We start from the raw sequence: 57,671 nt of genomic DNA, 5'->3' as shown, positions 1-57,671 counted from the left end.
CTGTCATTTGGAGAAGTAGTGCAACCCATACGTGCTGATTTCACTTCAAGTCAGGAGCTTGAAACTGTTTCGTTTATTCTGAAAAGAAAAAATACGCTTAGTCTCAAACGTAAATATCTTAATGATCTCGTTGAGTCTTTGCAGCAAAATTTGGATAGAGCTGGAGAGATAGGAAGACTTCTGCTTAGGAAATCAGAACTTGAGCCTGAAATAAAACGAATTAGTAGAGGCGTTGAAGATAGCCAAAAGTACCAACAACTCTATCAACTACATCTGAAAAAGAATGACGATAAAGGCGTTGTTCTAGCAAGAGTTAACGAGCTTAATGAATTGAAGTCTGAACTACCACAATTTATAAAACTTCATTCATTGCTTGAACAATGTCATATAGAACAAAAAACCCTCCATAACACTAAGACTGACTTAAATTCAAAGATTGAAAAAGAAGTATTTAGTCTGAAATATATTGAGACTGATATTAGCACCCAGCAATTTAATCTACAAAACTTGAACGAGTTGCAGGTGAATGCCAGTAATATTTATATTGAGATTGCAAATACTCGTCAGCTTGTTTTGAGTTTAGAATCAGAAATTGAAGCACTAAACACCAGTAGAAATATTGATCTAGCGTCTATAGATGCGAAGCGACTTGATCTAGATCAGATTAACTCTCTTGAAGTTAGTGTTGAAAGTTTACTTTCAAATGATACCTCATTTCTATATACCGATAGTTCTATCATATTAGAGCTTTCAGAGCTACATTCTAAGTCAATCAGCTGTACAGAACATTTACACAGTTTGCTAACTGTGCAGAAAGCGCTCACCGAGCAATCAAGCACTATTGAACGTCTAGTAGGTTTGGGTCTTGAATATATCAGTCTTCATCCAACAAAAACCTGTCCACTGTGTACGCATGACTACTTGGATGAAGAAAATTTGAAGAATGCCATTATTAGCAATAGTTATGCTTCTCAAGCTCTACAAGATAATTCTAAAATGATCGAGAGTGCTTTCCTTTTAAAAGATGAGGTTAAGCAAAGAGTAAAGGAAATACTAGCTGAGGTTTCGGATAGAAAGAATCGAGTTACGGACAACATTAGATCCGCTATTCGACAACTAGATGAAAAGATTAGTAAAAACCAAGAGTCTCGCCTATATTTAAATACGAAGTTGTCAAATTCTATTGAAAAAATATCATCACGTAATGCCTTAGTACTGAATCTTGAGCCAACTGATCTCAAAATTCATTTGAATAAAGATAAGGAAGTCGCGACTGAACTGCTGTGTAAGTTAATCGAAGACAAAAATAACACTCAGGAAAAGATAGATAACCTAAGGTCAGAATTGAATGACTTGATCGTACAGATAGGTGCTTGTCAAAGCCAAGAGCTATCTATCAAACAAAACCCACTATACATTAAGTTTGATAATTTCATTCGCGCGAATGCTACGGATGTAAGTGAAGTTTCAACCGTAATAAATAATGTTCTTTCAAATAGTACAGCCACGATGGAGGCTATTAATAAGGATGTGGAAGATATTGTAGAGCGTTGTAAGTCACTAAAGGCTGAGATGGAATCTGAAGGAAATTGGCTGAATGGCGAGTTCCTAAGAGCTCGTCATTCAGCCTTATCTTTAGAAATTGCTGAGTATGATGCTCAGATAACTCCGTACCTTAGATGCTTATCCGAGCTAGTTGGTGATGTAAGATTGAAGACTGAAGCGGAATTTAAGACCGCAATCAAAAAAAAGCTTTCTATTATTCGCACCAGTCTTGAACAAGTTCATAGAATACTGACATCTTATGAATTATTGGAAGCCCAACTTAAAACATTAGTACCTTATGTTCAGAATATAACAAGAAGAGAGAAAATCACCCAGATTGAGGTAGAAATAGGTAAATATTCAAAAGTTGCATCGATTTTAGAGGAGGAGATAAGAGATGTTACGACTTGCTTGGAAGAACAGATAAAATCATATTTCTACACCGACCTAATTAATGTAATATATCAAAAAATTGATCCTCATCCTGCATTCAAAAAAGTTGAGTTTTCAGCCAAGTTTAATGTGGGTGAGCGCCCTCAACTGAATATCGTCATTTCAGATGATCAATGCAAGACAATTTCACCAACTCTCTATTTCAGCTCTGCTCAATTGAATATCTTAAGTTTGAGCGTATTTTTGGCAAAAGCAATCCATGCTAAGCATAATGGCAAGCCGCTTGACGTGATACTAATTGATGATCCAATTCACTCAATGGATTCAATCAATGTGTTGTCGATGATCGATATGCTTAGAAATATTTCTGTTCAGTTTAACAAGCAGATTATCATTTCAACTCATGATGAGGGTTTTTTTGAACTTTTACAGAAAAAAATTCCTGTAGAAGTATTTGGCTCCAAATTTATTACGTTAGAGTCGTATGGCGTTGTTGCACAAAATATAATTTAAAAAGAGCTAGTGGTTATTCTTCTTCTGGAGTGATTTCCAGCAACTGAGTCTATTAACTTTAGTTAGGTTAACTTACTGTTTAAGCAGTTAGTTGATCCATATTGCCTTGGCTTCTCTAAGTATTAAACTAAATCCAATATCAAAGATTTAACTTCCAATGATAGTCCCTCACTAACGCGTCGAAACTGTTCGATCAGTCCATAGCTTCAGCTAATTAAATGAATTTGGCTTTTTGGACGATGTTAAAAGCATCTGTTTTGGGATACATTCATAAGATAGCTTGAACCTGTAAAGCACATACTAGATCATCATCTAACAACCAAGACAGCTGATATCTTTGATCTACTTAGATAGATTTCTCTTTACAGCTTCTTACAGTAATTTCTAATCATCTTGGTCACGTATACTAACGGTAACTATCCTGAAAATAGTTGAAGTCTATATGTTTAAAAATCTAGCAGACTGAAATTACACAACATATGTTAAAGTATAAGTCATCCCTAACACTAGCTAGATAGGAAGCCTACTGCCATGGCTGGTATCAACAAATTAGAGTTATCCGAAACAGATATTATCAGCAAATTCATTCTGCCTGCCATTAAGAGTTCAGGTTGGGATGACATGACCCAAATTCGCGAGGAAGTGAAGCTTCGTGATGGTAAAGTTATCGTCCGTGGTCAAATGGCAGTGCGTAAGACGGTCAAATCTGCTGATATTGTTCTGTATCACAAGCCTAATCTGCCGCTTGCTGTTATCGAGGTCAAAGCGAACAAACACTCTATTGGTAAAGGGATGCAGCAAGCGCTTGACTATGCTGGGCTGCTCGAAGTGCCGTTCGTGTTTTCATCCAATGGTGATGGCTTTATTTTTCATGATAAAACCAGTACCACTGTACTCGAAACAGAGATTTCACTAGAGGATTTTCCAACACCAGCTGAGCTATGGGATAAATACTGTCAGTGGAAAGGCTATACGCAGGCACAGCTGCCTATCATCACTCAAGACTATCATGATGATGGCAGTGGTAAGTCGCCACGCTACTATCAGCTACAAGCCATCAATAAGACCATAGAAGCCATTTCTCGTGGACAGGATCGCATCCTGCTCGTAATGGCAACAGGGACGGGTAAAACTTACACTGCATTTCAAATCATCTGGCGTCTGTGGAAGGCTAGAGAAAAGAAACGTATCTTATTTTTAGCAGACCGCAATATTTTGGTCGATCAAACTCGGGTGAATGACTTTCAGCCTTTTGGCACTGCGATGACCAAAATAGAAGGCCGTACCGTTGATCCAGCCTTCGAGATTCATCTTGGCTTATATCAAGCGTTAACAGGTCCAGAAGAGCATCAGAAAGCCTTTAAACAGGTTGCACCAGACTTCTTTGACCTGATTGTCATTGACGAGTGCCACCGAGGTAGCGCTGCTGAAGACAGTGCTTGGCGTGAGATATTGGAGTATTTTAATAGCGCCACACAAGTAGGCTTAACAGCGACACCTAAAGAGACTGAAGAGGTATCTAACTCTTATTATTTTGGGGATCCTGTGTATACCTATACCCTAAAACAGGGTATCGAAGATGGGTTTTTAGCGCCCTACAAAGTGGTTCGAATTGATATCGATGTCGATATGCAAGGCTGGCGTCCAACCAAGGGACAGACAGATAAGCATGGTGAGTTGATTGAGGATCGTATCTATAATCAAAAAGATTTTGATCGTAGTTTGGTGATTGATGAGCGTACTGAGTTGGTGGCACATACCATAACTAGCTACCTTCAGCGCACTGACCCCATGGCTAAAACTATTGTATTCTGTAATGATATTGATCATGCGGAGCGCATGCGCCGAGCTTTAATTAACTGCAATCCTGAGCAAGTTAAAAAGAACGAAAAGTATGTCATGAAAATCACGGGTGATGATGAGCTGGGCAAAGCGCAGCTTGATAACTTCATCAATCCAAAAAAACCTTATCCAGTGATAGCGACAACATCAGAGCTGATGACAACTGGTGTCGATGCTCAAACCTGTAAGCTTATCGTGTTAGATCAAAACATCAAATCGATGACCAAGTTTAAGCAGATTATCGGCCGTGGTACTCGTATCAATGATAAATACGGTAAGCTATGGTTTACGATTCTCGACTTCAAAAAAGCGACTGAGCTATTTGCAGATGAGCGCTTTGATGGTGTTCCTGAACGTATCATGAACGTAACCCCAGCGCAGATTAATGAAGGAAGCGATGAGCTAGATGAAGTGGTGGATGGTGAGTCAGACGCAGAGTTAGATATTGTTAATGGGACTGATCTAGCCTACACAACCCAAGGTGATAAGAGCGGCTTTGATTTAGGGGCTGGTATGGGTGATGATATTGGAATGAGTGAGCGAGCTAAAAAATATCATGTGAAAGGTGTAACCGTACAAGTAATGGCACAGCGTATCCAGTATTATGATACTGATGGTAAGCTGGTCACCGAGTCCTTTCAAGACTATACTCGCAAGACTTTCAGCAAGCAGTTCGCTAGTTTGGATGAGTTTACCAAGCGTTGGAACGATACTGAGCGTAAACAAACCATCATCGATGAGCTGGCAAACGCTGGTATTATTTGGGAAGCATTGCAGGAAGAGATCGGTTCAGATATGGACCCCTTCGACCTAATTTGCCATGTGGTATATGATCAGCCACCTTTGACCCGTCGTGAACGTGCGAATGAAGTTAAAAAACGCAATTACTTTACCAAGTATTCAGACACTGCTCAAAAAGTACTGAATGCTTTGCTCGATAAATATGCTGATGCGGGCGTAGAAGAGATCGAAAGCCTAAATGTGCTTAAAGTGAAGCCGCTTGATCAGCTAGGTAGTCCTATGGAAATTGTTAAACAAGGCTTTGGTAGCAAAAAAGATTACCAGCAAGCCATTAGTGATCTTGAAAACGAAATCTATTGGGCACCGCCACCTAAACAAGCTTAAGTGATTAAAAAACTTAGCTACAATCTATATATCTAAGCCTCTTATTGAGGCTTGTTTTATTCCTATTGTTTATTAAGAAGAGAAACAACATGTCAATCAGTTCAGTTATCAAGTCTATTCAAGATATCATGCGTCAAGATGCTGGTGTCGATGGTGATGCCCAACGTTTAAGCCAATTGTCATGGTTATTGTTTCTCAAGATATTTGATGCACAAGAAGAAGCGCTTGAGTTCGAACAAGAAAACTATAAGACTCCCATCCCTGAGAAATACCTTTGGCGTAATTGGGCGGCTGATCCCGAAGGCATCACTGGTGAGGAGTTACTAGAGTTCGTAAACGATGAAATATTCGTTGAACTAAAGAACCTGACGGCACCCGTAGATACCAACCCACGTGGCTTTGTCGTGCGTCAAGGTTTGAGCGACGCCTACAACTATATGAAAAACGGCACGCTGCTACGCCAAGTAATTAACAAGCTCAACGAAGTGGACTTCAATCGTTCAGATGAGCGCCATCTGTTTGGTGATATTTATGAGCAACTGTTATGTGATTTACAGAGTGCGGGTAATGCAGGTGAATTTTATACTCCTCGTGCCGTGACGCGCTTCATCGTTGACCGTGTGGATCCAAAGCTCGGTGAGCGCGTCATGGATCCAGCTTGTGGTACAGGTGGGTTTTTGGCCTGTTCGTTTGATCATGTCAAAAACAACTATGTTGAAACTGCTGAAGATCACCAAGTACTACAGCAGCAGATTTTAGGGTTTGAAAAAAAACAACTGCCACATTTGCTCTGTACGACCAATATGATGCTGCATGGCATCGAAGTACCCGTACAGATACGTCACGATAACACCCTAAATAAGCCGCTATCGAGCTGGGACAGTGATATTGATGTCATCGTAACCAACCCACCTTTTGGTGGCACTGAAGAGCACGGTATCGAAAAGAACTTCCCTGCTGAATTCCAAACACGCGAAACGGCAGACTTGTTTTTGCAATTAATCATTGAGGTCTTGAAAGATAAAGGTCGCGCTGCCGTCGTGTTACCTGATGGAACCTTGTTTGGTGAAGGGGTAAAAACCAAGCTCAAGAAGATGCTGACAGAGGAATGTAATCTGCATACCATCGTGCGCTTGCCAAACGGTGTGTTTAACCCTTATACGGGGATCAAGACCAATATTCTCTTCTTTACCAAAGGACAGCCCACCAAAGAGATTTGGTTTTATGAGCATCCTTATCCTGAAGGCGTCAAAAACTATAGCAAAACCAAACCAATGAAGTTTGAAGAGTTTCAACCCGAGATTGACTGGTGGGGTGATGAGTCTGATGGCTTTGACAGTCGTGTTGAAAACGATCATGCTTGGAAGGTCAGTATAGAAGAGGTCATCGAGCGTAATTATAACCTCGATATCTCAAACCCTTACCAAGGAGAGGTCATTGATTATGACCCTAATAAGCTACTCGCTGAATATGCTGAACAACAACAAAGCATCGATACGTTACGCAGCCAATTAAAAGATGTACTGGGCGCTGCGCTGTCTGCTAACACGACAGAGGACAAGTAGCTATGAATGTAAAAACGAGCTTAGAGGTGGGTAAAGACGCAAACAAACCAGAGCAGTTGATCACTGGACATATCGATATCTGGACTAGCGCTATACTGGCTAAATCGACTAGTGGGCGTGGCAGTAGCAAAAAGTATGAGCTATACGGCATTAGCAAATTACGTGAGCTGATTTTGGAGTTAGCAGTACGTGGCAAGCTAGTGCCGCAGGATGCTAATGATGAGTCTGCCTCTGTTTTGTTAGAAAGAATAGCGGCTGAAAAAGCTCAGTTGATTAAAGATAAGAAGATTAAGAAGACTAAAGCAGATGGTAAAGTTAATGAAGATGAAAAACCTTTTGATCTTCCTCGTGAGTGGCAGTGGACTCGACTTAACTTTATAACAGAGATAAACCCACGTAATACGAATGTTGATGATAAAACTAAAGCATCATTTGTTCCAATGACTCTAATCACTACATCATACGATGGAGTACATGATTCTGAATCAAGGCCTTGGAGTGAAATAAAGAAAGGCTATACCCATTTTGCTAATGGCGATATTGCTATTGCGAAAATAACACCTTGTTTTGAAAATAGTAAAGCTGCTATTTTTCGTAACTTAGAAAATGGTATTGGCGCAGGGACAACAGAACTCCATGTTGCGCGTCCTTTTGGAGAGCAAGTTGAAAGAAATTTTCTTCTTTTATATTTTAAATCACCTAACTTCTTAACTATGGGTCAAAAGCTTATGACTGGCTCTGCTGGACATAAAAGAGTCCCAAGAAGTTTTTTTGAAAGCAATCCTATTCCACTTCCACCGCTTGCAGAACAAAAACGCATCGTCGCTAAAGTCGATGAACTCATGCTGTTATGTGATCAGCTAGAGCAGCAAACCGAAGCCAGTATCGAGGCTCACGCTACGCTTGTGGAAGTGTTATTAGCCACGTTGACAGATAGTGCTGGCGCTGATGAGCTGGCACAAAACTGGGCGAGAATTGCTGAGCATTTCGACAGCCTGTTCACTACTGAGCAAAGCATTGACGCTCTAAAGCAAACTGTGCTGCAATTGGCGGTAATGGGTAAGTTAGTTCCGCAAAATCTAGATGAAGAACCTGCTTCGGTGTTGTTAGAACGCATAAATGAAGTTAAGTCTAAACTAGTGAAAGAACAAGGTTTAAGAACTTCGGCATCTAAAGAGCTAAATGCCGATGATAAATACCTTACTCAGCCGCATGGTTGGGAATGGATGCGTTTAGGTAATCTTGCAAAGTTTATTGATTATCGTGGCAAGACTCCAACAAAAATAGAAAATGGAGTCAGATTAATTACTGCAAAAAATATACGTTATGGCTATGTTGATTTAAAACCAGAAGAGTTTATATCAGAAGATGAATACACCAGTTGGATGACACGAGGATTTCCAAAACAAGGAGATACTTTATTCACTCCAGAAGCTCCACTTGGAAATGCTGCCAATATAGATATAAAAGGAAAATTTGCATTGGCTCAACGAGCTATTTGTTTCCAATGGCATCTTTCTGAAATTAGTGATTTTTTGCTATTACAAATATTGGCTCAACCTTTTCAACTACAGTTAATAGATAACGCAACAGGTATGACTGCTACAGGTATAAAAGCTTCAAAGCTCAAGGAAATACCTATGATAATCCCCCCTTTAGCTGAACAACAGCGTATAGTTGCTAAAGTTGATGAGCTAATGGCTATTTGCGATCAGCTAAAAGAGAAGCTAAAGCAATCTCAAGAGACGCAAGTTCAGCTTACTGATGCGTTGGTTGATCGGGCTTTAGGATGAGTTTTAGTGTTGAGCTAAGTGTTTTATATGTCTTGATAAGATATAATATCTCTTATCAAGACATTCTACTCGGTAAATCAAATAGTGTTGGTATTGCTACTAAGGACAACTGACCGTTTACACATTCCGTATTGTGCAGAATTAAAAATGCACAGTCAGAATATAACGCTCTACATTAGAAAATAAAACGACTTGTGCATAAATTAGGGGTTGTAAATGTTAAAGGAACTGGTCGCAATTTGCGTACTGATCCTATCGGACAACCCGTTTATATCAGTATGCCATCAGCAGATAAAATCAAAGTCAGTAACATCAAGTTCCGTGATACTCAGCGTAATACTGATGTACCGATTCAGTTGATTGATTTTGACAATGATCCGTACAGCAATACTAACTACGAGCTACCAAAGAACGAAGCTTTTATCTTACCGTTGACCGATGCACTCAAAAGCTGTGAAGTCAAACGTCGTGCGGACCAGAGTCAACAATGTGGTCTTTATGGTAATACAAAGTATCAAGTGAGCTTTGATATCTTGGTTGACAACCAAGCTTCAGAAACGCAGTCATTTACGTTTACGACAGGTCAAGTAAATTATTAGTAGGTAAACTAAAACACCAGTTCGGCTATTGAGACGATAGGGTAAGAATAAGGGCTGAAACAGATAACTGGTTCAGCCCTTATTTTGTAAAACACCTTTGACTATCCTTGAGCGTGTTATACAACTAATCATTAGCATTTTTGACTTTAGAACGATGAGTCTGGCTGTTGCAAAAAGGCTTTTTCATCATTGGTTGAGTCGCGTCCTAACGCCTCGTTGCGATGCGGATAGCGCCCAAATTGATCAATAATTTCTTTGTGGCGATATTCAAAGTCCAATGTGGTGGGATCATTCAACTGCTGGAATAGCGGCAGATAACGGTCATGAATCAGTGCTGACTCAGAATGCATAAATGGAATAATGATGAACCTGCGCCACTGCATCGGCAGCGTATCAAAGTAGGGCTGCTGAACCGCTTCTTGTGCCAGTACGATTGCCATACCGTCTTGAGCAAAAGCGTTAGCTTGACCGCGGTATAGGTTGCGTGAAAACTGATCCAACACGATAATCTCTGCTAATCGTCCTGCCAGCGCCGTAACCGAGCTATTACCGTCCAGTGAAGACTCCGCGATACGCCAAGTGACGCATTCACCTTGCACGGCTGTCTGCCAAGTACTACTGAATTTATCCGCTATCTGTTTATCAAAATGATCGTTTTGTTCAAACCAACACGCTTCATTGTCTTCATTAAACCAAAAATCCAACACTGCACGTGCCTCAGGATCGAGATGAGTCAAATCTATGTCTTTTGGGTCTAGTTGAGAAGAATGAGATCGGCTGGCAGAGGTGGAATAATCGGTTGAGAGTGCCATAAGATATTCTAATTATGATGAATTTAGTCTACTATAGCGCAAATATTTATATCTGTCTGTCAAGATACCAACAGCAGAGTGTCTATTAGGTAATCTATTATGAATGCAAAAAATCTAGAAAATTCTACCAACACAACACTACCACCAACCCCATATTATGTGCTCGATGAAGCGGCCATCGTCGCCAATATGAAAATCATCGCGCGTCTGTGTGAGTTGTCTGGAGCCAAGGCATTACTAGCGTTGAAATGTTTTGCTACATGGGGCGTGTTCGATGTGATGCAGCCTTATCTGCATGGTACGACCTCATCGTCGCTCAATGAAGTCAGATTGGGATATGAAACCTTTGGTAATAATACCGAGGCGGGTAGCCAAGATAAAAAAGAAACACATGCCTATAGCGTTGCCTATAGTGCAGATGAACTGCCAGAAGTATTGAGATACGCTGACAAGATTATCTTTAACTCAATCTCTCAGCTCAATGCTTTTAAAGACCAAGCAGCGGCGCAAAGTATTCCAGTCGGTTTACGACTAAATCCTAAGACCAGCAACTCATCGTTTTTGATTGCTGACCCTGCGCGTCCATTTAGCCGCCTTGGTGAGCATGACAAAGACAAAATTGCAGCAGTGCTCGGTGATATCACTGGTGTTATGATTCATAACAATTGCGAAAACGACAGCTTTGACGCTTTTAGTGAGAGTTTGGCTGATATTGAAAACAGATTCGGTGATGTATTAGCACAGCTTGAGTGGGTGAGCTTGGGCGGTGGTATTCACTTTATCGCACCTGGTTATCCACTAGAAAAGCTCGCTGACAGATTAAAAGCATTTAGCGAAACTTATGGTGTGCAAGTCTATCTTGAGCCGGGTGAAGCGAGTATCCATGGTGCGGGTACGTTGGTCACTACTGTCCTAGATACGATGCATAATCAGAAAAACTTAGCCGTCGTTGATGCTTCTATCGAAGCACATATGCTTGATTTACTGATTTACCGTGAGTCAGCACCGATTGCTGCGATCAATAATGCTACTGCTGACATCGCACCTATTGGTAATCCAGCGGAAGCTGCACCGTCTGAAGCTAATGCTGAGTCAGCAGAACATACTATTATCTATGGTCGTTCTTGCTTGGCAGGTGACATCTTTGGTGAGTATGCATTACCAAGTAACTTACAGATAGGGGATGAGATTGCCCTTGGCAATGCCGCAGGCTATACGATGGTGAAGAAAAACTGGTTCAATGGGGTCAACATGCCTGCAATTGTGATTCGTCGTTTGGACGGTCGTATCGATATCCAGCGTGAGTTTGATTACCAAGACTACAAAGCCAGCCTGTCTTAGGAGTTAGTTTTTTAAACAATGCTATTGTCGGTTTGTGATATTTTTAAGTATTAAAAAACAAAGACTTAGTTTGCATTAGTGAGTATTTTAGTATCTCTGCTTTTTATGCATATTTTTTACCGATAAGGGAATAAAAATTGTTATAATCGCCTCGGGCAAATACTGGAGTGGTATTTGCCCGACGGGTGCGTGGGTTTTCCTCGGTCTTCCTTTTTAATTCACGCATATCATTCACTCGTTTCTGTTTTGCATAGCCGCGATCAACGGTATCGACAGGGACACAAAGGAGGATTGTTCATTGAACACAAACCAACAAGCCACATCTAACAAAAAAGACGTACTCATCATCGGAGCAGGCGGTGTCGCTCAAGTGGTCGCGCATAAATGTGCGATGCACAATGATGTACTCGGCGAGATCCATATCGCCTCACGTACCAAAGACAAATGCGATGCCATCGCGCAGAGCGTAAAAGAAAAAGACAGCTTTAAACAAGCTGCAGTCTTGCATACGCATCAGGTCGATGCGATGGACAGCCAAGCAATTGTGCAGCTGATACAAGACACAAAAATACAAATACTCATCAATGTTGGCTCGGCATTTATCAATATGACCGTTCTAGAAGCTTGTATCGAAACAGGCACGGCATATATAGATACGGCGATTCATGAAGATCCACGTAAGATTTGTGAGACACCGCCGTGGTACAATAACTACGAGTGGCAACGCAAACAGCGCTGTGCAGACAACAATATCACTGCTATTTTAGGTGCAGGGTTTGATCCTGGTATGGTCAACGCTTATGCGCGTCTTGGCTACGACATGATGGATGCAGGTTCAGTGACTGATATTGATATCATCGATATCAATGCGGGCAGTCATGGCAAATACTTTGCGACTAACTTTGATCCAGAGATCAACTTCCGTGAGTTCACAGGTACCGTTTACTCTTGGCAAGACAGCAAATGGCAGTCTAACAAGATGTTTGAAGTTAAACGTACGGATGATTTGCCAGTTGTAGGCGTGCAGAACAGTTATCTGAGTGGTCATGATGAAGTGCATTCATTGTCAGCTAATTTAGATGTACCAAACATCCGTTTCTGGATGGGTTTTGGTGAGCACTATATCAACGTATTCACCGTGCTACAGAGCCTAGGACTACTGTCTGAGCAGCCAGTAATGACGGCTGAAGGTCAAGAAGTAGTACCGTTAAAAGTTGTAAAAGCCGTACTACCAGATCCAAGCTCGCTGGCGCCAAACTATACAGGTAACACTTGTATTGGTGACAAGGTTAAAGGCAAAATCAATGGCGTTGAGACTGAAGTGTTCATTTATAACGTCTCAGATCATAAAGATGCTTACAACGAAGTGGGTAGCCAAGGTATCTCATATACCGCAGGCGTACCCCCTGTTGCGGCAGCCATGCTAGTTGCAACTGGCGAATGGGATGCAGGCAAGATGGTCAACGTCGAAGAGCTAGATGCCAAGCCATTTATCAATTTACTGAATAAGATTGGTCTGCCAACGCGTATCAAAGATAGCGAAGGTGATAGAGCACTTGAGTTTGATATTTAGTTATCAGACTTTATTAATCAAAAAGCCTATCTGTTATAGATAGGCTTTTTTTATGTCTAGGTTTTTACTGTAATTTTACGAGGAAGTAATGGAGCAAATCCTGCTATCTGCAATTTCTGCTATGGCATCGGCTATTGGCGGAACAGGTTGCTGCTACAGTCACGGCTAGCGATGCCATTGCGTTCTTGCTACTATCTATCGTGGTTTGGACAAGTTTTATTGGTGCGCTGGGCGCACCCTACAACTGTCAAAAAATAGGTTGAATATTATGACTGAAAAAACAAGAGAAGAACGTTTTGATTTATTCCAATATTGGCTTATGGATTTATCAGATGCTTTAAATAGATTTATAGATTCAAAACCATTGTGTATAAGAGATAAACTTGATTACTCAATTGAGTCTTTAGATATTATAGAAAACTATTTATTAAGTCAGTATTCACATAACAATGAAATTATACAGGAGCCAGCTGACATACTTAACGGTTATAGTATCTATGTTGGCGAAACATTTAGGAAAGTACTAAGAGATAAGACCGATAGAGATCCAAATACTTGGAAAATTGAATTAGATGACGTGGATTATGTATTTTATAATTTACCTATTATAAAGGTAGGAGCATATACTGGTTGCCCTAGAGCGCTGGTGACTGCTTGTTTAGATAGAAGGAAAGGAAATTATTTTTCAAAAATTTTGATGAATCAAATCAAGTAGGATAATTAATTATTGATTTTATTAACTTAAAAGCCATCATTCGTCATGATGGCTTTTTTCATGCAATTTTACAGTCCAGTAGGGTGCGCCCAGCGCACCACATAACTAAAACACAATCAACCGATTAAACTTCACTAGGATTGTATTCTCGCAACGCCGCAATACGCTCATCTAGCGTTGGATGTGAGCGAAACAGGTTGGCAATACTAAAGCCTTGAGATTGTCCAGACGAGATTGCAAACGCTTTCATGCTCTCAGGCATTTGATCTGGTCGCTGTGCAGAAGAACGCAGTGCATCAAGCGCACTAATCATTTTTTCGCGGCTAGCAAGCTTTGCACCCATTTGATCCGCACGGAATTCACGTAAGCGTGAGAACCACATCACGATGGCAGACGCCAAAAATCCAAGCAAAATATCCATCACAATACTGGTGATAAAGTAACCGATACCGGGGCGATCACTAGTGTTTTTAAACACTGTCCGATCCACGAAGCTACCGACAATGCGCGCAAAGAACATCACAAACGCATTGACCACGCCTTGAATGAGCGCAAGGGTTACCATATCGCCGTTAGCCACATGACCAATCTCATGCGCCAATACGGCCTCGACTTCATCTTGATTCATGTTTTGTAGTAGACCAGACGACACTGCTACTAGTGCTTTATTCTTATTCCAGCCAGTTGCAAACGCGTTTGGCTGCGAATTATTAAAAATACCAACCTCAGGCATACCGATATTTACGGCTTGCGCTTGTTTTGCTACTGTATCGACCAGCCACTGTTCAGTAGCGGTGCGTGGCGATTCTATGACTACTGTACCTGTGGATTTTTTAGCCATCCACTTTGATATAAAGAGTGACACCATCGAGCCAACCATACCGTAGATACTGCACATAACTGCAAGACTGACATAGTTTAGCCCACCTGCCGTGTATACACCGCCAATCCCAAAAAATCTGGACAGTATCCCAAACACAATGCTAAAAACTACGATCACGGCCAAGTTGGTTAACAAGAACAATCCAATGCGCATCATGAGGCTGATTTCCTATGTGTAGTATCTGTATGACCTCGGTAGATAGTTATCTAAAAGGTTTGTTTGCTACGATAGATTTTACTGTGGTTTTCTCTGTCATACTATTTTAATATTGTCAAAGTGCTAAAACAATTATGTTGTCCCAACTATAGCGAGGTTTTTCGAGACAATTAGCGAGCTAGGTATATTAGCTCGTTACCAATACTGGTTAGCTACAGTACAACGTTACCGAAAGTATTGCCTATCGATCTAAGTATTAAGTTTTGGTCAACCATTTCTTATTTTGATTTATCCGAAGATAATGATGACCAAGATTAATCTCTAAAAAATTATAAAAATGAGAACATCCTATGCAACTAGAAATAAATATTATTGACGCCTTTACTAATACTTTGTTCAAAGGTAATTCCGCTGCGGTTATTGTGATAGATAAATGGTTAGATGATACTTTGATGCAGTCTATTGCGTCCGAAAATAATTTGTCTGAGACCGCTTTTATCGTTACTGATGATAACGATGTCTATCATATTCGTTGGTTTTCACCACTGACTGAAATTGACTTCTGTGGTCATGCGACCTTAGCTTCTGCTTACGTGCTGTTTAAGAAAAATCCGAACGTAAAGGTTATTCAATTTTCAGCCAAAGCAGTTGGTATACTTACCATTGTCCAAACAGAATCAGGAAAGATACAAATGGATTTTCCTAGTAGAATGCCTGAAAAAATTGATGAGATTCCTGATAGCTTATTGGCAGGGCTTTCTATTATGCCTGCTGAAGTCTATCGCAATACTCAAGCGTATTTTGTTATCTATGACTCTGAATCCGACGTATTGAATGTTGTGCGTGATAATGACAAATTGAAGCAGCTAGCACCTTATGATGTGGTGGTAACTTGTGAGGCAACCTCAGAAAAGTATCAGGATTATGATTTTGTCTCTAGATACTTTTGGCCAGCAAATGGCGGTGACGAAGACCCAGTGACTGGTTCGGCTCATACTGGGCTTGCACCTTTGTGGGCAGAGCGTTTGGGCAAAAGCGAATTGATTGCCTATCAAGCATCTAGCCGAGGCGGCGCGCTTGACTGTACTGTGGTAGGGGATAGAGTACTCATTTCTGGCAATGCCGTACCTTATCTTACTGGATTTATCACCGTTGAGGAGTAGATAGGTTTGACAGAATTAAAAACCGTTGGGTTGTTTGCGCTGACCGCATTGGCTGAGATTGCAGGGTGTTATCTGCCTTATCTGTGGCTGCGAGAAGGCAAGTCAATCTGGCTACTAATACCTGGCGCGCTGAGTTTAGTCGCGTTTGTTTGGCTGCTGTCATTACATCCGACCGCTGCAGGTAGGGTTTATGCAGCCTATGGCGGTGTATATATTTTTATGGCAATACTATGGTTATGGGCTGTCGATGGTATTCGTCCGACTTCATGGGACATAATAGGTGCTGTGGTCGCGCTACTTGGCATGGCGATCATTATGTTTGCGCCGCGTAGTGCCTAGGGCATGTCTTCAATTCAATCGATGGTAATCTAAATTGACTAAAAATGACTAAATTTTGCCAAACCGCGTCAAATAGCTGGATATTATCGAGACTATTTTCCTTGTTTGACGGCAATTTATCTCATTTCTATGACCATTTTTAAAATGAAGACACACCCTAGTTAGTAAATAGCCGCTAATAAAAAACGGTTCGCCAAATGATCGCATTTGATGAACCGTTCTATATGATTAGTATCTATATATAAAATTAGTGCTTGTCTCGGATACTGCCATTATTGCCGTCTTTCTTAGCTTGTTTGGCGGCTTTTTTCTCTTTAGCTGTTAAAAGCGGCTTCTTTTTGATGTTCTTCTTGCTGTCTTGACCCTTACTCATGGTAACTCCTTTGTAGATAACGCATACAACCCGTTAAGCCAATTGAGCTGACTTAAAGTAAGTATGGTGACAATTAACATAGTCGCTTACTGAATCGAGTATAGGCTTAAGCGTTAGTAATAGATAGCACTCGCACAATTCGCCTACGATTTATTTCTTCTACTTTCTTTAGCAAAATCATTGTGTTAGCCAAATCACATTACAGCTAATTTGTTCAATCAATCATGGTATTTATAAGTGCTTACTTACGGATACATAGCGATTTGCTATAATGGCTAAAAGCCGATGAATAAACGCGGCAAACTTTTATTTATTAACATTTAGCACCATCGTGCTCACTGTTTTGGTCACCCTATTATGCGTATACGTAAACTGTTTAAATTCGAAAATGCTCACATTGTTCGCAACTGTAGCTCTGAGCGTTGCAAGCACTCAATTCATGGTCACAGCTATCAGATTGAGCTTATTTTAGAGGCTAATCGTTTAGATCATGGGCAAATGGTTTATGATTTTGGGCTGCTAAAATCTTCGATCAAAGACATTATCGACAGCTTTGACCATGCGATTTGTTTTTGGAACAAAGACGATCCTGAGTATGTTGCAGCGTGTAAAAAATTCAGCGCGCGCTGGATAAGTCTGCCAGTATCTCCATCGGCAGAACAGTTCTCACGTGTGATATTTTTCTGGGCGCAAGAAATACTGCGCCAGACGCAGATGCAAAATGGCGAAGCAGATGTTAGTGTTTATTCAGTGATTGCTCATGAGACGACGACAGGCTACGCGCAGTGTTTCGCTGACGATGTGACAAACGAGCAAATGGGTAAGCTGGTCTTAGAGGACTTTGAATTTAGTGAGCAAGTTCGTACTGAATGGACTGACTCTGATCTGTATGCCAAGCTGATTCGCGGTGAAAGCTTTACTAATCCAACGGTGACGATGCAAGTACAGGCAGGTTCAGACTAATGCATAACGACCAATCAATCAAAAATAATTGCACTGTGCAAACGCTGATACTGAACTCTGAGCAAGATACCCAGTCATTGGCTAAGCAATTAGCAGCATTGCCACTAGCGGGTGGTGTATGGCTGGCAGGGGACTTGGGCGCTGGCAAAACCACCTTAACTCGCTATTGGTTACAGGCGCTTGGTCATACCGGTGCCGTAAAAAGTCCCACCTACACGTTGGTTGAGCCTTATAGTGTTGAGCAAAATAACGGTACAACCAAGCCTGTGTATCATGCAGACCTATATCGTCTTCAAGATCCAGAAGAGCTTTCTTTTATTGGGTTTGATGAATATCTAGATGAGCCTGAAGCGCTCGTTATTATCGAATGGGCAAGCCGTGCTGATGGCTATCTACCATTGCCAGCTTTATATATCGATATGACTCAAGACGAAAGCGATGATACCGATAATGATGCCCGCCAAGTGATACTGCAATTATCGAACACAGGACAAGCACAAGGTATAGACTTAACAAACTTGAAAATCTAAACAATGCTTACCAATGCGCTTTAAACCCTCCAAAAACATGACAGTCAATAATGCCAGATAGCCATTTCTATACCCGTATCAAAAAACTATCACCGCTGCTCATTAACCAACTAGCAGCAGGTGAGGTCGTGACGCGTCCAGCCGCAGTAGTCAAAGAGCTGCTTGAAAACGCCATTGATGCAGGTGCGACCAATATTGACGTGAGTATCACCCAAGGTGGTATGGGTACGATAGAAGTGGTAGATAATGGCACAGGTATACATCCTGACGATATGGTCATGGCTATCACGCGTCATGCTACTAGCAAAGTCGCTGATGTTGCCAACTTGCACGGTATCACGACGCTGGGTTTCCGCGGCGAAGCGTTAGCGGCGATGGCTGCTGTCTCTCGTTTAAGTTTGACGAGCAGCCATGATGATAGTGGCATTGGTCGCCAATTACAGGTCGCTGGTGTGCTGGATGATACGCCAAAACTGACGCCAGTCGTGCATAATCGTGGTACAACCATTGTAGTAAAAGATCTATACTTTAATGTGCCTGCACGCCGTGGTAACCTGAAATCTATTGCGACTGAGTTTGGTCATATCGAGACGATTGTTCGCGAAGTTGCACTAGCACGAGCTGATGTTGCCTTAACACTATGTCATGATAATAAAAAACGGCTATCGCTCTCTGCAAGCACCCACAGTAGTAGTGACAATAAACGTTTGCCACTATCGCGTCTAGAGCAAGCCACTGGTATGGCGCTGACGGATGATGCACTCAACATATCGATAGATTTATCGAGCCTTATACAACAGCCCATAGCGTACGATAATATGGTGACAAGCCAAGCCTCGATTAGCGGTTGGCTGTGGCCGATGCATCATGAGCAAACGGCCTTACCGAAGCTGATCTATGTGAATGGGAGATTGGTAAAAGAGGCCTTGATTAGTAACCAGATGCGTCAACTGGCTCAGAGTGCCCAGCTGGCAGGTGTGGGTTACGCGCTTTATTTTGAATTACCAACCCAGTGGTTAAATATCAATGTTCATCCATCGAAACAGCGTATCAAAATAAGCCCACTTAACAACATCATGGCGCATTTGAGCCATACGATCCGCACTCAGTTGAAAACGATTGAGACGGTCAAGACCACATCTACGCCGATGGTTGATACTGCTGAAGAGGTTTGCTCAGAGCTACCAGATGGTAATGCTTTGATGGGTGGCTCACTTACAGGTCGCTCGTCTGAAATGTTCACATCGAGTACGCAGCCTACAGATACTCACAGACGTCGCCCGCAAGTACAGTCTGTTAGGCAGTCCTATCAGTCAGATCCAACAAGATCAAACCCAATAGAAACATCCTCTCAAAAATCAACACATTCTCACATTAGTGATTCAACAGATCAAAATAATAGTGACGCTCCACATTATTCTGCTGAAATGAAACTGCGCGCATTTTCATTACCAGTTTGCTTAGATATCGTGACTGGTTTGGGTAACGTGGTAACCGCTACGTCTATTAACTCGAACATAGATGACAGTACATTGCCTTGGTTGCTATTCTACAACCAAGGTCAATGTCTATTAGTAAGTGTCAAAGACTGGCAGTCCAAGGTGAATCAATTATTTGAATCGCAATTATTCGATAGCAAAGCATTTAATCAAAATCAAATGCCAAACAGTGCTAGCGATATCAATCAACAACTCAATGAGCTCAACTCTCAAATGTCTGCACAGGACTCTATAATGTTTGAGACCGATCTCACTGAGATACTAAAAAATAGTTCGCTCAAAGTCATAGACAGCAGCCGTCTAGTAGCGTTGATGCTATCTTCAAAATCATAGCTGTTAAACTGAGCTTCACTTTTGCCACCCTCACTTGACTAAAGGCAACGCCATGCATTCCTCGTCTGATAACGTATCTCAAAACTTGCCGGATAACAGTGTAGTGTGTCTAATGGCACCAACCGCTAGCGGCAAAACAGCATTGGCATATGAGCTATACGATACGGGGCGTTATGAGCTGATTTCGGTAGACTCAGCACTCATATATCGTGACATGAACATTGGTACGGCCAAGCCAACAGCGGCTGAGCTGGCACGCTATCCTCATCATTTAGTTGACATCATTGACCCTACACAAAGCTATAGCGTTGCTGAATTTGTCACTGATGTGGCACGCCTTATTGATGAGTGTCATGAGCGCAAAAAGATACCGCTGTTGGTAGGTGGTACAATGATGTATTACATGGCATTACTCGATGGGTTATCTCCAGTGCCTGATAGTGATGATAGTGTACGTGCGCGCGTCGAACAATGGCGCCAGCAAGAGGGGATTTCGGCACTGTATGACTATCTGGGTAACATCGACCCGATAAGTTATGAGCGTTTGAACGCTACTGATACCCAGCGTATTACCCGCGCGATTGAAGTCTATTTGCAGACAAATAAGCCGATAAGTGAGTGGCAGCGTCAACCAAAACAAGCGCTGGCACATAATCCAGCTCAGCAGTGGTATGCGTTATCGGTTATGCCTGACCGTCCATGGCTGCACGCACGTATTGAACAACGTCTAGATATTATGTGGAATGATGGGCTAGTAACTGAGGTTATTGGCTTACTTGAGAAATATTCGTTGACACCTAACATGCCCTCGATGCGCTGCGTCGGCTATCGACAAGTATTAGAGTATTTGGTTCATATTGATCATGAGATATTTGATAAACCGCACTTAGATAAAGCTCAGTTTTATGACGCTTTTGAAGAGAATGATAGTCTAACCAGAGAAAACAAATCGCAATATAGCATGATGCAATCAACTGCTCAGTCAATGCCAACAACTCACGAGGCTGAGGCACTTGCTTGTCAGGAAATGCAAAATAAGGCATTATATGCTACGAGACAGCTGGCCAAGCGTCAGTACACATGGTTACGAAAAGTTATGCAGTTGCCTAATACTTCGTTAGATAACGCAGTAGGTTGTGACCCCACTACCGAACTTGTTGATAGTAATATAGTGTTGCAAACATTTGCTACAATGGCGCAAGCAAGAGATTACTTATACAAATAGATATATAAATATAATTTTTGACTGTTAATTTATTGTGCGCATATCATATGTACGATTGACTACTATAACGAATACCACGTATGTATAAGAAAGTAATCACCATTAGTTTCAAAAACTAGCATAGATAGCTGTTATACCTTGAATTGGCTGAAAATGGAGCAAGGCACAATGCTTCTTGCCAAGTTTCTACGCCACAAACCAGTAATAATTGACTTTTGTAGATAAAAATAATTAATGAAACAAGTAGTTACTTACTTATTTACAATAACAATGTATTCGCGATAAAGTGGAATCACTTAAGAGCAACCAATATTGATTTAGATACGTTTTACAAAGAAAAAATACCATTGTATCTACCTTTTAGCCATTATAATTAAATTGACACTTAGAATAATTGGCATCCAAAACATAACTATATAATATTTAGGAGAGATTTCATGTCAAAAGGACAAACTTTACAAGATCCATTCTTGAACTCACTGCGCAAAGATCGCATTCCTGTCTCTATTTTTTTGGTCAATGGCATTAAGTTGCAAGGTCAAATTGAATCATTCGATCAGTATGTTGTACTTCTAAAAAACACTGTCAGCCAAATGGTATATAAACACGCAATCTCAACAGTTGTACCTGCACGCAATCCACGTAGCAGTACAACGACAGGCTCTACTACACAACCTCAAAGTGCGGCACCAGCTGGCTATCAAGGCGGTGGGTTTGAACGTGGTAGCAATTCTGCTGGTGGGTTTGACGAACGCGGTTTTGCTTCTAACCGCAGTGGGTTCAACCGCGGTGGTTTTAGCCAAGGTCAAGAACGTGGGTTTGAACGTGGTAGCTTTGGTCAAGGTCAGGAACGCGGTTTTGAGCGCGGCGGCTTTGGTCAGGATCGTGGCTTTGATGCATCAACAGACAATACAGGCTTTGAAAACAAGCCAGATGATGGATCAAATGACAGCAACAGCTAAATAGCTATATGATCTTAGTGTGCTGCATAAAATACACTATCAAGCTATGATGTATCCATTGAAGACCTGCTACGATAGTGGGTTTTTTTTATATCAACAGGTTCATGGCTGTTAGGAAAGCTATTAGACTGTGACAGTATTATAAATCTTGTAGACCATTATTAATATGAAGCAGAGTATAGTAAAATACTATACTGATTCACCATAAAAATAGAGCAGATTCATGAGTGATACTAAAAATAATTTGACCCATGAGCAATTCATTACTACTGCTATCGAAGCGATCAATACCGAGATATCCGCATTGGCGTTACTGATAGAGCAGATCGATGATCGGTTTGCACAAGCATGCGATATTATTTTGGCTTGCCAGGGTCGCGTTGTAGTCACTGGCATGGGTAAGTCAGGATTGATTGGACGCAAAATAGCAGCGACTTTTGCATCGACGGGTACGCCTTCTTTTTTCATGCATCCTGGTGAAGCGGGGCATGGCGATTTGGGTATGCTCGTAAAAGGTGATGTGCTGCTTGCTATTTCAAACTCTGGTGAGTCTGATGAGATCAAAATGCTTTTGCCAGTGGTCAAGCACCTTGACATACCTCTAATCAGTATCAGTCGTGATAAACGCGGTATGTTACCACGAGCCGCTGATATTGTGTTGACGCTTGGTCAATCACAGGAAGCTTGTCCGCTTAACCTTGCACCTACGTCGAGTACGACCGCTACCTTAGCACTTGGCGATGCTCTAGCGGTCGCTTTGGTACATGCGCGAAATTTCACTTCTGAGGACTTTGCACTGTCGCATCCAGCTGGTGCCCTAGGTCGTCAGCTATTGACGCGCGTCGAAGACTTGATGCACACCAAATCAGAAGACCTACCGCTGATCGATCAGCAAGCACCATTACAGCAAGCGCTATTTACGATGTCTGCTGGACGATTAGGTATGACAGTAGTGACTGATGACAGTGATAAAGTTGTTGGCGTATTCACTGATGGTGATTTACGCCGCGGGTTAGAAAAAGGCATTGATCTACAAACACCTATGCATGAAGTGATGGTCAGCAACCCACGCCGTGCTAACAAAAGCATGCGTGCATCGGATGCTTTGAGCGTCATGAATGAAAACGGTATCAGTCAATTACTGATTATCGATGATGAAGACCATCTAGAAGCAATTATTACCGTACATGATTTATTACAAGCTGGTGTTAAATAATACTATCGATCGTCGATAATGTGACAAGATAAAATACTCAGTAACACAGCCGTCAGGATGAGAAAAATAATGCAAGACTTAATAAAAAAAGCTGGACAAGTAAAGCTATTGGTTATGGATGTCGATGGGATTTTATCCAACGGTCAAATCATCTATGATGCTAATGGTATCGAGACCAAAGCATTTTCGGTGCATGATGGCGTAGGTGTTAAGTCTCTCGCGCGTTATGGTATTTTGACCGCTATTATTACTGGTCGTAGTAGTGCGATGGTAAATAAACGAGCTGCAGAGATGGGTGTTAACCATGTGGTACAAGGACGTGATGACAAGCTCATTGCATTAAACGAGCTGTTATCGTCTCTAGATCCTGAACTTAACATTACTGCTGACGACTGTGCTTATATGGGTGATGATTTACCAGATATCAAAGCGATGCAGACAGTGGGATTTGCTGCGACAGTGCCAAACGCGCATGCAGAGGTCATTAAGCGTAGCGATATGGTGACCACTAGAGCGGGTGGTACTGGCGCAGTACGTGAGATATGTGACCTCATCTTAAAAGGACATGGACATTATCAAGACTTTATCGCGAGCTATACGCTTGATGAAGCTCAAACTCAGGATAAACAGTCGTGAATACACGTGTTTTAATTGTACTAGCATTAATCATTGCAGGCATTGCTGGTTGGTTTTTTCAGCAGCAGGGCGACGTAACGCCGCCAGTCAATATTGAAACGACAGATGTCGATTATGAAGCCACTGACATCAAAGCAGTCCAAACGAATGATGAAGGCGAAACTGAGTATGAGCTTACTGCTGAGTCTTTAACTCATAATCCTGAAACCGATCAAGATGAGATGTCAGGTATCACGATGAATTGGGAGCCATCAACAGAACAGCGCTATCGTATTCAAGCGGGCACTGCCGCTATCAGTCAACAGACAGGGGAGTTAAGCCTGTCAGGTGGTTTTACATTGGTGAGCGAAGGGAATAAAGACGCATCCGATATCGAGCCGATAAAAGTGACGGGGACTACGCTAAAAGGCAATACAAAGTCAGGTCAAGTCTACAGTGAAGAACCCGTCCAAATCGAACAAGGCATGAACCGCTTTGAAGCGTCTAGTATGACAGCCAATCTTGAAACAGGTGAGTATGAATTTGGTCAAGTCGCGGTCGCTTTTATGCCAGCTGATCGTCAAGATAAAGCATTGTTTTAACCCATAACCTTTTTATCCATTGTGTGAAAATAGCAGCTAGCATGACGTTTGCAATTTCTATCACGAATTATGAAATGAGCCATTATATGAAATCTAAATTTTTGCCTGCTTTACGTGCATCATCACGCTGCTTACACAACTTACGTACCGTGCCAGTAGTTATGCTATTAGCGCTACCGTTATATAGTCATGCATTGCCATCAGATGCCAATCAACAAATAAAATTGCTAGCGGATAAGGCTACTTATAGCGAGCGTACTGGTGTCACCAGTTATTCAGGTAATGTCATCATTACTCAGGGTACATTTAAGATGACTGCTGATAACATCACTGTCAATCTCTCTCAGCAACGTAGTATCAACTCAGCGGTAGCAACAGGTCGTCCAGCCACTATGCAGCAAGTGGTCACGCAAGAAAAAGGACTGGCCAAAGGTCAAGCCAATAAGATTGATTACAATGCAGTATCCGGCATCATCACGCTAACGGGAAATGCTAAGCTGGTACAGAATGGGGCAAGTTTTGCTGGTAATGTGATTCGTTATAGCCTAAAAGCTGGCGATGTCGAAGCAACTGCTGGTGGTAATCAACGAGTAGAGCTCGTGTTTCCGCCTAACAACAATACTAGCCAAAGCGGTGTACGCTAGTCTATGCCAGTATGGTCGTAAGATTAAAATATGAGCAGCTAAACAAGGCTTTGGCAGTGCTTGAATTTTGTGAAAGTAAGAGTGAGCTATGAGCGATAATAAAAATACAAACCCTTCAGCATTGAATACCAATACGGCACCTGTCGCTCGATTGACGATGCAAAACTTAGGCAAACGTTATGGTAAACGCTGGGTCGTCAAAGACGTCTCGTTTTCTGTTGAGCAGGGCCAAGTTGTCGGGCTATTAGGTCCCAATGGGGCAGGTAAAACCACCAGTTTTTATATGGTAGTCGGATTGGTCAATATGGATAAGGGCCGCGTCACTCTAGGGAAAATGGACTTATCCAAATATGCTATGCATGAGCGTGCTCGTGCTGGCATTGGATATTTGCCTCAAGAAGCATCGATATTTCGCAAGCTCTCTATCGAAGACAACATATTAGCCATCCTGCAAACTCGTACAGCGTTAAGTAAAGCTGAGCAGCAGCAGGAGCTTGAAAAACTGATTGGTGAGTTCCATTTAGAACATGTACGTACATCGCTGGGGATGAGCGTATCAGGCGGTGAGCGTCGCCGCTGTGAGATTGCTCGTGCACTGGCAGCTGATCCTAAGTTTATCTTATTGGATGAGCCGTTTGCAGGTGTAGATCCTATTTCTGTCGGTGACATCAAAGACGTTATCTTAACACTGAAAAACCGTGGTATCGGTGTTTTGATCACTGACCATAATGTTCGTGATACATTGGCCATCTGTGAAAAAGCTTATATTGTTTCAGAGGGTGCAATCATCGCCGAAGGAACATCATCTGAAGTATTGGATAATGATTTGGTAAAATCTGTCTACTTAGGTAAAGACTTCCAAGTATAGTCTAAAAACCTAATATTTTTTCTCATACTTATATCTCTACAGACTGCTGGCTCTAGTATTGTGGACTGACTCACAAAGCCAGTAGTAAGCACATTTCCTATAGCTATAATAGCAACCATAATACTTATACGTTGAATATCAACCCATCTGTAACACACAGCCGATAACGTCAATGGCTGCATACTCTATCTCTCTAACGCTTATCGAAACATATCGATACTTCATTGATTATTCTCGACTAACCACCTGAATAAGGCTCATTATTTATGGCAAAAAATAAAAGCAGTTATGTCTGTCAGGAGTGCGGTGCGCATTTTGGTAAATGGGCAGGGCAGTGTACAGATTGCGGCGAATGGAATAGTTTGGTTGAAGCCCCAAATGTCAGCATGCCGCATCATAATAAGAGTAGTGCTAAGTCTACGCCGAGTCGAGCCACACCTCGTAATACGGGTGCAGCAGCTGGTAACTACTCAGGTACTCATAGCGCAGTAATGCCGCTTAATGCAGTAAGCGTCACGTTAGACACGCGCTTGCCAACAGGCATCAGTGAGTTTGATCGAGTGCTTGGCGGTGGGTTGGTAGCTGGTTCTGTTGTGCTGATCGGTGGTGATCCCGGTATTGGTAAATCAACTATATTGTTGCAAACAGCAACCAATATGGCGCGTGCTGAATCACTAGCAGGGAGTGCACTATACGTCACAGGTGAGGAGTCACTTGCGCAGGTGGCTATGCGCGCTAAGCGCCTAGACCTACCTGCTGATAGGCTTCGCGTATTGGCAGAGACCAACGTGGAAACCATTTGTGCCGCTTTGACTCAAGAGCAGCCAGCCATCGCTATCATTGACTCTATTCAGACTATCTATACTGATGCCATCAACTCAGCACCAGGCGGTGTTAGCCAGATTAGAGAGTCTGCTGCTATCTTGACACGCTACGCAAAACAAACAGGTACTGCGCTATTTTTAGTCGGTCACGTGACCAAAGAAGGCACACTAGCAGGTCCACGTGTGCTTGAGCATATGGTTGATACGGTACTGTACTTTGAAGGTCAGTCTGACTCACGCTTTCGAATGATTCGTGCGGTCAAAAACCGCTTTGGCGCTGTAAATGAGCTAGGGATTTTTGGTATGACTGATATGGGGTTAAAAGAAGTTGCCAATCCGTCAGCTATATTTTTGAGTCGTTATGATAAGCCTGTTGCCGGATCTGTGGTCATGGTTAGCCGTGAAGGTACAAGGCCTTTGCTAGTAGAAGTACAGGCATTGGTTGATGACTCTCAAGGCTCACCCAGACGGATGGCATTAGGATTAGACTTTCAACGTTTGTCGATGCTACTAGCGGTTATGCATCGTCATGGCGGGATTCATACCAGTGGACAAGATGTCTATGTCAATGTGGTGGGCGGTGTCAAAGTTATAGAGACAGGGTCTGACTTAGCGGTGCTACTGGCATGCGCTTCAAGTATTAAAGAAAAACCGTTACCTTCGTCATTAGCGGTGTTTGGTGAAGTGGGTCTCTCTGGTGAAATTCGCCCAGTACCTAATGGTCAGGAACGTTTGAAAGAAGCGATGAAACATGGATTTAAGCATGCGATTATTCCAAAAGCCAATGCGCCTGCTAAAGGTGCGCCGCAGTTCAAAGGAATCAATGTGATTGCGGTTGAGCGTCTTGACGATGCTATCGAAAGCGCGTTTGAATTATAGCCAATGTTAAGAAGAACGATTGGCTTTATACACGATGATATCCCACCACAAAAAAGCGCCTAGCTTATGATGAACTAGGCGCTTTTATCTGTCTGATTTGTATAGAGCTGATTCAGCTAAGTAGCTAGATCATTGGCTCGAAACTAAGGTCCTGAAACGCGCTCAATCGCGACATTACCCACACCTTTACTCGTAATACCAAGTTTTTTGGCAGCACCGTAAGATAAGTCTAATACACGGTTGCCATGGAATGGACCACGATCATTAACTTTTACGACAACGCTTTTGCCATTGGTTTTGTTAGTAACCTTGACATAACAGTTCAATGGCAGTGAGCGATGCGCTGCTGTTAGCGCATTCATATCGAAGGTTTCACCACTGGCTGTTTTGCGACCATGAAACTTACGACCATACCAAGAAGCTAGGCCTGTTTGCTTGAACTTGCTCACTGAATTAGAAGCGACTGCTGTCAGACGTTCTAATACGTCTTCGTCATTGGTGACTTGGGTCGTATCGCTAGCCAATAAAGAGCTGCTAAGCGCTAGTGAGGTAGGCTGACGTGCTGATTTGACCAGACTTGATGCACCATCATGTTGACGGCTAAGCTCACCAAGTACACGATCGATATGGGAGGCGTTATCTTGCGTAATCATTGCAAGGGAGGTTTTAGCTTCTACAGCATTTACATTTGTAGCAACTGCAGATCCAGCGAATAACACTGCTGACATAGTAAGTAAACCAGATAAACGCTTATTCATAAATACCTCTATAGCTTATACATTAAAACCTAGCTCTAAATTTTTTAGATCGAAAATGATGATGTCAAATCATGCTAACCGTAACTCATTTTCTGAAGTCTTCGTATTAATGTGTCAGCTTACTGACGATTAATGATAAGACCTTTATAGGTTTTTATGTATGGTAATTTTCATTTTATGATCATAAGTAACGGTAAAAATTATCGATGTTACCTAGGTCATGCTCAAATGATAGTTAGTGATATTTATTAAATACTTATGTCTAAATTTAAAAGTAAATATCACTATACGTCGTATCTACAAAATGTCTGATATACCAACTTTCTAAAAGCGCTAAATTAATGAAGGGTTTAAATATGATTACGTGATGCTTTGTTGTTAAACCGTTAATTAAGTAGTGTATTTGAAAGCCTCAAATCGACAAGATGACAACTATACGGCCGGGCTACAACTAAAATATAATTAAATGCAAAGTTTGTTAGTAGCTATGTACTGGTTATGTATCGAAGTACAGTAAATGAGGTTAACGCAATTTTTTATAAAAAACAAGGAATAAAATATTTTAGCCTTAGTTTATAATCAAATAATGTTGGAAAAATATCTGCTTGCTAACCTATCTTATAAGTAATTAAATAACAACAGCTTATATAGCATGCGGAGTCGAATATAGAATATTCTGAGCACAAATTATGTCCTATTTGTTAAAAGTAACAAAATATTAATGACCGTGAAGCTATCAATATACTAGGGCTTTTTGTAGTAGAACACAAAGATGGAATGTACAGAATATAAAAGATTATATGGTATGCCTGTATGGATATTTCAAGAATTGAATGCTGGTTTATACCATATAAGCTATTGATTTATAGGATATTAAATTGATAACTACGACTGGTTAACCAGACTTGTGCGTATGAATGGACATAAGTAAACCAAATCCTGCCATCAAAGTCACAATAGCAGTACCACCATAACTAATAAAAGGTAGAGGGACACCAACGACAGGCAAAATACCGCCAACCATACCGACATTAACGAATATGTATACGAAAAAAGACATGGCGATAGCACCTGCCAATAGCCTGCTGTAGACATCAGGGTGAGTGAGCGCAATATAAAGGGCGCGTGTTAGTAGGCAAGAGTAAATAAACATGAGTAGCATGACGCCCATCAGACCGAACTCTTCAGAGAAGGCAGCGATAATAAAGTCAGTATGTCCCTCTGGTAAAAAATGCAAATGCGACTGTGTGCCTTCCAAGTAGCCTTTTCCCGTAAGACCACCTGAACCAATAGCGGTCTTTGACTGAATGATATTCCATCCGGCACCTTGTACGTCAGCCTCAGGATTGAGTAGGGTCAATACTCGCGTACGCTGATAATCATGCAATAAAAAATTCCATGCAAACGCAATAAAGGGTATCGCCAAAACAATAGCGGCAGAGATAAGGCGCCAAGAGAGCCCTGCTAAGAACAGCACAAAGATACCGCTGGCTGCTACCAATAATGATGTTCCAAGGTCCGGTTCTTTTGCAATCAATAGTACAGGAACGATAATAAGCGCCAAGGTAATGGCAATACTGGATGCTGAGGGTGGTAGATCACGTTTTGATAAAAACCAAGCACACATCATAGGCATACCAAGTTTCATGAATTCTGAGGGTTGCACACTGCCAAATCCAGGTATTCTGATCCATCGCTGGGCACCCATACGCACCTCACCGATGACATCTACTAGCACCAATAGTATAAGTCCTAGTACATAAAATACAGGCGTGAAGGTGCGATAGAGACTGGGCGGTATCTGAGCCATAATAAACATGATTATGAAAGCCACACCGTAACTCACCATCTGGCGTATGACCATACCCACATCCTGACTGGCCGCGCTATACAAAATCGTCAAGCCAATACAACAAACCGTTAGCAATAACAAGGTCAGCCACGGATCGATATGAATACGCTGCCACAGCGTCGGTGCATGACCCTGACCTAGGTGATGGCTTTGACGTGAAAAACGGTATTGAGGATTAGAAGACATAGGCAGAGTTTGACTAGTAATTAGGTAAGAGGGAGACGTCGTCTAAAATGTCTGATAAGACTGTGGTTTATCTATTTTAGTAGAAACTATAGAAAAAACAGTGAGTCGATTTTTAACATCTAGGCAATAAAGTCACGTAATTATAAAGATTATGAGGATAAGTGTTAATTACGAATAGCATGCCTCAGATTAGAGGCGATAGTTTAGCCTGCTTGCTGAAAATTTGATAGTATCGATAAAACGTTTTTAGCGGTAGATTCCTGCAATGATAAAATCAAACAACCATAACCGTAGGCAGTTTAGCCAGTCTATTATGGCACTAATTGTCTTTGCAAGCAGTGTCAGTGTACATGCCGCTATTATAAGTGATAATAGTGAGCGCCGTATCGTAGTGCGTCAGAGTAATAGTGACAGTAGTAATGCCTATATCACGCCCTCTAATAATGTTGCCAAACAGCGTCCCGGCGTGACTATGTTGAATGGGACTAAGTCGAATGGGGGAAACTCATCAGGTGGCGATAGTATGCAAAGCTTGATTGCACAAAAGCAGCGTGATTTCAATATTGATGCCAGCATATCTATCGAAGAAAGCAAACGCGTCAGTATCAACCGCCGCCAGCCCATCTACAATACAACCTACAGTAATAATAGCTACAGCACAGCAAGCAATACTTATAATAGCGCTTATAACGACTTTACCAGCATGGATTTCAATGCATGGCTCAATAGTAACAGTTACCGTGCTAGGCAGGTGGCAGAGTACCAAAGCTATCTGAGCTCGCGCGTAGGGGCGCGAAATGTACCGCCATTGTCTCAGTTACTGACCACAGCGCGTAGCTGGCAGAAATGCGGTTATGAGCCCTATCAATTGCCACCGCAAGAGCTGTGGTCGAATATCGTACCGACACTACATCTATATAGCGAATTAAAAAACCAAGGGATATTGCCACCGAGCACTGAGATACGTTCGGTATACCGCAGTCCTGGTCTCAATGACTGTGCAGGCGGTGCAGATGGTAGTAAACATATGAATGCTAGTGCGATAGATGTTTGGGTGCCAGAGTATGAAGATAATCTATGGCGTCTTAGTACTATGCAAGATGGATTATGTCAATTTTGGCAATATCAAGGTCAAGCCTATAACTTCGGTCTAGGGTTGTATTCTACAGGTGCCATCCATCTCGACACAGATGGTTATCGTAAATGGGGCTTCGACCATGCAAGTAGCAGCTCTTCTTGCCGTTACTAGCAAATAATTAGCAGATAAAAACCTAGATTTACATGGTAAAAGTAGATAGGGACGTTATAATATAGCGCTGATAAGTTCTAGGATAAAAGTAAATATAGAACGATAAGCTAGACGCATAAGTTCACTGAAAATTTGTTTGGTATTTATGGTTTATGCTTTAATGATAGTACTTTTCTTACCTATCTTTGTATCCTTGTCGCTCTTCAAGGAAGAAGATTACGTTATCACAAGCAGGGTTTATGACAAAGCAGCGCGCGACACTTAAACAGTACAGTCAGTCAAATAATAAGAACCAAGGCTTTTTTCGTTCAAGATATATGTATGGCGCGTTAGTAGGTACGGCATTTTTATCCGCATTACTTGTTAGTGCCTGCAGCCCACAAACGCATTCTGACAGCCGCTCATCGGTCACAGATAAGAATACAATCAGCCGTAATAATATTGAAAAAAACTCTAAAAATATTGAAGACGGTATTAAAAACTCTTATGCACGTTTGGCATCAAAACGCTCTGATGTCTGTCCGAAGCTAATAGAAGAAGGGCATGGCAGTCAGGTCATTGAGCGCCTTGCAGAAGTCATGGTAAACGACTATTGCGACTATTTTCTATACCCGCGAGATGGTCAAAGTATTTCAGTAGCAACTAACAGTCGTCAAATCGAGGCATTACTGATAGTTCCATCGCTGCATAACTTTGCTAATGGAGATTACCAGGTAACGTCTTATGACAAGCATATCATTCGATTGAGCTATAACGGAGCAACCCATAAGCCCAAAGACCTCAGTTATGATGTTGCAATGACCATTTCTGATAACGCGTATTTATAGTAGCGTCTATCATGAGATTTGTATCGCAGTGTTTTGAGTCTTGAAACGTCAGCTATGAGGGATGTGTTTCCTGTCCTTCATAGCTGATGTGGTTGATTTGTATATGTTCCTAAATAATCTATTTGTTCACTGGTTTATCTTTCCAAGGGTCATCTTGTCCCACAGTTACAATCAAAAAATCATCAGGCTTTAGCGTATCACGCATGGTTTGATTGACTTCTACAAGCGTGACCTGATCAATACGATTGGTATAATCAGCCAAGTAATTGTTCGGCAATTGATAAAAATTCATCATTCCTAACAAGCCGTTAATACCTGCGTTGCTTGCAAAGCCCATTGGAAAACTATTTTTTAAGTTGTCTGTTGTCAAGCGCATCTCATCCTGAGTGACACCTTTTTCTAGTGTCTTATTAATAACTCCTAAGCTTGCATCGATCGCTGCGCGCGCCTTATCGTTGCGCGTCGAAAACCCAATCTGATAAGGGCCTCGTGCTAGCATCGGACTCATTGAACCTGAAATACCATAGGTATAACCCAAGTTTTGTCTAACCTCAGTCATTAATCGCGCATTAAAATCACTACCTGCCATGATCTCATTACCAACTGCAAAATTGGTTTGTTGCTGCTGCGCCACAGCATCGATTGCACGTTTACTACCCAGTTGACCCATTAGGACAGTGGTTTGGGTACTTGGGAATGGGATGTGTATATGCTGCGCCGTAGTAAGGGGTGTGGGTTCAGGTAATTCTGCTGCGGCCTGTCCTGTAGGTAGCTTGGTGGTGATCTCTTCAGCCAGACGTTTCGCTTGGACTAATGTCAAATTGCCCGTCATAGCGATAGAAGCATTTGCTGCTACTAAATACCGATGTTTGAAGTCTAATAACTGCTGCTTTTGGATGGTAGGCACGCTTTCGAGTGTGCCTACCGAGGGGTGCGCATAAGGATGGTTGCCATACAATGCATTATTAAAAGCAATGCTTGCAAGGCTATTAGGGTCTTGTTTTTGCTGCTGTAAACCAACCAGTAGTCGTGCCTTGTTGCGTACTAGCACATCATCATTAAACGTAGGTTCACTCACCATCTGCGTCATCAAGTCAACAGCAGGTAGCAGATGCTCGTCATCAGATAAGCTGCGTAGTGAAACAATAAACATGTCTTTGTACGCGCTACTGCTCAAATTGATGCCTAAAGTTTCAACGGCTCGCGTGAATGCGTTTTCATCTAAACTCGTGGTACCTTGCCCAAGCATTGTCGCTGTCATGTTGGCGATGCCAAAACCATCTTTGTTGATGCTACCGTCACGCGCACTACCAGCGTTAAAGCGCAGGTCTATGTCGACGATTGGCAAGGCGGTGGTTTTTACGAATTTTACAGGGACGCCAGCCTTAGTTTTAAATTGTTGGATTGTTGGCACGGTGACTTTTAGAGGTTCGGCGTTATCAATACTAGTCAGCTTAGACAGTGCCGCAATAGGCGCACTGGCATCGACGACAGCAGGTGCGCGGTAATCTTCAGCACCTGTTGTCTCAGCTTGAGCGGTAGTAGTCAATATACCCAAAGCAAGTACGAGGCTGCTGCTAAGATATGACCATTTTTTCAATGAGCTAGCACTTGATATTTTCTGTCTTACTTGAGAGTCATACTTATTCTGAATCATGATGTTCTTCTTATTAAAAATACGTTTTTATCGTCATTTTTATTAGGCGCTTGATGATAGGCAGCCGTTACTTTGCTTGGTTTTGCTTTTCTTCGGGTGGCACGATATGCATCACCGTAAGGTTGTTCTTAACCAAGTATTTTTTACTGGCAGCCTGAATGTCATCTACACTGATACTATCGAGTTTGGTTGGCAGCTTGGCAAGCAATCTATCATCTAAACCAATAGACTGTAGCGAGCCTATCATACGTGCCTGTCCCTCCATACTATCTTGCGCATAAACCAAGCCTGTGACCGTATTGGTCTTAGCACGGCTGATTTCGTCGGCAGCAATGGGATCTGTTTTGAGCTTTTCTATTTCTGACGTTATGGCTTGCTGCGCTTGCTCTAAGTTGACACCTTCACGCGGTGTTGCCTGAATTAAGAATAGTCCATCGCCGCGATCGAGCAAGTCATAAGAAGTACCAACGGTAGTTAGCAGACCTTGCTCACGTATCAGTCGACTCTCTAAGCGTGCAGATAGACCACCGTCGAGTACGTCTTGAGCAAGGGAGAGGGCATAGGCCTGTTTTTCGTCATTTGCGCCTGCCGTCACCAAACTAGGCACGTTGTAACCCATTAAGAGAACAGGCACTTGGACGGCCTGCTCAGACTCTACTTTTTGATACCCTCGAAAGCCCTTTTGCGTGACAGCATTGCGTTTAGGTACGTCGCTTGGTGCAAGCGTGCCAAAATAGCGTTTGACTTGCGCGAGCACATCTTGTGGTTGTACGTCACCAACGATGACCAAAGTGGCATTGTTGGGTGCATACCATGTCTTGTACCAGTCTGTTAAATCAGAGAGTTTGATTGACTCAAGCTCACTCATCGGTCCAATGACAGACTCACCCTTCGGACTGTCAGGTAGTGCTAGCAGGCGAAATGACTCGTAAGCTTTGGCAAGTGGATTGTCATCAGTACGTTGACGGCGCTCCTCCATAACGACTTGATGCTCTTTGGCAAACTCTTTATCATCGAAAGTCAGATTTTTCATGCGATCTGCTTCAAGCTCTAAAGCCAAAGGCATGCGGTTAGCAGGAAACAGCTCGTAGTACCCCGTATAGTCATAGCTGGTAAAGGCATTGTTGACACCGCCAAATTTGGCAATCAACCGTTCATAATCGTCACTTGATACATCAGTGGTTCCTTTGAACATCATATGCTCAAGCACGTGTGAGATACCTCCCTTATCAGTTGGCTCATCTGCCGAGCCTACTCGATACCAGATTTGTGTCATGGCGACTGGGGCACGGTGGTCCTCTTTTATAACTACTTTTAGACCGTTTTCTAACTGATACTCATGTCGACCTGACATGTCCATTGCCAGTGCGGATGGCTGTGATTCTTGACTTGTGTCTGAACTAGGCTGCCCCGTACCATTTGCCGCGACTGAATTGGTAGCACTAGCTATAGGGTTAGTAGGCATCGTACTGGTCTGACAGGCGGTCAGTGACGCTGCTATCGCCAAGGCACAAGCAATACGTAATGGGTTGATCGGTAGTGGTAAATGCAATGGCATGGTATGGTCTACTTATATAAAATGATGACTAAAGAGAATGACGACAGTTATAGTAATAATGAATCGTAGTGCTAAGGAGTCATAGTAATAATGAACCTCATAAAGAGGTTTGAGTGCCTACCATGACACTAGCTGTGGGTCTGAACTCTTGCGTGGTGCTGCAGCCTGCCACAGACAATACTGTTGTCGTTAACAAAATAGCCGCACTGATATTGGTGATGCTTTTGTAGTGCTTAGATAGTAGAGACATGAGCATTTCCTAATAAAGAGTCGTTGATAGTCTTGGTAGAGTAGGCGAAGTCTAGCCAGTTACAAGTCAGAATTTTGTGTCCAAACCTTAAGCAAAACTTTCTAAAATTTTTGAGTGACTTTTAGAGCCGATATATTTTAATGATAGTCTATTATGGTAAGGGCTGAGCACGACTTTAATTATGCTAAAATAGGCTGAAATTCATTGTCACGTCGCTCATAAGCGTATAAAGACATAAAAATTTATCTACAATGAACAAATAATTGATAATGATAACTTTTAGGGCAAAATTATGAATAACCCAAACAATAACAACCGCGTAGTCATTAACTTAGATGATGGTCTTGATGACTTAGATGACGATGATATTACCTTACCCAGTCTACCGGTACAATCGGTGCCCATCGTTGATGATTCTGAGCGCGCAGCTGTACTCGAGGACAGTACGACAATCCAAGACATCTCAAATAACGATGCAGAAGAAAATATTGCTTTGGCCACGCCAATCATTATGACTGAAGAGCATAACGTACCTAAAGGAGATTCTGAAAGCTTCTCGAGTGTCACAGAGACAGATGTTGCAAACAACTCTGATACCGTGTCAACCGTACCCACCATGCCATTGCAAGAACAGTTGGGAGACACGCCAAGCGTGAGTCCAACTAACAGCAGCAGTATACAAACTGATAGTCCAAAAGAGCCAGTAGAAGAACCAGTAGAGCCGCAAGAGAATAAGAAAAAAGGCAGCTGGTTTAACCGTATGAAAACGGGACTCAGTAAGTCACGTAAAAACTTGGCCGAAGGCATGGTCAGTATTCTTATCGGTGGTAAAGAGATCGATGATGAGCTGTTAGAAGAGGTCGAAGATCAGTTATTGGTTGCTGATATTGGGGTCAACGCGACCAACCGTATCATTAAGAGCCTCACCGAGCAGACTGCTCGTGGTGATCTGATCTATGCACACTCTTTATATAAAGCCTTACAAAGTGAGCTGGTTGATATTTTGACGCCTAAAGTTGAGCCATTGTTCATTGATACCAGCAAGAAACCATTTGTTATTTTAGTGGTTGGCGTTAATGGTGTGGGCAAGACGACAACCATTGGTAAACTTGCCAAGCGCTTACAAGGTGAAGGTAAATCAGTCATGCTAGCAGCAGGTGATACGTTCCGTGCAGCAGCCACCGAGCAGCTGCAAATTTGGGGTGAGCGTAATGATATCCCAGTCGTTGCGCAAGGGCATGGCTCTGATAGTGCTTCTGTCATCTTTGATGCCATGCAATCTGCCAAAGCCAAAAATATCGATGTCCTTATAGCCGATACAGCTGGTCGTCTACAGAATAAGACACATTTGATGGCAGAATTAGAGAAGGTCGTACGCGTGATGCGTAAGGCTGATCCAAGCGCACCGCATGAAGGTATGATCGTACTCGATGCTGGTACGGGTCAGAACGCCATCAATCAAGTTGAGTTATTCAACAAGGTTGTACCTCTGACGGGTATTACTATTACCAAACTGGACGGCACTGCTAAAGGGGGCGTAGTATTCAATATCGCTGAGACGACAGATGTGCCTATCCGCTACATTGGTGTAGGTGAGTCTATTGATGATTTGCGCGCCTTTAGTCCAAAACAATTTGTCGCCGCTTTGTTTGAGACCGACGATAAAGAATAAGAGAGCCAGTTTAATTGGTAAATTATTTTTAAAAGAATAGGGAAGTAGACGCCATGATAGTTACCATAGCAGCTGTTGGGTCATATCAATTTACTTTGATCGCACATGTCAATGAGCATAACAGCGAGCCCAGCCGTCCCATGCTTGTTGAAGCCAACTGGCTGCTGGTAGGTAACTCATGGCATAGCTCAAAATCTGTCCCTAAAATCAAAAAGTATTACGATATGTCAGATGAAGATTTTACCTTTATAGATAGTAATAGCCTAAGCATGAGTGACCCTGCTCAAGCGTTATTAATAGAAACGATTTTCCAACTCAAAGATTACGCTGCTGGTAAGCGTAAGACACTGGATTTACCTTTGGATTTTTCTATGGGTACTGAGTTTCAGCAAAGAGTATGGCAGGCACTGCAGGGTATTGAGTATGGCGAAACCATTAGCTATGCCACACTCGCCCAGCGTGTCAACAGTCCAAAGGGATTCCGTGCGGTCGCGCAGGCTAACGGTAAGAATCCTTTTAGTATCATCGTTCCTTGTCATCGTGTCATTGCGAGCGATGGCAAGCTTGGTGGCTATACAGGCGGGCTGGATAAAAAAGAATATTTGCTAGCGCTTGAAAATGCATGGTATAAAAAGTAGTTTTATTTATTTTTTCCATAGAAAAAAGGGCCAAACACATCAGTATTTGGCCCTTTTTTTGAACTGCTGATAAGATTATGCTTCAAGCTGCGCCATGACATCAGCAGAGAAATTCACATTAGTATAAACTTCTTGCACATCATCCGCATCTTCTAACATATCAATCATTTTTATGATCTTTTCAGCATCGTCGACATTATCGATTTCAGCCGTGGTAGATGGCGACATAGTCACCTCAGCATTATCAGAAACAAGACCAGCCGCATTTAGAGCATCTTGGACTTTACCGAAACTTTCCCATTCAGTAATGACAAGCAAACTCTCACCATCGTTTTCGATATCAACGGCACCAGCATCTAGTGCTACTAGCATCACCTCGTCCTCTAAGCTCACATCATTGAAAGTGATCTCACCGCGTTTGGTAAACAGGTAAGCCACTGAACCTGATGTACCAAGGTTGCCATCACATTTGGTAAAAGCGTGACGGACTTCACTTACCGTACGATTGAGGTTGTCAGTCATGGTTTCGACAAGTACCGCCACACCGCCAACACCGTAGCCTTCGTAGCTGACTTCTTCCATATTTTCGTTATCGCCGCCGCCTGTACCACGGTCGACAGCACGGTTGATCGTGTCACGAGTCATGTTGACCGATAGGGCTTTTTCGATAGCGGCACGCAAGCGTGGGTTTTTATCAGGATCAGGATCACCTTGTTTGGCTGCTGAGACGATTTCACGGATAACTTTGGTAAATATCTTGCCTCTTACTGCATCCTGACGGGCTTTGCGGTGTTTAATATTTGCCCATTTTGAATGGCCTGCCATATAACATCCTTAGATTCTACGTATTATTTTTTGTGGGTAAAAAGAATTATAGTTGCACTCTTTAGTATGTGATTGTCTGATTCCATACTATCATTACTTTGTCTACTTGAGGTAGTAGCGCTACTGGCACGTTAACGATTTGTATGTTGTTAAAGGTGCTTTTTTGCTACACTGTGGCAACTTATAGATTGTACTCACTATGATAAGTGAGCGATATTATAAACCAGTTTTAGCCGTCTTGACCAACTTGCCCTTATCCATCACATTTTAAATCATTGAGTGCTATCAAGCCATTGATTTTATAAAGTACTGATTCTATGAAGCAACCCACTGCCGAAGCTCTGACACACTTGCGTAACCGCATACACATCATCATCGAAGGGACAGATACCCGCTCGGGTAAGCTTTTTGATATTGTTTTGCTGATTGCGATTTTGGCCAGTGTTGCTGTTGTCATGCTTGATAGTGTGCTGTATATGCGCTTGCAATATGGCACCTTGTTTTTTTATGCAGAGTGGTTTTTTACTATTCTGTTTACCATTGAGTATGTGCTAAGACTGTTCTCAGCACCCAACCGCTTACGTTATGCTTTTAGCTTCTTTGGTATAGTGGATTTACTGTCTGTACTGCCGAGTTATTTGAGTTTGATGTTTGTGGGCGTGCAGTATCTACTGGTGATACGAGTATTGCGTATTTTACGTATATTCCGTGTACTCAAGCTCAAAGCCTACATGCAACAGGCTGGTTTTTTGGCCTCTGCACTAAGGACCAGTCAACAGAAAATTACGGTATTTTTCTTATCACTTGTACTGCTTGTGACTATCTTTGGTTCCATTATTTACGTGGTAGAAGGGCCTGAGAATGGGTTCACCAGTATCCCACTGTCTATCTACTGGGCGGTCGTCACGATGACGACAGTTGGGTATGGTGATATGTCGCCCAAGACACCGCTAGGGCAGGCAATCGCAACCATGGTCATGATCACAGGTTATTCGATTATTGCGGTACCGACAGGTATCTTTACCTCTGAGCTTGCTCGTAATATGCGTCCACAGCTCAATCCAGTGACTTGCCCCAACTGCGGTAAATTTGGACATGCCGTAGGCGCAGACTTTTGCGATCGCTGTGGTCATGCGTTACATATTTAGTGAGCCATTTTTTAGCCAGTAACCAGTTGTGTAGCAACCGTTAGACGATTCATTAGGCTTCAATGTATTCGTCAACGAGTGGTGATAGGTCGATTTCGACATCTAGATTGACCAAGTTCCAATACTGTCCTGATATGGTACGATCCAACATCATCGTTGTGGCGGAAGGCTGAAACTGTCCAAAGTATTTCAATGACGTGCGCATTTGGGCAATAGCATCATGATGTATCTGACTGCTGCCAAAATCAAAGGCACCTTCTTGATAAGGGCTAATAGATAAAGGTTTTAGGCCAATCGATAGCCATTTTTCATAGAACTCACCGGGGATGTTTTTGTCATCTTCACGGCGAATATCTAGAGCGACAAGGTCTTGCTCGAGTGCGGTCACATCGCCTTTAATAGCATGTCTTGCGAAACGACGGAACAGTTGGACTTCGCTATCGCTATAGCTACGAATACCGCCAAAATCATAGGCAACTACGCTACCGTCATGACGAAAGGCGAAGTTACCTGGATGTGGGTCACAATGCATGCGGTACAAGCCAAATAGCTGTCCTGCGGTAAAGTGAAACAAACGCTCGGCTATTTTTTGTTTTATATCATTGTCCCACGTTGCGGCAACCGTCAGTGTTTCTCCCATCTCTTCTGTCAAAGTCAAAATCCGTCTGGAAGAATGGCTACTGATAACCTTAGGAATGATAAGTCCTTCATCGTCTGCATGAAAAGCACCAAACACACGTAAGTTATGTGCTTCTTTAATGTAGTCAAGCTCATCGTGTAGGCTTTGGCGAATCTCATTAAAAAGCTGCTCTTGTAATTGCTTGCTCATATTGAGTACGCCGGCAATTTTTAGCGCCATGCGAACTTGTTTGAGATCACTATCACAGTTTTCATCAACATCAGGATATTGGACTTTGACCACCACTCTTTGACCAGAGCTCAAAACGGCCTTATGTACTTGTCCGATAGATGCTGCGGCAAATGGCGTCTCGTCAAACTCACTGAATAACTCTGGCATAGGCGCGTTGAGTTCACGCTCGACTTGCGCACGTATCTGCGCATAGGGCATTGGCGGGGCATCTTTTTGGAGCTTTTCTAGAGCAGTGGCAACCTCAGGTGGAAACACATCTTTGTATTGTGAGGCAATCTGTCCTACTTTCATCACCGCACCTTTCATCTCACCCAAAGTTTCGGCAATCTGAACACCCACATCTTGCATCAAGTCTGAACGAGCTTGCAGTCGCTTTTCTTCATCGCTTGAGAGGTGCTTAAATGAGTTTTTAGCGGCTTTACCGGCGATGCTTGCTGTCATACCAGCGAGTTTCATAAAGCGCTTTCCGGACGTTTTTGCCATTCATATCACCATATAGTGGGTTGTGTGCTCAGCTGTAATTCTATTATTTTCATCAGACAATTACTGTTTGACTACTGTGTGAAAGATAAGAAGAGATTGACAGTATACATAAAGAGGTCGATAAACAACGAGCAGCACATTAAGTGTTTATCTGATCTGCATAAATAGTGCGTAGCCAATAGTCGAGTGCCATCTCATAGCCCATATGACCCAAACCACAAATCACACCCACAGCAACATCACTCAAATAAGAATGATGCCTAAAAGGCTCACGCGCATGCACGTTTGACAAATGCACTTCTATAAATGGTTTTTGTGTGGCCAATAGCGCATCACGTATGGCTACAGAAGTGTGGGTAAATGCAGCAGGATTGATAATCACTGCATCGACTTGGTCAGTTTTGTCTGTGAGTAAGCCATGATGTTGGATCTGATCCACCAGATCGCCTTCATGATTTGACTGTATGCACACCAGCGTAACACCATATTTGGCTGCCCGCTCAACCAGGCGTTGCTCGATATCTGCTAATGTCATATAACCATAAATCTCAGGTTCACGCTTGCCCAGTAAGTTTAAATTGACACCATTAACCAATAGCAGTCTACGGGTAAGTGTCCGGTTAGTATCTTGGTGAGCCGTTTTTTGAGATTTAAGGGATGAAGAGGAGGACGTCATAATACTCTCTGTCGCTATCGAAAAATGCGAATGATCTATTGTAATGGGAAAGTTTCTACGTAATAAGCTTGTATAAGCTGATTGACGCTATCCATTTATCATAACAGCTTGCTGAACGGGTTATAAAAAAATTATATAAAAAATTAAATTAGGTATTAAAAAGCGTGTTAAAAGTCTTTATGTTGCTAAAAACCCGTGCTATGATATTTTTTATGCAATAAACATTGCAAGTTTGTTACAGTCATGAGTACAAAGGATAGGTTGTTCAAAAAAACTGTTTTTTGTACAAGCAATACAAAGATGACTGTAGTGAGAGCAGTACTCTTAAGTTTTTGATTTCATAATCTTAGACCCCGTTTATATGCAATGTTGCAAAGGAATTTGGGGCTAAGCGGACTTTTTTAGGAAGTAATATTATGTCAGCTCGTGAGCAAGGTATCGTTAAGTGGTTTAATGACTCAAAAGGCTTTGGTTTCATTCAACGTGACAGCGGAGAAGATATTTTTGTCCATTTCCGCGCGATTCAGGGTGATGGTTATCGTTCTTTGAAGGATGGCGAAAAAGTTGAGTTCAGTGTGGTAGAAGGTGATAAAGGCCTTCAAGCTGAAGAAGTCAGAAAGTTAGAAGAGTAATCTATTCAGACATTTAAACGGTTTAGTTATAAGGTCTGTACGAACTACTGATATACTACTGAGTCAAGCCCATCTTGTCTTACCATGTTGAGTTAACGGCAGCATATTTGGTAGGTCAGGTGTCGGGCTTGGCTTTTTTTGTGCCTATATGTCTGACAGTTATTTATAGAGACAACGTGGCTATCATTACTGGTCACGCTTGTAGCAGCATAGAGATTTATCGTGAGCTGACTTGTGATTGGTGAGATACAATCAATAAATTTAAAAGGATATTTTTTTGAGTAATTTTACAACGTTCACTGATTTGCCACTTTCAACCGCGACTTTGCGTGCAGTAAGTGATTTGGGTTTTACGGAACTAACCCCTATCCAAGCAAAAATCCTACCGCATACACTAGCAAATCAAGACGCTATCGGACAGGCACAGACGGGTACAGGTAAGACAGCAACATTTCTGCTGACCATTATGGAGGCGTTACTCAAGCGTCCCTTTACTACCGATGAAGAGCGCTATTTGGGTGAGCCACGTGCAGTGGTTATGGCGCCGACACGTGAGCTTGCTCAGCAAATATTTGATGACTGTATAGCATTGACCAAGTACACGTCACTGCATAGTGTTTGTATTATGGGCGGTACGAACTACGAAACTCAGCAGCATGAGCTTGAGCGTCAATACGTTGATATTTTGGTAGCAACGCCAGGTCGTCTGATTGATCTTGCCAATAAAGGCATGGTCTATCTTGACCGAGTAGAGGTGTTGGTACTAGATGAAGCAGACCGTATGCTAGATATGGGTTTTATTCCTGATATCAAACGCCTAGTAGGCCGTATGCCGGCTAATACTGATCGTCAAAGCTTACTGTTTTCTGCCACTTTTAACCAAGATGTCATGAACTTAGCCTATCGCTGGTTACATGAGCCACAGTTCGTTGAAATCGAACCAGAGCACAAGACCAGCGAGTTGGTTGATCAGCATTTTTACTTATTGACAGAAGATCAGAAGTTAGAAGCCCTAAAGCGTATTATCAGCGATAAAACTGTTGAAAAAGTCATTGTGTTTGCCAATCGTAAAGACCAAGTTAAGCGTCTTTATCACAAACTGCGTCAAGACCATAAGATTGTTATGTTGTCAGGTGATGTGATTCAGCAAAAACGTGAGAAATATTTGCAGCGTTTTAAGGATGGTCATGCTTCCATTCTAGTAGCAACGGATGTTGCAGGGCGCGGTATACATGTTGATGATGTCAGTCACGTGGTCAACTATACCTTACCTGATCAGCCAGATGATTACGTGCATCGTATTGGTCGTACTGGCCGTGCTGGACAAACCGGTATTAGTATCAGCTTTGTTAGCGAAGATGATGCGTTTAACATACCAGCACTAGAGAAGCATTTAGAGACTAAATTTTCGCTTGAACAGTGGCAAGAATAGTTGCTATGAGTTGAAAACTACTTAGATCATTATCATCAAAAATAAGTAACGTTAGAAATCAACCTAATGAAAAATAAGCCTCATGCAAAATAAAAAGCCCTCGATATCACGCAGATATCGAGGGCTTTTTATGCGATTGCTTTTACATAACGACTAATAGCTATTTATGCAAATAATGCAATCAAATATCATTCTGATACAGATGTAAAATCAATGGGCATGATGCATAGACGCAGTGTCATCATCCGTATTATGCCCCATGTCTGGATCGTGGTCCATATCCATATCATGCATACTATGATCCATATTGGACATGTCGTGATCCATTTGACTCATGTCATGGATGTCTGTCTCAGACATCATAGTAGAGTGGCTACCATGATCCATTTGTGCATGACCACCTCCGTGTCCGCCATGCATACTTGTCATAGCGATAGGGACGACGGCCACCGCCAACCCTGAGAGCACCATGATAGCGCCGTTTAGCTGTCTTAGACGAAAGCGCCCAATCTTGTCACGTAACCAGCCGACGGTCTCATGCGTTGCCACCAGCATCGGTATAGTCCCTAAGCCGAACACGAACATTAATGCCGCACCGCTTAGCGGATTGTGAGCGACCACGGCAATCAGTAGGGCACCATACACTAAGCCACAAGGCAAAAATCCCCATAGCAGACCAGCAGTGAGTGCTCGCGGAAATGTATTGAGTGGAAATACCTTTTGACGAAGCGGGCTTAAGTACTGCCAAAAACGCATACCAAAACGTTCAAGCTTGGTCAAAAAGGGTGCACCTAGCATGGTCGCACCGACAAAAACGAGTATCATGCCCAACAAGATACGCGGCATGCTATTGCCTTTCATTAGCGGCTCTAATAAGGTAATACCAATAAAGCCTGCGACCAAACCCAGCAAAGCGTAACTACTCAGACGCCCCAGATGATAGGTAGCAACCAAAGCGCGGCGTTTGGTGGGGCTAACGTCTTTCATAGACAGACCGAATGCTGTCACAAGGCCGCCACACATACCCAAACAATGCGGCGAGCCAAAAAACCCCATCAGCAACGCTGCAATAAGTAAAGCTATAGTCATGGATACCTCTCCTAAAAGTTATACATGCTGTGTCTACAGGCACGGTTATGGTCTAACGAAAGATCATCATAATGTATGAATGAAGTTTAGTTTTTTGGGCTTGTATCTCTATTAGAATGAACCCCGTCTGTGTCAACATTGTCATCTAACGCTATTGGCTCCTCAGATGTCTGAGGCTGCGTTGAGTGATCATGAGCATGCATGGTTTGCCTGCGCTCTTGACGGTCATCTAATATTATACGCTGTGATGCATTGTCCAAATCTTCAAATTGATTTGATTTTACCGCATAACGCACTGCCCAAATAGCAACCACAAACAGCATAAGACTTAGCGGAATTAACAAAAATATACTGAGCATGGCGAATCTCTTAAATAGCAGTGTCTTTTATTATTATACACCCATCTCAGAGGTATGGGATGATCCGTAGTGATTGGTGCAAGCTCTTAGACAGTAGCAAGCCAGCAATATGACCGTGTAGAGGCTTATTCATCAGGCTTCATTTCATCAGACTCTTTTGTCGGACGACCTCTTGGCGTCATCAACTGCTGCGAGGTCACATCATCGGCGAGGCGACAGTCCATCTGTGGCCGTATCACATCACGCAGGTAGGCGGCGACTTCATAGACTGCGCGCCGTGAGTGAGTAAGGTTTTGTGCAGGTTTCATCCAGTCGCGCTTAACTGGCAATGGCGCGCTTAGCGGTGTGCTGTTGATGCCATTCAAAGCGAATTGCCTGCGGGCACGTGCCATATGATAGCTATCGGTAATAAGATAAACGTGATGTAGCGGAATCCGTTTGGCCGTAAAGCGTGCATTTTCACAAGTATTCATACTGGCGTTTTCACTTATTAGCCCATCGATACCATGCTCAATCAGCCACTGTCCGAGCCAAGGTGCTTCAGCACCACTGAGTACTATAGGTAAAGGAAGATCGTGATAAGCGCCTGCAGCAGTGCGTGCACGATTCAGGCTATAGCGATTGAGAATGATTTGATTGTTATTGTCATTGGTTAGGCCACCACCTAGCACCACGTAAGCAGTAGGCGGGGAGCTTGTAGCGATAGGCGGTATCTTGGGTAGGGGTAGTAATGTAAAGACATAAACAACCGCTTGCGAAAATAGGGGGGTGAACAAACTAATCAATACTAAAATAATAGACGTCGAGCCTAGTATAAAAGTAATATTAATGATGCGAAACAGCTTGAGCATTCGTTCAGCTGAACGTAAATAGTTTCGCCACAAGCGTTTAGACCATGATTGTTTAGACCACATGCTCATCGTGTCCAATCGAGCCATCAGCATTTACCCAAACTGGCTCACGTGATAGCTGAATAGCAAACTTTTCATATACAAGCTCGGCAATATAGTGCTGGGCGGCTGCTACATCTGCTTGCGTTGCCTGGTAAGGGGCGTGATTGGTAAGTACAAGTGCTTGCTGCTTATGCGTAAAAATAGGCGTGATACCACCACCTTTTAGACCTGCTTGCTCGATGAGCCAACCTGCAGCAACTTTGACCATAGCATCGGGCATCGGATAACCAACGATGGTAGGATAGATTGCTTGCAGTGCTATAAATTGAGATTGATCAATGATAGGATTTTGAAAAAAACTACCACAATTTGGCAGCTGTTTGGGGTCTGGCAGTTTCTGCTGACGAATCTCTATAATCGCTTGCATCACATCAATAGGAGTAGGATGCTTGCGATCTTGCTGCTCAGCATAGCGCTGCGCCACGGTTTGGACATCGCCATAGCTGGCTAGAATATTGGTTGGGTCGGTATGTAGTCTAAACCCCACACGGCTAATTAGCCACGTATTTGGCGCACGCTTAAAAATACTGTCACGGTAGCCAAAATCGCAGTCGGTAGTCGATAGATTGTGCCACGTTTTGCTGGGTAAATGATACGCACGTACATACTGTAAGCGGTCCTCTAGCTGCACCCCATAAGCACCGATATTCTGTACTGGTGCTGCACCAGTCAGACCTGGTATCAGTGCAAGGTTTTCTAGCCCATACCAGCCTTGATTGACTGTATATACAACTAGATCATGCCAGTTTTCACCAGCCATTACCTCAATATCTACATAATGCTCGGTTTGAGCAGTCACATGAATACCGCGCATATTTGGCTGCAAGACCACCGCATTTAACGATGCTGGTAATAAGACATTACTACCGCCAGACAACACAAATAGTGAAAGATCATCTGCCGTAGCCTCGGTACCAGATGCCATAAAGTCATCAAGCTGCGCCTCATCTGTCAACGTCACTGCAAAATCAGCCGCGCATGCCAGTGCCATTGTATTGCTATGGGACAAATCAACTGAACGATTGGACAGTACGCTCACTGCGCAATCAGTTGTGGTCGTGGTTTGAGCGTCGAGATCAAGGCGTAGAGCTTGGGTCATAACATAGCCTATATGGCAAATAAATAACAAATGACAAACTGTTCATTATAAAGGATAGCGCATGCAAAAGTCGTAGAAATACAGACTTTATGACTAGCAGGCTTTCCAACTCTCGATCCAAGCTTGTGCGCTTGATTCGATGCGCTCGATTACTTCTTCGAAGTCATCACTTTCCCCTTTATAAGGATCTGGCACATCGCTGCCACAATAGGTAGGATCTTCTTCGCTGAATAGTGCTAATTTGGCCAAGTCGTCCGTTGTCTCTGTGATACCGTCTTTAATAGCTTGCAAGTCAGCCAAATTCTGTGAGTCCATTGCCAAAATTAACTCAAAATCTCGAAAGTCAGTGGCACTAACTTGGCGTGCCACTAATTTATTGATTTTATAGCCATGAGATTTGGCATGGCGCTGTGAACGTGCATCGGGCGTATCACCGACATGTGAGTCACTGGTGCCTGCTGAGTCTATTTTTATCGATAACCCAGCAATGGCCGCTTGCTGACGAAAAACTTCCTCAGCGGTGGGTGAACGACAAATATTTCCCAAACAAACCAGTAGTATGGAAGAGGGAGTACAGGCTTTCATCAGCATAATATGACCTTCTATAACAAAAAAACATGCTATAAGAGTCTAGCATTATTAATGCGACTTTTATTAGCATGTCATTGATTAAATCAGCTACTAGCGTAACGCTTAATACCTTGAATGGCAAGGGTAGAGACTAGACAATAGCGTCATTAAAGAATGGCTGTATGTCTATGTTTATGGGAGCAGCTAATATGGGTGTGACCGTATATCAATCCTGATTATTTTTAAAGCGTTGTAAATCACGGCGTTCTTTTTTATTGGGTTTGTTATCAGGGCGAGCGAGGTTGGCAAGTTTACGCTGCTCAGCATAATAGGCGCGCCGCGTCTCGCTCTCCTTGGTCTCCGAATAGAGTACCTCAGCTGCGCTAGCGTTACCGCGCTGTGCAGATAGCGCCTCGACGACGACTGTCTTTTCGGTCATAGCGGTCGCTGAACCTTGGCGAATGGTTAGCTCATCGCCCACCGAAATCTCTTTGCTGGTTTTTACGCGACTACCACCGTAGTGAACACGTCCGCTCTCAATAGCTTGCTTGGCAAGCGTGCGGGTACGATAAAACCTTGCTGCCCACAGCCATTTGTCCAGACGAATTTTGACCAGTGCTTGACTGTTAGTATCGGGATTTTTCTTCATAATCATCCTTTTGCATTCGTTTTTATATCGATTTATGTCTTTATACAAATAATATTAGGGCAACTTTGATATTTGCAAATGGGCATTTATGACTTTGGTTTTTATAAAGCTGATTTTTATGGTTATGGTTATAACTATGATTACGATACTCAGGATTAAATATCACAATGGAAAAAGCGACCAATCATATGAAAGGTCGCTTTTTGTAAATCATTTGAGGAAAGTAATCTTAGAGGGTCACTTCATGAACGCATTATCTCAAGAATAGTTGATAGCCAATGTTGTCATTGACCGTCGTACAGTCGTAACCAATATCCAAGAGAGCATCTTGTAGCTGGCGTGAGTTACCCTCGGATGCTTGCAGTCCGACCAATACACGACCTTCAGCAGCACCATGATTGCGATAATGGAAAAGCGTGATATTGAAGTCATCACCCAGCTTTTCTAAGAAAGTAAGCAGTGCACCCGGTCGTTCTGGAAATATTACTTGTAGTAACTGCTCGTTTTCGACCTTGGCATGACCACCAATCAAGTGACGAATATGCGACTTGGCGATATCATCATCGGTCAGATCATGAGCGATATAACCATCGTCTGCCAGCTGACCACTGATGGTTTGACGCTCTTTTTCGCCCTCTTTTAGCGCAATACCAACAAATATAGAGGCAGGTTCCATAGAGTCTGGTGATTTTTTGCTGTCAGCACGGTAGTTAAACTCAGTGATATTGCGACCATGTAGGCTGCGACAGAAGTTCAAGAAAGCACCCGTTGTTTCAGGAATAGTAACCCCAAAGATGGCTTCCTTTTTCTCACCGATTTCTGTACGTTCAGCGATATAACGTAGACGGTCAAAATTCATATTGGCACCGCACACGATACCCACGCAGTTCTTACCTTGTAGGTTGTTGGCATTAATGTATTTTTTCATACCTGCCACTGACAATGCGCCAGCAGGCTCAACGATACTGCGATTTTCTTCAAAGATGTCTTTGACAGCGGCGCAGACTTCATCATTGGTACAAGTGATGACTTCAGGTTCAACGATGGGACCTGAGTTATCGCTCTTTTGCGTACGCACAACGTTAAAAGGCAACTCACCAATCTGTGCGACTGCCACACCATCAACGAATAATCCGACTTGCTCAAGTTTGACGCGCTCACCTGTTTCCAGTGCTGCTTTTAGGCAGGCTGACTGTTCGGCCTCTACTGCGATGACTTTGACGTGCGGCGCCACTTCTCCCAAAAATGCGGCAACACCTGAGATCAGACCGCCGCCACCGACGGCAACAAATACATAATCCATATTGCGCCACTGCTGGGTCAGCTCAAGACCGATGGTGCCTTGTCCTGCGATTACCAACTCATCATCATACGGCGGTATAAAGGTGAGTCCTTCACGCTCAGCACGGTCAATCGCATAACGGTTTGCCTGATCGAAGCTATCACCATGCAGGTCCACATTGCCGCCCAGTGCTCTGACGGCATCTACTTTGATATCAGGGGTAGTGGTTGGCATAACAATGATATTGTTTAGCGACAGTTTACGTGCAGAGTAAGCCACGCCTTGCGCATGATTACCTGCTGAAGCACAGATGACGCCGCGCGCTTTTTGCTCGTCGCTCAACTGACTAATACGGTTGTAGGCACCGCGCAATTTGAATGATTTAACGGGCTGCAAATCTTCACGTTTGAAACGAATGTCGTTGGTAAAACGTTGGGTCAGCTTGGGTGCCGTTTCAAGTGGTGTTTGAATAGCAACGTCATAGACGGTGGCTTGTAGTATGGCTCGTACCCAGTGTGACAGCATAGTAATCCCTAAACAGAATGAATATAAAAATGAAATAGATTAGCCTATGCTGATTTTGAGTATCTTGCAAGACTCAATTGCAGTTTTCTTAGGGTTTCATGCCTGAATAGGTATGACGTAGAGCTGTGTGATCAACATCTGTAAGCTACGATCAAACCACATGACTAAAATGCACGACAATACATTAGAATTAGGATTGCGCTAACATCCGTTAATAGCATCGGTTATAATAGCCGCGCATTTTACTTCTTTTAAGACCATACGTTTATTTTCCAAGGATTTATGATGAGTGATCAGCAAGCACAAAAGCAAGCCGCGGCCCGCGCTGCCCTAAGCTATATCGAAGACGATATGATACTTGGGGTAGGGACAGGGAGTACGGTCAACTGTTTGATTGAGTTATTGCCGCAACTAAAGCTTGCTGGCGCGGTTGCCAGCTCACAGGTAACAGAAGATAAGCTGCGTGCGCTTGGTATCGACATCGTCGATTTAAATTTTGCTGGTACGTTAGACATTTATATCGATGGCGCTGATGAGGTCAATGAGCATTTGCAACTTATCAAAGGCGGCGGCGGTGCGCTGACTCGCGAAAAAATCGTCGCAGCAGCTTCTAACAAGTTTGTGTGTATGGTCGATGATAGTAAAAGCGTTGATATACTAGGTCGCGCGTTTCCAGTACCGATTGAAGTACTGCCACAAGCTCGCTCTTATGTCGCACGTCAATTAGCCAAATTGGGCGGTGAGCCTGTATACCGTGAAGACTTTGTCACCGATTATGGTAACGTTATCTTAGACACGTATGACTTGGATGTCAGTAATCCAATCGCGCTAGAAAAAGAGCTGAATAATATCGTAGGTGTGGTCTGTAATGGTATCTTTGCGGCCAATCAAGCGGATGTGCTATTAAAAGCTGGGGCAAATGGCGTGACGACACTTACACGCTAATACAGTCTTAAGAATATAATCTCAAGCTTTTATTCAAATAGAAAAGCCGTCCAAATCTGGACGGCTTTTTTGTTTCTGAACGTATTAATAACTTATCTTATCATTTACCTTACTAGCTTTTTACAGGCTGGTTTAAGCTAGGCAGGTAGTTTGATTTTGTCTTTTAGTAAAAACTCCATCAATGCTTTTTGCGCATGTAGACGGTTTTCGGCCTCATCCCAGACGACAGAGCGCGGATCGTTTAGCATGTCATGTGAAATCTCTTCGCCGCGATGGGCGGGCAAGCAATGCATAAACACCACTTCAGGGTCGGCTTTGTCCAATAGAGACGGCGTCACTTGATAAGGGGCAAAACGACGTGCACGGGTGTTTTGTTCTGACTCTTGTCCCATACTTGCCCATACATCGGTGACAATGAGGTTGGAGTCTTTTGCCGCATCTTGGACGTTTTCTACCAAGCTCACACAGTGTGAGAAACGCTCCATAAGCTTTGGATCAGGCTCAAATCCATAAGGCGCTGCCACGCGCAGCTCAAAACCAAACTGGTTAGCCGCTTGCATGAATGATGAGCACATGTTGTTGCCATCACCCACCCACGTGACGATTTTGTTTTCGATACTGCCGCGATGTTCATAATACGTCTGCATATCAGCGAGCAATTGACAAGGATGGTAGTCATCGGTCAATGCATTGATAATAGGTACGCTTGAATATTCAGCAAAGGTTTCTACTTTTTCGTGACCAAAGGTACGAATCATAATGATATCAACCATGCTAGAAATCACGCGAGCGGAGTCTTCTAGTGGCTCGCCGCGACCGAGCTGAGTATCATTGGGTGACAAAAATATAGCGTTACCGCCAAATTGCCCCATACCCGTTTCAAAAGAAATACGGGTGCGGGTAGAAGATTTTTCAAAGATCATACCAAGCGTACGACCAACAAAAGGCTGATATATCTCGCCTGCATGTTGCATCTTACGCAATTCGCTTGCACGTTTGATCAGGTTTTCTAGTTCTTGTTTGGTTAAATCAGATAAAGTTAAAAAATGGCGCAAACTCATAGTAATCCTAGCAGTCGATCGCAGTCAGTGAAACGTCATCAGGGTTCAATAGTATCGCGTCAGGGCGTATACTGGGTTGACAACAAACTTTTAGTATAGCGTATTTACTTTCAATGTAAACGTGCAATTTTACCAAGATTAAATAGCCTGCAAGCTAGACTAAAAATGATTCGGTAAGCCAAAAAATTATCAAACTCAAGCATGTTCTGATCATTATGCCTGTATACGATTCGGGCGTATGCTTAGGCGGCATAGCAGCTCATAGCTAATCGTACCAGCATGTCCCGCAACCTCATCGACACGTGGCGTATCGCCCCAGAGGGTAACGGTACTGTCCAAAGCCAGACTTTCTGGTGCTTTGCTGACGTCTATGACAATCATATCCATCGCTACACGCCCAACTACAGGACAGCGGTAGCTCTGATTGCTATTGGCATCGATGACTGTGACATAAGCGTCGTCATTAACCACACGTGGATAGCCGTCCCCGTAACCGACACTAACGAGTGCCGTTCGGGTGTCTTGCTGCGCTTGCCAGCGGCTGCCATAGCCGATAGCATCATTGGCACAGACCGTCTGTAGTGCCATGATTTGCGCACTGAAATCCATTGCTGGCTGTAAATCTAAAGTCTGCGCACTCTTATCTGTCACAGGCGAGCTACCATATAGGATAATACCGGGACGGACCCAGTCATAGTGGTGCTCTGAAAAGTTAACAATGCCAGCAGAATTGCACAATGAGCCTTTGATATCTGGGCTAATGGTGTCTTTTAGAGTCGCTAGCACGCTTGAGAAACGCTCAATTTGCATGGCATTTAATGGATGGTCATGATCATCAGCGTTGGCAAAATGCGTGGCTAGGATCAATTGATAGCCAGCGTCATGCAGGCACTTGGCTGCTGATAAAACACCCTCAGCATTGAAACCTAAACGGTTCATACCCGTATTGTATTTGAGCCAAACCACGCTGGTTGCACTATTGGCTGGCGGGACATTTTGTAGTGCCCATTCCAACTGTGGTTCATGATGAATCACGCAGCTAATATCATGCTCAATCGCTTGCTGCCATTCATCAGCGCTAAAGGCGCCTTCTACGAGACCGATTGTTTTGTTCCAGCCTAGCTGTCTGACTTCTAGCGCTTCAGTCAAAGTTGCGACCCCAACGCCATCCGCTTGCTGTAGTGCTGGTAAGACCGCCGCCACACCATGACCATACGCGTTAGATTTGACCATGGCTAATACTTTGGACTGCGGTGCTCGCTTTTTTACTTCGTTAAGGTTATGAGTGATGGCTTTTGGTTTTATAGTGATGGTGCGCATAATCGCCTTCTTTGTAAGTAGAATTATGAAGTGATAAAGCCAGTGCGGCATCAATTGGGCTGATGCGGCACTGGCCATGTTATTAAACACTAAACATTAAAAACTATTTGTTAAGCTGCAACTGAGCCTTAATCTTCACAAGGCTTAGTATTATCAATCCGATATTTATAAGACTGGTTACTCGTCATTCTCAAAGCTAACGCCTTGATAGTACTCTGGCGTTAGATTGATAAAGCGCGTGAATTGCCCTTCAAAGCCCAAGCGAATAGTACCAATAGGGCCGTTACGCTGTTTACCAATGATGATTTCAGCCACACCTTTGTGGTCTGAGTTTTCATTATAAACCTCATCACGGTAGATGAACATAATCAAATCGGCATCCTGCTCAATCGCTCCAGATTCACGTAGATCCGACATGATAGGTCGCTTGTTCGGACGATTCTCTAGACTGCGGTTAAGCTGCGATAGTGCAATCACTGGGCACTCAAGCTCACGTGCGAGTGCCTTTAGACTACGAGAAATCTCAGAAATCTCGCCCACACGGTTACCATCTAGACTAGGCACTTTCATGAGCTGCAGGTAATCGACCACGATCGCACCCAAACGACCGTCATGGTTTTTGGCGATACGTCGGCAGCGAGAGCGCATCTCAGACGGTGGCAGGGCAGTACTGTCATCAATGTATAAGTGCTTTGATTGCAAATGCTGAATGGCATTCATCATCTTTGCCCATTCATCTTCATTCATTTGCCCAGAGCGCAAGTGCGTCTGGTTAATCGCGCCCCACGAGGACAGCAAACGCATCACGATAGATTCGGCAGGCATCTCCATCGAAAACACCACAACGGGCAAATCTTCATTAAACAAAATCCCTTCTGCCAAGTTCATCGCAAAAGTGGTTTTACCCATAGACGGACGCGCCGCGACAATAATTAGATCGCCCGCTTGCAAACCTTGTGTTTTGTTATTCAGCTCAGCAAATGGTGTCTGCAACCCAATCATGCCGTCAGGGTTAGATTTTAGCTCTTGAATCTTATCAATGACATTAGTAAGTACAGAGGTAATGCCAACAGGGCCACGTTGTTCAGCGCGCTTATTATGCTGCTCATTAATACTAAATATCTTGCCCTCGACATTGTCCAAGATATCACTGACGCTTTGGTCTTTTGGATTATAGGCCAGGGTCAGCATGTCATTACCCGTAGTAATCAGCTGACGCAGGGTCGATAGCTCACGCACACGCTGAGCGTAAGCGGTCAAGTTGAACAACGTCGCCGGACTTTGGCTCAAAATATCGGCCAAGTAGCTATCACCACCTGCGCCTTTGAGTAGCTTTTGCGCCTCTAACCAGTCGTGTACCATAACGGTATCGTAAGGCTCATTCACGGCTGCCAGATGGGCAACGGCATCAAAGATATATTGATGTCGCCCCGCATAAAAGTCATCTTTGGTGACGATATCGGCAATCTTGTCATACGCCTCTTCGATACTCATCAAAGACGCGAGCAATGCCTTTTCAATATCGATATTGTGCGGCGGTGTCTGATTCAGTAAGTCGTCGGTTTTATCGTTTTCTGCCATGAGTGCCTAATGAGTCAAAATGGGTATAAGAAAAGTGTCGGTGATAGTGCAAAACAGATATGGCACACCTCTACGATAGACGTACCAAAACATGGTTTGAGATTTGCCTGCAAATGCTACAATCAGAAGCGAAAGTTTAACACATAATGTGATTTTTTAGGCTGGGTAAGCAACTAAATCTACAGCAGTTGTTATGCGTAAAGTAAGAAGTGATACACAGTACCTAGACGTAAAAACTGAAAGTATTCACGGTAAATATAATAAAATCAAAAATTTATGGAAAATAAAGCTATGACTATGACAGCAGAAAAACGTCCATTATTAATCACGACTGGTGAGCCTGCAGGTATTGGCATGGATGTCGTATTGAGTTTGGCGGCAGAGGGCAAGCTACAAGATTTTGATCGCCCTATGTGGGTGATCGCCGATGCAAGCGCGATGCAAGTACGAGCAGATGAGCTTATTGCTGCTGGCGTACTGATAAAAGCACCTACTTGGCAAACCATTGATGTCAATGCAAATGATGTTGATATGAATACGGTCAAGCAAATACCACAGCAGGATATAGATGCTGATAGTGCTTTTATCATTCTTAACATTCCTTGTGCAGTATCAGTTGTGGGCGGACAAATCAATATTGCCAATTCAGCAATGGTGGCTAGGCAGTTAGATATTGCTCATCAGCTAGCAGTAAATGAAACAGTCGCCGCTATCATCACAGGTCCCTTGCAAAAATCGGCGCTCATAGATGCTGGTATTAAATTATTGGATGGCACTATGTTTAGCGGTCATACCGAGTTTTTTATGCAGCAAAGTGGCTGTGATAAAGTTGTGATGATGCTTGCCAACCAAGCGATGAAAGTGGCGCTGGTCACTACGCATCTGGCGCTAAAAGATGTACCTGCTGCCATCACTGCAGACAATGTGCGCCAAACGGTACAAATCGTCATCGATGATATGAGAGAGAAATTCGGTCTTGCACAGCCTCGTATCTTGGTATGCGGTCTTAACCCACATGCAGGCGAGGGTGGACATTTGGGAAGTGAAGAGATTGATATTATCAATCCAGTCTTGCAAGAATTTATCGATGCAGGTGTCAATATATCAGAGGCGATGCCCGCAGATACGCTATTCACGTCTAGGCATCTCGCCAATTGCGATGCGGTCATTGCTATGTATCATGACCAAGGACTACCTGTACTCAAATCGCACGGTTTTGGCGATACGGTTAATCTAACCTTGGGCTTGCCTTATATCCGCACCTCTGTCGATCATGGTACGGCGCTAGATTTGGCAGGACGGGGCGGGGCGAGTGCGACGAGTTTATACCAAGCATTGAATATGGCTAATGAGATGGCGGATAAGTCGCTTACTAGCTGATACCTTCTTTATGATGCATTGCCTTATAGGTATTGTTCACGTCGTACTTGATGATTCTGGTGCGAACAATGCCTATTTATGAATAATCAAATACGACCTAATATAAGTGGTTTCATTATATCGGTCTGTTTTGAGTAGTCTGTTAATGGGTTTGAGAGGTGAAATAGCTGGTTTCCTTGGGGTATAGCTTTTGAAACCATTTTTCTTTATATTGTCACTTAGACAGGCTGGGCATTTGATGTATAGTGTCATTT

The 57,671-nt window shown here is 42.9% G+C and carries 51 protein-coding genes (1 of these 51 running past the window's edge); 30 read left to right on the top strand and 21 right to left on the bottom strand.

All coding sequences use genetic code 11. The features are described 5' to 3' along the window. The 5 genes from ACTXGL_RS13130 to ACTXGL_RS13110 form a co-directional block, all read left to right on the top strand. Window positions 1–2,451, top strand: partial view of a sbcc family protein gene (locus ACTXGL_RS13130; protein ID WP_443527179.1) — the 3' portion only. 672 nt of this gene lie to the left of the window's left edge; the window shows 2,451 of its 3,123 coding nt (coding positions 673–3,123); its start codon lies beyond the left edge, outside the window; the stop codon is at window positions 2,449–2,451. A 540-nt stretch (window positions 2,452–2,991) separates the two neighbouring features. Continuing rightward, on the top strand, window positions 2,992–5,418 hold the full coding sequence (gene hsdR, locus ACTXGL_RS13125; RefSeq protein ID WP_443527189.1) for an EcoAI/FtnUII family type I restriction enzme subunit R: 2,427 nt from the start codon (window positions 2,992–2,994) through the stop codon (window positions 5,416–5,418). Between the two features lie 89 nt (window positions 5,419–5,507). Further along, the gene (locus tag ACTXGL_RS13120) at window positions 5,508–6,983 is read left to right on the top strand and encodes an N-6 DNA methylase (protein ID WP_443527178.1); all 1,476 of its coding nucleotides are present in this window, start codon (window positions 5,508–5,510) and stop codon (window positions 6,981–6,983) included. A 2-nt stretch (window positions 6,984–6,985) separates the two neighbouring features. Beyond that, complete coding sequence (locus tag ACTXGL_RS13115) at window positions 6,986–8,776, top strand: restriction endonuclease subunit S (RefSeq protein ID WP_424510360.1); 1,791 nt, start codon at window positions 6,986–6,988, stop codon at window positions 8,774–8,776. Window positions 8,777–9,015: 239 nt separating this feature from the next. Continuing rightward, window positions 9,016–9,375, top strand: a complete 360-nt coding sequence (locus ACTXGL_RS13110) for a hypothetical protein (protein ID WP_443527177.1) — start codon at window positions 9,016–9,018, stop codon at window positions 9,373–9,375. A 146-nt stretch (window positions 9,376–9,521) separates the two neighbouring features. Here the strand turns inward: ACTXGL_RS13110 and ACTXGL_RS13105 are convergent, their stop codons facing one another. After that, a complete protein-coding gene (locus tag ACTXGL_RS13105) occupies window positions 9,522–10,187 on the bottom strand; it encodes a DUF924 family protein (protein ID WP_443527176.1) in 666 nt (221 codons plus the stop codon). A gap of 99 nt (window positions 10,188–10,286) precedes the next feature. On the opposite strand from ACTXGL_RS13105, the gene ACTXGL_RS13100 reads away from it, so the two are divergent. The 3 genes from ACTXGL_RS13100 (at window position 10,287) to ACTXGL_RS13090 (ending at window position 13,816) form a co-directional block, all read left to right on the top strand. Then, window positions 10,287–11,528: a carboxynorspermidine decarboxylase gene (locus ACTXGL_RS13100; RefSeq protein WP_443527175.1), complete on the top strand. Its 1,242-nt coding sequence runs from the start codon at window positions 10,287–10,289 to the stop codon at window positions 11,526–11,528. A 298-nt stretch (window positions 11,529–11,826) separates the two neighbouring features. Next, entirely contained in the window at window positions 11,827–13,101 is a 1,275-nt protein-coding gene (locus ACTXGL_RS13095) for a saccharopine dehydrogenase family protein (protein WP_443527174.1), read from the top strand. A 268-nt stretch (window positions 13,102–13,369) separates the two neighbouring features. Beyond that, window positions 13,370–13,816 carry a hypothetical protein gene (locus tag ACTXGL_RS13090; protein WP_443527173.1) on the top strand — a complete coding sequence of 149 codons (447 nt, stop codon included), beginning with the start codon at window positions 13,370–13,372 and terminating at the stop codon, window positions 13,814–13,816. Between the two features lie 124 nt (window positions 13,817–13,940). Here ACTXGL_RS13090 and htpX read toward each other — a convergent pair whose 3' ends face one another. After that, on the bottom strand, window positions 13,941–14,855 hold the full coding sequence (gene htpX, locus ACTXGL_RS13085) for a protease HtpX (RefSeq protein ID WP_443527172.1): 915 nt from the start codon (window positions 14,853–14,855) through the stop codon (window positions 13,941–13,943). A gap of 350 nt (window positions 14,856–15,205) precedes the next feature. Here htpX and ACTXGL_RS13080 point away from each other — a divergent pair, with 350 nt between their 5' ends. After that, window positions 15,206–16,018, top strand: coding sequence for a PhzF family phenazine biosynthesis protein (locus tag ACTXGL_RS13080; RefSeq protein ID WP_443527171.1), 813 nt, complete (start codon window positions 15,206–15,208; stop codon window positions 16,016–16,018). Window positions 16,019–16,024: 6 nt separating this feature from the next. Further along, window positions 16,025–16,357, top strand: a complete 333-nt coding sequence (locus ACTXGL_RS13075) for a YnfA family protein (protein WP_443527170.1) — start codon at window positions 16,025–16,027, stop codon at window positions 16,355–16,357. A gap of 247 nt (window positions 16,358–16,604) precedes the next feature. On the opposite strand, the gene ACTXGL_RS13070 is transcribed toward ACTXGL_RS13075, so the two are convergent. Continuing rightward, window positions 16,605–16,730 (bottom strand): hypothetical protein, encoded by a 126-nt coding sequence (locus ACTXGL_RS13070; protein ID WP_443527169.1) that lies wholly within the window; start codon window positions 16,728–16,730, stop codon window positions 16,605–16,607. A 357-nt stretch (window positions 16,731–17,087) separates the two neighbouring features. On the opposite strand from ACTXGL_RS13070, the gene ACTXGL_RS13065 reads away from it, so the two are divergent. The 11 genes from ACTXGL_RS13065 (at window position 17,088) to radA (ending at window position 27,890) form a co-directional block, all read left to right on the top strand. Continuing rightward, the gene (locus tag ACTXGL_RS13065; RefSeq protein ID WP_443527168.1) at window positions 17,088–17,693 is read left to right on the top strand and encodes a 6-pyruvoyl trahydropterin synthase family protein; all 606 of its coding nucleotides are present in this window, start codon (window positions 17,088–17,090) and stop codon (window positions 17,691–17,693) included. Beyond that, window positions 17,693–18,223, top strand: a complete 531-nt coding sequence (gene tsaE, locus ACTXGL_RS13060; protein WP_443527167.1) for a tRNA (adenosine(37)-N6)-threonylcarbamoyltransferase complex ATPase subunit type 1 TsaE — start codon at window positions 17,693–17,695, stop codon at window positions 18,221–18,223. The genes ACTXGL_RS13065 and tsaE overlap by 1 nt, the downstream gene beginning before the upstream one ends. A gap of 50 nt (window positions 18,224–18,273) precedes the next feature. Further along, window positions 18,274–20,055, top strand: a complete 1,782-nt coding sequence (mutL, locus tag ACTXGL_RS13055) for a DNA mismatch repair endonuclease MutL (RefSeq protein ID WP_443527166.1) — start codon at window positions 18,274–18,276, stop codon at window positions 20,053–20,055. A 52-nt stretch (window positions 20,056–20,107) separates the two neighbouring features. Beyond that, window positions 20,108–21,280 (top strand): tRNA (adenosine(37)-N6)-dimethylallyltransferase MiaA, encoded by a 1,173-nt coding sequence (gene miaA / locus ACTXGL_RS13050; RefSeq protein WP_319051557.1) that lies wholly within the window; start codon window positions 20,108–20,110, stop codon window positions 21,278–21,280. Between the two features lie 437 nt (window positions 21,281–21,717). Continuing rightward, window positions 21,718–22,242 (top strand): RNA chaperone Hfq, encoded by a 525-nt coding sequence (hfq, locus tag ACTXGL_RS13045; RefSeq protein ID WP_443527165.1) that lies wholly within the window; start codon window positions 21,718–21,720, stop codon window positions 22,240–22,242. Window positions 22,243–22,465: 223 nt separating this feature from the next. Further along, window positions 22,466–23,458 (top strand): KpsF/GutQ family sugar-phosphate isomerase, encoded by a 993-nt coding sequence (locus tag ACTXGL_RS13040; protein ID WP_443527164.1) that lies wholly within the window; start codon window positions 22,466–22,468, stop codon window positions 23,456–23,458. A 69-nt stretch (window positions 23,459–23,527) separates the two neighbouring features. After that, window positions 23,528–24,094, top strand: coding sequence for a KdsC family phosphatase (locus ACTXGL_RS13035; protein ID WP_319051560.1), 567 nt, complete (start codon window positions 23,528–23,530; stop codon window positions 24,092–24,094). Continuing rightward, the gene (gene lptC, locus ACTXGL_RS13030; RefSeq protein WP_443527163.1) at window positions 24,091–24,675 is read left to right on the top strand and encodes an LPS export ABC transporter periplasmic protein LptC; all 585 of its coding nucleotides are present in this window, start codon (window positions 24,091–24,093) and stop codon (window positions 24,673–24,675) included. Before ACTXGL_RS13035 ends, lptC begins: the two co-directional genes overlap by 4 nt. A 161-nt stretch (window positions 24,676–24,836) precedes the next feature. After that, window positions 24,837–25,319, top strand: a complete 483-nt coding sequence (gene lptA, locus ACTXGL_RS13025) for a lipopolysaccharide transport periplasmic protein LptA (RefSeq protein WP_319051574.1) — start codon at window positions 24,837–24,839, stop codon at window positions 25,317–25,319. An 88-nt stretch (window positions 25,320–25,407) separates the two neighbouring features. Beyond that, window positions 25,408–26,187: an LPS export ABC transporter ATP-binding protein gene (lptB, locus tag ACTXGL_RS13020; protein ID WP_443527162.1), complete on the top strand. Its 780-nt coding sequence runs from the start codon at window positions 25,408–25,410 to the stop codon at window positions 26,185–26,187. A gap of 266 nt (window positions 26,188–26,453) precedes the next feature. After that, window positions 26,454–27,890 carry a DNA repair protein RadA gene (radA, locus tag ACTXGL_RS13015; protein WP_443527161.1) on the top strand — a complete coding sequence of 479 codons (1,437 nt, stop codon included), beginning with the start codon at window positions 26,454–26,456 and terminating at the stop codon, window positions 27,888–27,890. A 143-nt stretch (window positions 27,891–28,033) separates the two neighbouring features. Here the strand turns inward: radA and ACTXGL_RS13010 are convergent, their stop codons facing one another. Further along, window positions 28,034–28,648 (bottom strand): septal ring lytic transglycosylase RlpA family protein, encoded by a 615-nt coding sequence (locus ACTXGL_RS13010; protein WP_319051564.1) that lies wholly within the window; start codon window positions 28,646–28,648, stop codon window positions 28,034–28,036. An 895-nt stretch (window positions 28,649–29,543) separates the two neighbouring features. Further along, window positions 29,544–30,686, bottom strand: coding sequence for a rod shape-determining protein RodA (rodA, locus tag ACTXGL_RS13005; protein ID WP_443527160.1), 1,143 nt, complete (start codon window positions 30,684–30,686; stop codon window positions 29,544–29,546). A gap of 265 nt (window positions 30,687–30,951) precedes the next feature. On the opposite strand from rodA, the gene ACTXGL_RS13000 reads away from it, so the two are divergent. Both ACTXGL_RS13000 and ACTXGL_RS12995 read left to right on the top strand, forming a co-directional pair. Further along, on the top strand, window positions 30,952–31,935 hold the full coding sequence (locus ACTXGL_RS13000) for a D-Ala-D-Ala carboxypeptidase family metallohydrolase (protein WP_443527159.1): 984 nt from the start codon (window positions 30,952–30,954) through the stop codon (window positions 31,933–31,935). Between the two features lie 239 nt (window positions 31,936–32,174). Beyond that, a complete protein-coding gene (locus ACTXGL_RS12995; RefSeq protein ID WP_443527158.1) occupies window positions 32,175–32,762 on the top strand; it encodes a hypothetical protein in 588 nt (195 codons plus the stop codon). A gap of 118 nt (window positions 32,763–32,880) precedes the next feature. Here ACTXGL_RS12995 and ACTXGL_RS12990 read toward each other — a convergent pair whose 3' ends face one another. The 3 genes from ACTXGL_RS12990 to ACTXGL_RS12980 all read right to left on the bottom strand — a co-directional run bounded on the left by ACTXGL_RS12990 (window position 32,881) and on the right by ACTXGL_RS12980 (window position 36,227). Continuing rightward, window positions 32,881–34,419 (bottom strand): M16 family metallopeptidase, encoded by a 1,539-nt coding sequence (locus ACTXGL_RS12990; protein ID WP_443527157.1) that lies wholly within the window; start codon window positions 34,417–34,419, stop codon window positions 32,881–32,883. A gap of 67 nt (window positions 34,420–34,486) precedes the next feature. Further along, on the bottom strand, window positions 34,487–35,977 hold the full coding sequence (locus tag ACTXGL_RS12985; protein ID WP_443527156.1) for a M16 family metallopeptidase: 1,491 nt from the start codon (window positions 35,975–35,977) through the stop codon (window positions 34,487–34,489). A 97-nt stretch (window positions 35,978–36,074) separates the two neighbouring features. Beyond that, window positions 36,075–36,227: a hypothetical protein gene (locus tag ACTXGL_RS12980; RefSeq protein ID WP_443527155.1), complete on the bottom strand. Its 153-nt coding sequence runs from the start codon at window positions 36,225–36,227 to the stop codon at window positions 36,075–36,077. A gap of 760 nt (window positions 36,228–36,987) precedes the next feature. Between ACTXGL_RS12980 and ftsY the strand changes: the two genes are divergently transcribed. Then, window positions 36,988–37,899 carry a signal recognition particle-docking protein FtsY gene (gene ftsY, locus ACTXGL_RS12975; RefSeq protein ID WP_443527188.1) on the top strand — a complete coding sequence of 304 codons (912 nt, stop codon included), beginning with the start codon at window positions 36,988–36,990 and terminating at the stop codon, window positions 37,897–37,899. 53 nt (window positions 37,900–37,952) lie between these two features. After that, the gene (locus ACTXGL_RS12970; protein ID WP_443527154.1) at window positions 37,953–38,537 is read left to right on the top strand and encodes a methylated-DNA--[protein]-cysteine S-methyltransferase; all 585 of its coding nucleotides are present in this window, start codon (window positions 37,953–37,955) and stop codon (window positions 38,535–38,537) included. A gap of 75 nt (window positions 38,538–38,612) precedes the next feature. Here the strand turns inward: ACTXGL_RS12970 and ACTXGL_RS12965 are convergent, their stop codons facing one another. Next, window positions 38,613–39,362: a YebC/PmpR family DNA-binding transcriptional regulator gene (locus tag ACTXGL_RS12965; RefSeq protein WP_443527153.1), complete on the bottom strand. Its 750-nt coding sequence runs from the start codon at window positions 39,360–39,362 to the stop codon at window positions 38,613–38,615. Window positions 39,363–39,679: 317 nt separating this feature from the next. Here ACTXGL_RS12965 and ACTXGL_RS12960 point away from each other — a divergent pair, with 317 nt between their 5' ends. Beyond that, the gene (locus tag ACTXGL_RS12960; protein WP_319051928.1) at window positions 39,680–40,510 is read left to right on the top strand and encodes an ion transporter; all 831 of its coding nucleotides are present in this window, start codon (window positions 39,680–39,682) and stop codon (window positions 40,508–40,510) included. Between the two features lie 52 nt (window positions 40,511–40,562). Here ACTXGL_RS12960 and ACTXGL_RS12955 read toward each other — a convergent pair whose 3' ends face one another. Beyond that, window positions 40,563–41,864 carry an ABC1 kinase family protein gene (locus tag ACTXGL_RS12955; RefSeq protein ID WP_443527152.1) on the bottom strand — a complete coding sequence of 434 codons (1,302 nt, stop codon included), beginning with the start codon at window positions 41,862–41,864 and terminating at the stop codon, window positions 40,563–40,565. 139 nt (window positions 41,865–42,003) lie between these two features. Further along, window positions 42,004–42,540, bottom strand: a complete 537-nt coding sequence (gene aroQ, locus ACTXGL_RS12950; RefSeq protein WP_443527151.1) for a type II 3-dehydroquinate dehydratase — start codon at window positions 42,538–42,540, stop codon at window positions 42,004–42,006. 416 nt (window positions 42,541–42,956) lie between these two features. Here aroQ and ACTXGL_RS12945 point away from each other — a divergent pair, with 416 nt between their 5' ends. Beyond that, window positions 42,957–43,172 carry a cold-shock protein gene (locus tag ACTXGL_RS12945; RefSeq protein WP_319051931.1) on the top strand — a complete coding sequence of 72 codons (216 nt, stop codon included), beginning with the start codon at window positions 42,957–42,959 and terminating at the stop codon, window positions 43,170–43,172. Between the two features lie 277 nt (window positions 43,173–43,449). Continuing rightward, entirely contained in the window at window positions 43,450–44,604 is a 1,155-nt protein-coding gene (locus tag ACTXGL_RS12940) for a DEAD/DEAH box helicase (protein ID WP_443527150.1), read from the top strand. 210 nt (window positions 44,605–44,814) lie between these two features. Here ACTXGL_RS12940 and ACTXGL_RS12935 read toward each other — a convergent pair whose 3' ends face one another. From ACTXGL_RS12935 to ilvA, 7 genes are all read right to left on the bottom strand, one after another. Continuing rightward, window positions 44,815–45,693 carry a sulfite exporter TauE/SafE family protein gene (locus ACTXGL_RS12935; protein ID WP_443527149.1) on the bottom strand — a complete coding sequence of 293 codons (879 nt, stop codon included), beginning with the start codon at window positions 45,691–45,693 and terminating at the stop codon, window positions 44,815–44,817. Window positions 45,694–45,779: 86 nt separating this feature from the next. Next, on the bottom strand, window positions 45,780–46,052 hold the full coding sequence (ccoS, locus tag ACTXGL_RS12930; protein WP_319051934.1) for a cbb3-type cytochrome oxidase assembly protein CcoS: 273 nt from the start codon (window positions 46,050–46,052) through the stop codon (window positions 45,780–45,782). A gap of 125 nt (window positions 46,053–46,177) precedes the next feature. Beyond that, the gene (locus ACTXGL_RS12925; protein ID WP_443527148.1) at window positions 46,178–46,966 is read right to left on the bottom strand and encodes a YdcF family protein; all 789 of its coding nucleotides are present in this window, start codon (window positions 46,964–46,966) and stop codon (window positions 46,178–46,180) included. Then, a complete protein-coding gene (gene murB / locus ACTXGL_RS12920; protein ID WP_443527187.1) occupies window positions 46,956–47,996 on the bottom strand; it encodes a UDP-N-acetylmuramate dehydrogenase in 1,041 nt (346 codons plus the stop codon). The genes ACTXGL_RS12925 and murB overlap by 11 nt, the downstream gene beginning before the upstream one ends. A gap of 201 nt (window positions 47,997–48,197) precedes the next feature. After that, window positions 48,198–48,695 (bottom strand): low molecular weight protein-tyrosine-phosphatase, encoded by a 498-nt coding sequence (locus ACTXGL_RS12915; protein ID WP_443527147.1) that lies wholly within the window; start codon window positions 48,693–48,695, stop codon window positions 48,198–48,200. A 205-nt stretch (window positions 48,696–48,900) separates the two neighbouring features. Further along, complete coding sequence (locus ACTXGL_RS12910; RefSeq protein WP_443527146.1) at window positions 48,901–49,323, bottom strand: RNA-binding S4 domain-containing protein; 423 nt, start codon at window positions 49,321–49,323, stop codon at window positions 48,901–48,903. Window positions 49,324–49,576: 253 nt separating this feature from the next. Further along, the gene (ilvA, locus tag ACTXGL_RS12905) at window positions 49,577–51,130 is read right to left on the bottom strand and encodes a threonine ammonia-lyase, biosynthetic (protein WP_443527145.1); all 1,554 of its coding nucleotides are present in this window, start codon (window positions 51,128–51,130) and stop codon (window positions 49,577–49,579) included. 285 nt (window positions 51,131–51,415) lie between these two features. On the opposite strand from ilvA, the gene rpiA reads away from it, so the two are divergent. Next, window positions 51,416–52,075 carry a ribose-5-phosphate isomerase RpiA gene (rpiA, locus tag ACTXGL_RS12900; protein WP_443527144.1) on the top strand — a complete coding sequence of 220 codons (660 nt, stop codon included), beginning with the start codon at window positions 51,416–51,418 and terminating at the stop codon, window positions 52,073–52,075. 137 nt (window positions 52,076–52,212) lie between these two features. On the opposite strand, the gene argF is transcribed toward rpiA, so the two are convergent. The 3 genes from argF to dnaB form a co-directional block, all read right to left on the bottom strand. Next, a complete protein-coding gene (gene argF, locus ACTXGL_RS12895; RefSeq protein WP_057760398.1) occupies window positions 52,213–53,136 on the bottom strand; it encodes an ornithine carbamoyltransferase in 924 nt (307 codons plus the stop codon). Between the two features lie 213 nt (window positions 53,137–53,349). Further along, window positions 53,350–54,456 (bottom strand): alanine racemase, encoded by a 1,107-nt coding sequence (gene alr, locus ACTXGL_RS12890; RefSeq protein ID WP_443527143.1) that lies wholly within the window; start codon window positions 54,454–54,456, stop codon window positions 53,350–53,352. A gap of 177 nt (window positions 54,457–54,633) precedes the next feature. Continuing rightward, window positions 54,634–56,037, bottom strand: coding sequence for a replicative DNA helicase (gene dnaB / locus ACTXGL_RS12885; protein WP_319051943.1), 1,404 nt, complete (start codon window positions 56,035–56,037; stop codon window positions 54,634–54,636). 297 nt (window positions 56,038–56,334) lie between these two features. Between dnaB and pdxA the strand changes: the two genes are divergently transcribed. Next, window positions 56,335–57,417 carry a 4-hydroxythreonine-4-phosphate dehydrogenase PdxA gene (pdxA, locus tag ACTXGL_RS12880; RefSeq protein ID WP_443527186.1) on the top strand — a complete coding sequence of 361 codons (1,083 nt, stop codon included), beginning with the start codon at window positions 56,335–56,337 and terminating at the stop codon, window positions 57,415–57,417. Window positions 57,418–57,671: the final 254 nt, after the last annotated feature.

Source organism: Psychrobacter sp. T6-6, assembly GCF_052258185.1.
Lineage (GTDB): Bacteria > Pseudomonadota > Gammaproteobacteria > Pseudomonadales > Moraxellaceae > Psychrobacter.
This window is presented reverse-complemented; position numbering and strand designations above follow the sequence as displayed.

Excerpts from the sequence above, each read along its gene's own strand:
- ACTXGL_RS13120 (WP_443527178.1), top strand. The coding sequence starts at position 5,508 with ATGTCAATCAGTTCAGTTATCAAGTCTATTCAAGATATCATGCGTCAA.
- ACTXGL_RS13115 (WP_424510360.1), top strand. The coding sequence starts at position 6,986 with ATGAATGTAAAAACGAGCTTAGAGGTGGGTAAAGACGCAAACAAACCA.
- ACTXGL_RS13105 (WP_443527176.1), bottom strand. The coding sequence starts at position 10,187 with ATGGCACTCTCAACCGATTATTCCACCTCTGCCAGCCGATCTCATTCT.
- ACTXGL_RS13100 (WP_443527175.1), top strand. The coding sequence starts at position 10,287 with ATGAATGCAAAAAATCTAGAAAATTCTACCAACACAACACTACCACCA.
- ACTXGL_RS13090 (WP_443527173.1), top strand. The coding sequence starts at position 13,370 with ATGACTGAAAAAACAAGAGAAGAACGTTTTGATTTATTCCAATATTGG.
- htpX (WP_443527172.1), bottom strand. The coding sequence starts at position 14,855 with ATGATGCGCATTGGATTGTTCTTGTTAACCAACTTGGCCGTGATCGTA.
- ACTXGL_RS13080 (WP_443527171.1), top strand. The coding sequence starts at position 15,206 with ATGCAACTAGAAATAAATATTATTGACGCCTTTACTAATACTTTGTTC.
- ACTXGL_RS13070 (WP_443527169.1), bottom strand. The coding sequence starts at position 16,730 with ATGAGTAAGGGTCAAGACAGCAAGAAGAACATCAAAAAGAAGCCGCTT.
- ACTXGL_RS13065 (WP_443527168.1), top strand. The coding sequence starts at position 17,088 with ATGCGTATACGTAAACTGTTTAAATTCGAAAATGCTCACATTGTTCGC.
- tsaE (WP_443527167.1), top strand. The coding sequence starts at position 17,693 with ATGCATAACGACCAATCAATCAAAAATAATTGCACTGTGCAAACGCTG.
- mutL (WP_443527166.1), top strand. The coding sequence starts at position 18,274 with ATGCCAGATAGCCATTTCTATACCCGTATCAAAAAACTATCACCGCTG.
- miaA (WP_319051557.1), top strand. The coding sequence starts at position 20,108 with ATGCATTCCTCGTCTGATAACGTATCTCAAAACTTGCCGGATAACAGT.
- hfq (WP_443527165.1), top strand. The coding sequence starts at position 21,718 with ATGTCAAAAGGACAAACTTTACAAGATCCATTCTTGAACTCACTGCGC.
- ACTXGL_RS13040 (WP_443527164.1), top strand. The coding sequence starts at position 22,466 with ATGAGTGATACTAAAAATAATTTGACCCATGAGCAATTCATTACTACT.
- ACTXGL_RS13035 (WP_319051560.1), top strand. The coding sequence starts at position 23,528 with ATGCAAGACTTAATAAAAAAAGCTGGACAAGTAAAGCTATTGGTTATG.
- lptA (WP_319051574.1), top strand. The coding sequence starts at position 24,837 with ATGCTATTAGCGCTACCGTTATATAGTCATGCATTGCCATCAGATGCC.
- lptB (WP_443527162.1), top strand. The coding sequence starts at position 25,408 with ATGAGCGATAATAAAAATACAAACCCTTCAGCATTGAATACCAATACG.
- radA (WP_443527161.1), top strand. The coding sequence starts at position 26,454 with ATGGCAAAAAATAAAAGCAGTTATGTCTGTCAGGAGTGCGGTGCGCAT.
- ACTXGL_RS13010 (WP_319051564.1), bottom strand. The coding sequence starts at position 28,648 with ATGAATAAGCGTTTATCTGGTTTACTTACTATGTCAGCAGTGTTATTC.
- rodA (WP_443527160.1), bottom strand. The coding sequence starts at position 30,686 with ATGTCTTCTAATCCTCAATACCGTTTTTCACGTCAAAGCCATCACCTA.
- ACTXGL_RS13000 (WP_443527159.1), top strand. The coding sequence starts at position 30,952 with ATGATAAAATCAAACAACCATAACCGTAGGCAGTTTAGCCAGTCTATT.
- ACTXGL_RS12995 (WP_443527158.1), top strand. The coding sequence starts at position 32,175 with ATGACAAAGCAGCGCGCGACACTTAAACAGTACAGTCAGTCAAATAAT.
- ACTXGL_RS12990 (WP_443527157.1), bottom strand. The coding sequence starts at position 34,419 with ATGATTCAGAATAAGTATGACTCTCAAGTAAGACAGAAAATATCAAGT.
- ACTXGL_RS12985 (WP_443527156.1), bottom strand. The coding sequence starts at position 35,977 with ATGCCATTGCATTTACCACTACCGATCAACCCATTACGTATTGCTTGT.
- ACTXGL_RS12980 (WP_443527155.1), bottom strand. The coding sequence starts at position 36,227 with ATGTCTCTACTATCTAAGCACTACAAAAGCATCACCAATATCAGTGCG.
- ftsY (WP_443527188.1), top strand. The coding sequence starts at position 36,988 with ATGAAAACGGGACTCAGTAAGTCACGTAAAAACTTGGCCGAAGGCATG.
- ACTXGL_RS12970 (WP_443527154.1), top strand. The coding sequence starts at position 37,953 with ATGATAGTTACCATAGCAGCTGTTGGGTCATATCAATTTACTTTGATC.
- ACTXGL_RS12965 (WP_443527153.1), bottom strand. The coding sequence starts at position 39,362 with ATGGCAGGCCATTCAAAATGGGCAAATATTAAACACCGCAAAGCCCGT.
- ACTXGL_RS12960 (WP_319051928.1), top strand. The coding sequence starts at position 39,680 with ATGAAGCAACCCACTGCCGAAGCTCTGACACACTTGCGTAACCGCATA.
- ACTXGL_RS12955 (WP_443527152.1), bottom strand. The coding sequence starts at position 41,864 with ATGGCAAAAACGTCCGGAAAGCGCTTTATGAAACTCGCTGGTATGACA.
- aroQ (WP_443527151.1), bottom strand. The coding sequence starts at position 42,540 with ATGACGTCCTCCTCTTCATCCCTTAAATCTCAAAAAACGGCTCACCAA.
- ACTXGL_RS12945 (WP_319051931.1), top strand. The coding sequence starts at position 42,957 with ATGTCAGCTCGTGAGCAAGGTATCGTTAAGTGGTTTAATGACTCAAAA.
- ACTXGL_RS12935 (WP_443527149.1), bottom strand. The coding sequence starts at position 45,693 with ATGACTATAGCTTTACTTATTGCAGCGTTGCTGATGGGGTTTTTTGGC.
- ccoS (WP_319051934.1), bottom strand. The coding sequence starts at position 46,052 with ATGCTCAGTATATTTTTGTTAATTCCGCTAAGTCTTATGCTGTTTGTG.
- ACTXGL_RS12925 (WP_443527148.1), bottom strand. The coding sequence starts at position 46,966 with ATGTGGTCTAAACAATCATGGTCTAAACGCTTGTGGCGAAACTATTTA.
- murB (WP_443527187.1), bottom strand. The coding sequence starts at position 47,996 with ATGGCACTGGCATGCGCGGCTGATTTTGCAGTGACGTTGACAGATGAG.
- ACTXGL_RS12915 (WP_443527147.1), bottom strand. The coding sequence starts at position 48,695 with ATGCTGATGAAAGCCTGTACTCCCTCTTCCATACTACTGGTTTGTTTG.
- ACTXGL_RS12910 (WP_443527146.1), bottom strand. The coding sequence starts at position 49,323 with ATGAAGAAAAATCCCGATACTAACAGTCAAGCACTGGTCAAAATTCGT.
- ilvA (WP_443527145.1), bottom strand. The coding sequence starts at position 51,130 with ATGCTGTCACACTGGGTACGAGCCATACTACAAGCCACCGTCTATGAC.
- rpiA (WP_443527144.1), top strand. The coding sequence starts at position 51,416 with ATGAGTGATCAGCAAGCACAAAAGCAAGCCGCGGCCCGCGCTGCCCTA.
- argF (WP_057760398.1), bottom strand. The coding sequence starts at position 53,136 with ATGAGTTTGCGCCATTTTTTAACTTTATCTGATTTAACCAAACAAGAA.
- alr (WP_443527143.1), bottom strand. The coding sequence starts at position 54,456 with ATGCGCACCATCACTATAAAACCAAAAGCCATCACTCATAACCTTAAC.
- dnaB (WP_319051943.1), bottom strand. The coding sequence starts at position 56,037 with ATGGCAGAAAACGATAAAACCGACGACTTACTGAATCAGACACCGCCG.
- pdxA (WP_443527186.1), top strand. The coding sequence starts at position 56,335 with ATGACAGCAGAAAAACGTCCATTATTAATCACGACTGGTGAGCCTGCA.